Source organism: Brevibacillus migulae, assembly GCF_004521915.1.
Taxonomy (GTDB): domain Bacteria; phylum Bacillota; class Bacilli; order Brevibacillales; family Brevibacillaceae; genus Brevibacillus_F; species Brevibacillus_F migulae.
This window is the reverse complement of record NZ_SDKD01000007.1, coordinates 113,424-168,726: the sequence shown is the minus strand read 5'-3', so window position 1 is coordinate 168,726 and position 55,303 is coordinate 113,424. Positions and strand designations below refer to the sequence as shown.

General features: G+C 51.2%; 60 protein-coding genes, 1 other RNA gene and 3 riboswitches (1 of these 64 running past the window's edge). Of the genes, 43 read left to right on the top strand and 18 right to left on the bottom strand.

What is annotated here, in order from left to right; translation table 11 throughout:
* Window positions 1–76 carry the final stretch of a uracil-DNA glycosylase gene (locus EIZ37_RS10430; protein WP_134684533.1) on the top strand. Its footprint begins 602 nt before the window's first position, so 76 of the gene's 678 nt are visible here — the last part of the coding sequence; the start codon falls outside the window, past its left edge; its stop codon occupies window positions 74–76.
* A gap of 9 nt (window positions 77–85) precedes the next feature.
* On the opposite strand, the gene EIZ37_RS10425 is transcribed toward EIZ37_RS10430, so the two are convergent.
* The gene (locus EIZ37_RS10425) at window positions 86–928 is read right to left on the bottom strand and encodes an alpha/beta fold hydrolase (RefSeq protein ID WP_134684532.1); all 843 of its coding nucleotides are present in this window, start codon (window positions 926–928) and stop codon (window positions 86–88) included.
* 145 nt (window positions 929–1,073) lie between these two features.
* A riboswitch (SAM riboswitch) is annotated at window positions 1,074–1,178 on the top strand.
* A gap of 80 nt (window positions 1,179–1,258) precedes the next feature.
* Window positions 1,259–1,365: riboswitch (SAM riboswitch) on the top strand.
* 91 nt (window positions 1,366–1,456) lie between these two features.
* Between EIZ37_RS10425 and EIZ37_RS10420 the strand changes: the two genes are divergently transcribed.
* A complete protein-coding gene (locus EIZ37_RS10420; protein ID WP_134684531.1) occupies window positions 1,457–2,791 on the top strand; it encodes a homoserine dehydrogenase in 1,335 nt (444 codons plus the stop codon).
* A 118-nt stretch (window positions 2,792–2,909) separates the two neighbouring features.
* The gene (locus tag EIZ37_RS10415; RefSeq protein ID WP_134684530.1) at window positions 2,910–4,079 is read left to right on the top strand and encodes a MalY/PatB family protein; all 1,170 of its coding nucleotides are present in this window, start codon (window positions 2,910–2,912) and stop codon (window positions 4,077–4,079) included.
* Between the two features lie 86 nt (window positions 4,080–4,165).
* Here the strand turns inward: EIZ37_RS10415 and EIZ37_RS10410 are convergent, their stop codons facing one another.
* Complete coding sequence (locus EIZ37_RS10410) at window positions 4,166–4,642, bottom strand: CcdC family protein (protein ID WP_134684529.1); 477 nt, start codon at window positions 4,640–4,642, stop codon at window positions 4,166–4,168.
* A gap of 100 nt (window positions 4,643–4,742) precedes the next feature.
* Complete coding sequence (locus EIZ37_RS10405; protein WP_134684528.1) at window positions 4,743–5,960, bottom strand: MFS transporter; 1,218 nt, start codon at window positions 5,958–5,960, stop codon at window positions 4,743–4,745.
* Between the two features lie 155 nt (window positions 5,961–6,115).
* Between EIZ37_RS10405 and EIZ37_RS10400 the strand changes: the two genes are divergently transcribed.
* Entirely contained in the window at window positions 6,116–6,802 is a 687-nt protein-coding gene (locus tag EIZ37_RS10400; RefSeq protein WP_134684527.1) for a CPBP family intramembrane glutamic endopeptidase, read from the top strand.
* A gap of 12 nt (window positions 6,803–6,814) precedes the next feature.
* A complete protein-coding gene (locus tag EIZ37_RS10395) occupies window positions 6,815–7,360 on the top strand; it encodes an RNA 2'-phosphotransferase (RefSeq protein WP_134684526.1) in 546 nt (181 codons plus the stop codon).
* Here EIZ37_RS10395 and EIZ37_RS10390 read toward each other — a convergent pair.
* The gene (locus EIZ37_RS10390; RefSeq protein WP_134684525.1) at window positions 7,357–7,893 is read right to left on the bottom strand and encodes a DUF309 domain-containing protein; all 537 of its coding nucleotides are present in this window, start codon (window positions 7,891–7,893) and stop codon (window positions 7,357–7,359) included. The two genes, EIZ37_RS10395 and EIZ37_RS10390, sit on opposite strands and share 4 nt — an antisense overlap.
* An 84-nt stretch (window positions 7,894–7,977) precedes the next feature.
* On the opposite strand from EIZ37_RS10390, the gene EIZ37_RS10385 reads away from it, so the two are divergent.
* Window positions 7,978–8,226, top strand: coding sequence for a hypothetical protein (locus tag EIZ37_RS10385; RefSeq protein WP_134684524.1), 249 nt, complete (start codon window positions 7,978–7,980; stop codon window positions 8,224–8,226).
* A gap of 49 nt (window positions 8,227–8,275) precedes the next feature.
* Here EIZ37_RS10385 and EIZ37_RS10380 read toward each other — a convergent pair whose 3' ends face one another.
* Entirely contained in the window at window positions 8,276–8,446 is a 171-nt protein-coding gene (locus EIZ37_RS10380; RefSeq protein WP_134684523.1) for a YjzC family protein, read from the bottom strand.
* Window positions 8,447–8,587: 141 nt separating this feature from the next.
* Between EIZ37_RS10380 and EIZ37_RS10375 the strand changes: the two genes are divergently transcribed.
* The 3 genes from EIZ37_RS10375 to EIZ37_RS10365 all read left to right on the top strand — a co-directional run bounded on the left by EIZ37_RS10375 (window position 8,588) and on the right by EIZ37_RS10365 (window position 11,232).
* Complete coding sequence (locus tag EIZ37_RS10375; RefSeq protein ID WP_134684603.1) at window positions 8,588–9,532, top strand: GntR family transcriptional regulator; 945 nt, start codon at window positions 8,588–8,590, stop codon at window positions 9,530–9,532.
* 428 nt (window positions 9,533–9,960) lie between these two features.
* Window positions 9,961–10,314, top strand: a complete 354-nt coding sequence (locus tag EIZ37_RS10370; RefSeq protein ID WP_134684522.1) for a DUF4870 domain-containing protein — start codon at window positions 9,961–9,963, stop codon at window positions 10,312–10,314.
* 150 nt (window positions 10,315–10,464) lie between these two features.
* On the top strand, window positions 10,465–11,232 hold the full coding sequence (locus EIZ37_RS10365) for an enoyl-CoA hydratase/isomerase family protein (RefSeq protein WP_134684521.1): 768 nt from the start codon (window positions 10,465–10,467) through the stop codon (window positions 11,230–11,232).
* A gap of 5 nt (window positions 11,233–11,237) precedes the next feature.
* Here EIZ37_RS10365 and EIZ37_RS10360 read toward each other — a convergent pair whose 3' ends face one another.
* Together EIZ37_RS10360 and EIZ37_RS10355 are read right to left on the bottom strand one after the other, a co-directional pair.
* Window positions 11,238–11,627, bottom strand: coding sequence for a hypothetical protein (locus tag EIZ37_RS10360; RefSeq protein WP_134684520.1), 390 nt, complete (start codon window positions 11,625–11,627; stop codon window positions 11,238–11,240).
* A 77-nt stretch (window positions 11,628–11,704) separates the two neighbouring features.
* Window positions 11,705–12,895 (bottom strand): MFS transporter, encoded by a 1,191-nt coding sequence (locus EIZ37_RS10355; RefSeq protein WP_134684519.1) that lies wholly within the window; start codon window positions 12,893–12,895, stop codon window positions 11,705–11,707.
* 257 nt (window positions 12,896–13,152) lie between these two features.
* Here EIZ37_RS10355 and ssrS point away from each other — a divergent pair.
* Window positions 13,153–13,344, top strand: a non-coding RNA gene (gene ssrS / locus EIZ37_RS10350) — 6S RNA.
* Window positions 13,345–13,516: 172 nt separating this feature from the next.
* Here the strand turns inward: ssrS and EIZ37_RS10345 are convergent.
* From EIZ37_RS10345 to EIZ37_RS10330, 4 genes are all read right to left on the bottom strand, one after another.
* Window positions 13,517–14,749, bottom strand: coding sequence for a stalk domain-containing protein (locus tag EIZ37_RS10345; protein ID WP_205683817.1), 1,233 nt, complete (start codon window positions 14,747–14,749; stop codon window positions 13,517–13,519).
* A 145-nt stretch (window positions 14,750–14,894) separates the two neighbouring features.
* Window positions 14,895–15,392 (bottom strand): hypothetical protein, encoded by a 498-nt coding sequence (locus tag EIZ37_RS10340; RefSeq protein WP_134684517.1) that lies wholly within the window; start codon window positions 15,390–15,392, stop codon window positions 14,895–14,897.
* A gap of 29 nt (window positions 15,393–15,421) precedes the next feature.
* Complete coding sequence (locus EIZ37_RS10335) at window positions 15,422–15,766, bottom strand: DUF2512 family protein (protein ID WP_134684516.1); 345 nt, start codon at window positions 15,764–15,766, stop codon at window positions 15,422–15,424.
* A 69-nt stretch (window positions 15,767–15,835) separates the two neighbouring features.
* On the bottom strand, window positions 15,836–17,575 hold the full coding sequence (locus tag EIZ37_RS10330) for an Rqc2 family fibronectin-binding protein (RefSeq protein WP_134684515.1): 1,740 nt from the start codon (window positions 17,573–17,575) through the stop codon (window positions 15,836–15,838).
* Window positions 17,576–17,745: 170 nt separating this feature from the next.
* Here EIZ37_RS10330 and EIZ37_RS10325 point away from each other — a divergent pair, with 170 nt between their 5' ends.
* From EIZ37_RS10325 to rpe, 14 genes are all read left to right on the top strand, one after another.
* Window positions 17,746–18,633, top strand: coding sequence for a YicC/YloC family endoribonuclease (locus EIZ37_RS10325; protein ID WP_134684514.1), 888 nt, complete (start codon window positions 17,746–17,748; stop codon window positions 18,631–18,633).
* A 23-nt stretch (window positions 18,634–18,656) separates the two neighbouring features.
* Complete coding sequence (gene remA / locus EIZ37_RS10320) at window positions 18,657–18,917, top strand: extracellular matrix/biofilm regulator RemA (protein WP_134684513.1); 261 nt, start codon at window positions 18,657–18,659, stop codon at window positions 18,915–18,917.
* A 21-nt stretch (window positions 18,918–18,938) separates the two neighbouring features.
* On the top strand, window positions 18,939–19,553 hold the full coding sequence (gene gmk / locus EIZ37_RS10315; RefSeq protein ID WP_134684512.1) for a guanylate kinase: 615 nt from the start codon (window positions 18,939–18,941) through the stop codon (window positions 19,551–19,553).
* Between the two features lie 3 nt (window positions 19,554–19,556).
* Complete coding sequence (gene rpoZ / locus EIZ37_RS10310; RefSeq protein ID WP_134684511.1) at window positions 19,557–19,763, top strand: DNA-directed RNA polymerase subunit omega; 207 nt, start codon at window positions 19,557–19,559, stop codon at window positions 19,761–19,763.
* A 76-nt stretch (window positions 19,764–19,839) separates the two neighbouring features.
* Window positions 19,840–21,081, top strand: a complete 1,242-nt coding sequence (gene coaBC, locus EIZ37_RS10305) for a bifunctional phosphopantothenoylcysteine decarboxylase/phosphopantothenate--cysteine ligase CoaBC (protein ID WP_134684510.1) — start codon at window positions 19,840–19,842, stop codon at window positions 21,079–21,081.
* A complete protein-coding gene (gene priA / locus EIZ37_RS10300) occupies window positions 21,081–23,525 on the top strand; it encodes a primosomal protein N' (protein ID WP_134684602.1) in 2,445 nt (814 codons plus the stop codon). The genes coaBC and priA overlap by 1 nt, the downstream gene beginning before the upstream one ends.
* A 29-nt stretch (window positions 23,526–23,554) precedes the next feature.
* The gene (def, locus tag EIZ37_RS10295) at window positions 23,555–24,028 is read left to right on the top strand and encodes a peptide deformylase (protein WP_134684509.1); all 474 of its coding nucleotides are present in this window, start codon (window positions 23,555–23,557) and stop codon (window positions 24,026–24,028) included.
* 4 nt (window positions 24,029–24,032) lie between these two features.
* Window positions 24,033–24,986, top strand: a complete 954-nt coding sequence (gene fmt, locus EIZ37_RS10290) for a methionyl-tRNA formyltransferase (RefSeq protein WP_134684508.1) — start codon at window positions 24,033–24,035, stop codon at window positions 24,984–24,986.
* A 1-nt stretch (window position 24,987) separates the two neighbouring features.
* Window positions 24,988–26,343: a 16S rRNA (cytosine(967)-C(5))-methyltransferase RsmB gene (gene rsmB, locus EIZ37_RS10285; protein ID WP_407921132.1), complete on the top strand. Its 1,356-nt coding sequence runs from the start codon at window positions 24,988–24,990 to the stop codon at window positions 26,341–26,343.
* Between the two features lie 179 nt (window positions 26,344–26,522).
* Entirely contained in the window at window positions 26,523–27,593 is a 1,071-nt protein-coding gene (gene rlmN / locus EIZ37_RS10280) for a 23S rRNA (adenine(2503)-C(2))-methyltransferase RlmN (protein ID WP_134684507.1), read from the top strand.
* A 4-nt stretch (window positions 27,594–27,597) separates the two neighbouring features.
* Window positions 27,598–28,362, top strand: a complete 765-nt coding sequence (locus EIZ37_RS10275; RefSeq protein ID WP_134684600.1) for a Stp1/IreP family PP2C-type Ser/Thr phosphatase — start codon at window positions 27,598–27,600, stop codon at window positions 28,360–28,362.
* A 5-nt stretch (window positions 28,363–28,367) separates the two neighbouring features.
* Window positions 28,368–30,323 (top strand): Stk1 family PASTA domain-containing Ser/Thr kinase, encoded by a 1,956-nt coding sequence (gene pknB, locus EIZ37_RS10270; protein ID WP_134684506.1) that lies wholly within the window; start codon window positions 28,368–28,370, stop codon window positions 30,321–30,323.
* 17 nt (window positions 30,324–30,340) lie between these two features.
* The gene (gene rsgA / locus EIZ37_RS10265; protein ID WP_134684505.1) at window positions 30,341–31,231 is read left to right on the top strand and encodes a ribosome small subunit-dependent GTPase A; all 891 of its coding nucleotides are present in this window, start codon (window positions 30,341–30,343) and stop codon (window positions 31,229–31,231) included.
* Window positions 31,225–31,872: a ribulose-phosphate 3-epimerase gene (gene rpe, locus EIZ37_RS10260; RefSeq protein WP_134684504.1), complete on the top strand. Its 648-nt coding sequence runs from the start codon at window positions 31,225–31,227 to the stop codon at window positions 31,870–31,872. The genes rsgA and rpe overlap by 7 nt, the downstream gene beginning before the upstream one ends.
* Before the next feature lie 159 nt (window positions 31,873–32,031).
* Here rpe and EIZ37_RS10255 read toward each other — a convergent pair whose 3' ends face one another.
* The 3 genes from EIZ37_RS10255 to EIZ37_RS10245 form a co-directional block, all read right to left on the bottom strand.
* Entirely contained in the window at window positions 32,032–32,883 is an 852-nt protein-coding gene (locus EIZ37_RS10255) for a manganese catalase family protein (RefSeq protein ID WP_134684503.1), read from the bottom strand.
* Window positions 32,884–33,043: 160 nt separating this feature from the next.
* Window positions 33,044–33,634, bottom strand: coding sequence for a Uma2 family endonuclease (locus EIZ37_RS10250; RefSeq protein ID WP_235827950.1), 591 nt, complete (start codon window positions 33,632–33,634; stop codon window positions 33,044–33,046).
* Between the two features lie 30 nt (window positions 33,635–33,664).
* A complete protein-coding gene (locus tag EIZ37_RS10245; RefSeq protein ID WP_134684502.1) occupies window positions 33,665–34,795 on the bottom strand; it encodes a M20 family metallopeptidase in 1,131 nt (376 codons plus the stop codon).
* A 357-nt stretch (window positions 34,796–35,152) separates the two neighbouring features.
* Here EIZ37_RS10245 and EIZ37_RS26380 point away from each other — a divergent pair, with 357 nt between their 5' ends.
* From EIZ37_RS26380 to spoVM, 5 genes are all read left to right on the top strand, one after another.
* On the top strand, window positions 35,153–35,983 hold the full coding sequence (locus EIZ37_RS26380) for a transporter substrate-binding domain-containing protein (RefSeq protein ID WP_235827949.1): 831 nt from the start codon (window positions 35,153–35,155) through the stop codon (window positions 35,981–35,983).
* A 33-nt stretch (window positions 35,984–36,016) separates the two neighbouring features.
* Window positions 36,017–36,685, top strand: a complete 669-nt coding sequence (locus EIZ37_RS26375) for an amino acid ABC transporter permease (RefSeq protein WP_235827948.1) — start codon at window positions 36,017–36,019, stop codon at window positions 36,683–36,685.
* Window positions 36,678–37,400 (top strand): amino acid ABC transporter ATP-binding protein, encoded by a 723-nt coding sequence (locus EIZ37_RS10235; RefSeq protein ID WP_134684501.1) that lies wholly within the window; start codon window positions 36,678–36,680, stop codon window positions 37,398–37,400. Before EIZ37_RS26375 ends, EIZ37_RS10235 begins: the two co-directional genes overlap by 8 nt.
* A 67-nt stretch (window positions 37,401–37,467) precedes the next feature.
* Window positions 37,468–37,578, top strand: a riboswitch (TPP riboswitch).
* Between the two features lie 271 nt (window positions 37,579–37,849).
* A complete protein-coding gene (thiT, locus tag EIZ37_RS10230) occupies window positions 37,850–38,419 on the top strand; it encodes an energy-coupled thiamine transporter ThiT (RefSeq protein ID WP_134684500.1) in 570 nt (189 codons plus the stop codon).
* Window positions 38,420–38,889: 470 nt separating this feature from the next.
* Complete coding sequence (gene spoVM, locus EIZ37_RS10225; protein ID WP_134684598.1) at window positions 38,890–38,973, top strand: stage V sporulation protein SpoVM; 84 nt, start codon at window positions 38,890–38,892, stop codon at window positions 38,971–38,973.
* 180 nt (window positions 38,974–39,153) lie between these two features.
* Here spoVM and rpmB read toward each other — a convergent pair whose 3' ends face one another.
* Window positions 39,154–39,342 carry a 50S ribosomal protein L28 gene (gene rpmB, locus EIZ37_RS10220; RefSeq protein WP_134684499.1) on the bottom strand — a complete coding sequence of 63 codons (189 nt, stop codon included), beginning with the start codon at window positions 39,340–39,342 and terminating at the stop codon, window positions 39,154–39,156.
* Between the two features lie 310 nt (window positions 39,343–39,652).
* Between rpmB and EIZ37_RS10215 the strand changes: the two genes are divergently transcribed.
* The 7 genes from EIZ37_RS10215 to EIZ37_RS10185 all read left to right on the top strand — a co-directional run bounded on the left by EIZ37_RS10215 (window position 39,653) and on the right by EIZ37_RS10185 (window position 47,619).
* Complete coding sequence (locus tag EIZ37_RS10215) at window positions 39,653–40,018, top strand: Asp23/Gls24 family envelope stress response protein (protein WP_134684498.1); 366 nt, start codon at window positions 39,653–39,655, stop codon at window positions 40,016–40,018.
* A 12-nt stretch (window positions 40,019–40,030) separates the two neighbouring features.
* The gene (locus EIZ37_RS10210; protein WP_134684497.1) at window positions 40,031–41,725 is read left to right on the top strand and encodes a DAK2 domain-containing protein; all 1,695 of its coding nucleotides are present in this window, start codon (window positions 40,031–40,033) and stop codon (window positions 41,723–41,725) included.
* A 32-nt stretch (window positions 41,726–41,757) separates the two neighbouring features.
* Window positions 41,758–42,615: a DegV family protein gene (locus tag EIZ37_RS10205; RefSeq protein WP_134684496.1), complete on the top strand. Its 858-nt coding sequence runs from the start codon at window positions 41,758–41,760 to the stop codon at window positions 42,613–42,615.
* A gap of 186 nt (window positions 42,616–42,801) precedes the next feature.
* Window positions 42,802–43,467 carry an L-serine ammonia-lyase, iron-sulfur-dependent subunit beta gene (gene sdaAB, locus EIZ37_RS10200; RefSeq protein WP_134684495.1) on the top strand — a complete coding sequence of 222 codons (666 nt, stop codon included), beginning with the start codon at window positions 42,802–42,804 and terminating at the stop codon, window positions 43,465–43,467.
* 21 nt (window positions 43,468–43,488) lie between these two features.
* Window positions 43,489–44,370: an L-serine ammonia-lyase, iron-sulfur-dependent, subunit alpha gene (gene sdaAA / locus EIZ37_RS10195; RefSeq protein ID WP_134684494.1), complete on the top strand. Its 882-nt coding sequence runs from the start codon at window positions 43,489–43,491 to the stop codon at window positions 44,368–44,370.
* Between the two features lie 3 nt (window positions 44,371–44,373).
* The gene (recG, locus tag EIZ37_RS10190; protein WP_134684493.1) at window positions 44,374–46,428 is read left to right on the top strand and encodes an ATP-dependent DNA helicase RecG; all 2,055 of its coding nucleotides are present in this window, start codon (window positions 44,374–44,376) and stop codon (window positions 46,426–46,428) included.
* 291 nt (window positions 46,429–46,719) lie between these two features.
* Window positions 46,720–47,619: a DMT family transporter gene (locus tag EIZ37_RS10185; protein WP_134684492.1), complete on the top strand. Its 900-nt coding sequence runs from the start codon at window positions 46,720–46,722 to the stop codon at window positions 47,617–47,619.
* A gap of 24 nt (window positions 47,620–47,643) precedes the next feature.
* Here the strand turns inward: EIZ37_RS10185 and EIZ37_RS10180 are convergent, their stop codons facing one another.
* A complete protein-coding gene (locus EIZ37_RS10180; RefSeq protein WP_134684491.1) occupies window positions 47,644–47,865 on the bottom strand; it encodes a hypothetical protein in 222 nt (73 codons plus the stop codon).
* Between the two features lie 152 nt (window positions 47,866–48,017).
* On the opposite strand from EIZ37_RS10180, the gene EIZ37_RS10175 reads away from it, so the two are divergent.
* A complete protein-coding gene (locus EIZ37_RS10175; RefSeq protein WP_134684490.1) occupies window positions 48,018–48,494 on the top strand; it encodes a divergent PAP2 family protein in 477 nt (158 codons plus the stop codon).
* A gap of 237 nt (window positions 48,495–48,731) precedes the next feature.
* Here the strand turns inward: EIZ37_RS10175 and EIZ37_RS10170 are convergent, their stop codons facing one another.
* Window positions 48,732–50,282 (bottom strand): hypothetical protein, encoded by a 1,551-nt coding sequence (locus tag EIZ37_RS10170; RefSeq protein ID WP_134684489.1) that lies wholly within the window; start codon window positions 50,280–50,282, stop codon window positions 48,732–48,734.
* 123 nt (window positions 50,283–50,405) lie between these two features.
* On the opposite strand from EIZ37_RS10170, the gene EIZ37_RS10165 reads away from it, so the two are divergent.
* The 3 genes from EIZ37_RS10165 to EIZ37_RS10155 all read left to right on the top strand — a co-directional run bounded on the left by EIZ37_RS10165 (window position 50,406) and on the right by EIZ37_RS10155 (window position 52,402).
* A complete protein-coding gene (locus EIZ37_RS10165) occupies window positions 50,406–50,921 on the top strand; it encodes a GNAT family N-acetyltransferase (protein ID WP_328591352.1) in 516 nt (171 codons plus the stop codon).
* 189 nt (window positions 50,922–51,110) lie between these two features.
* Window positions 51,111–51,908 (top strand): alpha/beta fold hydrolase, encoded by a 798-nt coding sequence (locus EIZ37_RS10160; protein ID WP_235827947.1) that lies wholly within the window; start codon window positions 51,111–51,113, stop codon window positions 51,906–51,908.
* Between the two features lie 116 nt (window positions 51,909–52,024).
* Window positions 52,025–52,402: a YunG family protein gene (locus EIZ37_RS10155; protein ID WP_407921131.1), complete on the top strand. Its 378-nt coding sequence runs from the start codon at window positions 52,025–52,027 to the stop codon at window positions 52,400–52,402.
* Here the strand turns inward: EIZ37_RS10155 and EIZ37_RS10150 are convergent.
* Window positions 52,399–52,944, bottom strand: a complete 546-nt coding sequence (locus EIZ37_RS10150; RefSeq protein ID WP_134684487.1) for a YdcF family protein — start codon at window positions 52,942–52,944, stop codon at window positions 52,399–52,401. The genes EIZ37_RS10155 and EIZ37_RS10150 overlap by 4 nt on opposite strands.
* Before the next feature lie 257 nt (window positions 52,945–53,201).
* Between EIZ37_RS10150 and EIZ37_RS10145 the strand changes: the two genes are divergently transcribed.
* From EIZ37_RS10145 to EIZ37_RS10135, 3 genes are read left to right on the top strand one after another with little or no spacing between them, the layout of a single operon-like run.
* Window positions 53,202–54,443, top strand: coding sequence for a DNA polymerase IV (locus tag EIZ37_RS10145; protein ID WP_134684486.1), 1,242 nt, complete (start codon window positions 53,202–53,204; stop codon window positions 54,441–54,443).
* Window positions 54,440–54,823 carry a hypothetical protein gene (locus EIZ37_RS10140; protein ID WP_134684485.1) on the top strand — a complete coding sequence of 128 codons (384 nt, stop codon included), beginning with the start codon at window positions 54,440–54,442 and terminating at the stop codon, window positions 54,821–54,823. The genes EIZ37_RS10145 and EIZ37_RS10140 overlap by 4 nt, the downstream gene beginning before the upstream one ends.
* Window positions 54,820–55,161 (top strand): YolD-like family protein, encoded by a 342-nt coding sequence (locus tag EIZ37_RS10135; RefSeq protein ID WP_134684484.1) that lies wholly within the window; start codon window positions 54,820–54,822, stop codon window positions 55,159–55,161. Before EIZ37_RS10140 ends, EIZ37_RS10135 begins: the two co-directional genes overlap by 4 nt.
* Window positions 55,162–55,303: the final 142 nt, after the last annotated feature.

Here is a 55,303-nt window from a genome sequence, read left to right as displayed (position 1 = left end):
TCCATTCTCCCGGACCAACGAATTTTTGCGCAAGATCGGACGCGAAGAGATTGATTGGCAGATTCCGAATTTGTAAAAAGGGCTTTCACAGCTTCCTCAAAAAGCTGAGGCTCAGCCTGCTGGTTTCCAGCGGAGATTGGAGCATCAAGAGATGGCGGCCGCCAGCAATGCGAATGGCTCGCGCTTGAGGCGCAAGGCCCAGATACGCTTGGAGTGAGGAACGGATAAAAGCGCGATGCTCCTCGGTAGGTGCGAGCTTTTCGTCCGCATGGAGCAGCAGCACGGGACAGCGTATGCTGGAGAGCACCAGCTCCGGCTGAAAAGCCATGTAATCTTGAAAGTAAGCAGAGAGTGCTTCCACCGGCAGCTTGTACCGATAATAGCCAGCCGGATCCCAAACCATTTCGCTTTCCGCTATGTGAGCGGGGAGGACAGTGCCGGGATGATGACGGGAAAAGGCCCGGTGTACTTCCTCCAGACTGTGGAAGCGGGTATTGGCGAAGCGTTCGACTTGTGCCTGATAATCAAAGCCGGGCAGGTTTCCCAATGAATAAAACCCGCCATCCAGTAGGATCAATGCTTGGATAAGTGCAGGCTCTTCTGCAGCCAGCATCTGCGCAGGCACACAGGAGAATGAGGAAGCGATGATCGAAACTTTTTGGACCTTTTCATGGCGCAGCAGCTCACGCAGGTCCTCTGCGATCTGCTGAAAGGTGAAGGGCGCTTCCTTGTCTGATACACCGTGTCCGCGCAAATCCGGAATGAGCACGCGATAATGAGGCAGAAAGGCATCGCGGATGAGATCAAAAAACGATTTGGTCCCTCGGATCGAATGCAGGAGCAGCAGTACCGGCCGCTCCGCTGAGCCGGCGTCCAGATAAGCTGTTTTGTGCCCTTTGTGGATAAAATGTTTTTCCTTGTACGTCATGGCTGGACTCCTTGGGGAGATATTTTCCCCTGATTGTAAAGGACTCCTGCTGTTCCAACAAGAGAATATTGGAAAAATATTGTTGACGACTCACCCACAGGTTGGGTAGAATGAAACCAACTTAAGGAACTGCATACACGCGTAATTCTTATCGCGAGAGGTGGAGGGACTGGCCCGATGAAGCCCGGCAACCGTCAATTACATGACATGGTGCCAATTCCTGCGAGACATTTGTCTTGAGAGATAAGAAGAAGGACCGTACACGAACCGCCTTCTTCTGCTGAGGAAGGCTTTTTTCATTCCTCACCAACAACTACATAGGAAAAATTGTTCTTATCCAGAGAGGTGGAGGGGCTGGCCCGATGAAACCCGGCAACCGTCAACAACTGTTGACAAGGTGCCAATTCCTGCAAGGCGTCTGCCTTGAGAGATAAGAAGATGGTCGATGAAAAGCCCTCTTCTTATCGGAGAGGGCTTTTTTGTCTGTATATCTTGATCAATGATAGGATCTTGGGAGGTCATGAAGGAATGGATACAATTCGTGTGGGTTTACTGGGCTTGGGAGTAGTCGGTTGCGGTGTCGTCAAAACGATTCGTTCCCAGGAGCAAAAGCTTGCTGAACGGCTTGGCAAACAAGTCGAGATTGTCAAAATTTTGGTCCGCGAGCTCGAGAAGGAACGGCTGGTGGATATCGATAAAAGTCTGCTGACAACGAGCTTCGATGAAGTGCTGGCGAGCTCTGTGGATGTGATCGTGGAAGTGATCGGCGGGGTGGAGCCGGCGGGAGAATATGTGACGCGGGCCCTTTGTCAAGGATGTCATGTCGTAACCGCCAACAAGGAGCTGTTGGCGAAGCATGGGCAAGAGCTGACGCAGCTCGCCAATCAACATGCTGTTCACCTGGCCTACGAGGCAAGTGTAGCTGGTGGGATCCCGATTTTGTCCGTGCTGCGCCAATTTTTGCGCACGAACGAAATCACGAGTGTGCAGGGTATCATTAACGGGACCACCAACTACATTTTGACGCAAATGGAGAAACATCTGGTCGGGTACCAGGAAGTGCTGGCGGATGCCCAACGCCTCGGTTATGCCGAAGCAGATCCGACTGCTGATGTGGAAGGCTACGATGCGACCTATAAATTGTTCATTCTTTCCCAGCTCGTATTTGGCGAGGCGGAGCCGTGGGATGAAATCGAGCGCAGAGGCATTTCCCAGCTGCGCTTGAGTGAGCTGCAATTCGCCAAGGAGCTGGGATATCGAATCAAATTGCTGGCGCAAGCGAAAAAGACGGCAGCGGGCATTCGCATGTCGGTAAGGCCAACGCTGCTGCCCCTGGATCATCCGCTCGCTCAGATGGATGGCGCCTTCAACGGTGTGCAGGTGACCGGAAATATCGTCGGGGAGCTGCTATTCACCGGAAAAGGGGCAGGGGAGATGCCGACTGCGAGTGCCGTCGTGGAGGATTTGGCTTATTTGCTGACACAGCCTTTTGCACCGCAGCCAGCGTGGCACATCCGCAGTGAAAAGGAACATCGGGAAGAATTGCTGCCGCAAGAAAGCACCTGGTATCTATACTTGGAAGCGACGGAGCCGGTGCGAGATCCATATCGACTGCTGCAAGCGTTGTTGGAGGCAGGGATTCAAGTGAAAAAGCTGCGGACCGAGTATCACCAGCATGATGTGCTGCGCTGCGGTCTGATCGTGCAGGCATTTTCACGCGAAGTATTGGAACGGCTGGCAAGCAATCTCTCTGCATCGTACAGCATCGTTCCTGTTTTGAACACGGCTGAAGAGGTGCAAGAAGACGAAGATCAGCTTTTGGAGCAGCCAGGGATTGAATATTCCGCAAGTACCTTACGCTGATGGGCCAGCCCGATTCGCATGCATGTTACGCTTCAAACATCTGGATACATTGCCCAATTGGTTGTAAAGTGAGAAGAAGAAAGCTCGCGAGGAAATAAAGATGGGGGAGAGGACAAACATGGGCAAGTATCAGTTTGACCAAGTGGTTTCCAGAGCAGGGACATCCGCGTTAAAGTGGGATACGAAAAGATTGTTCAAGCAGGAAGATTTGATCCCGCTGTGGGTGGCGGATATGGACTTCCCCGCTCCTCCTGAGGTCATTGCAGCAGTGAACGCCCGCGCACAGCACGGCATCTACGGATATTCAGGAAGAAGGCAGGCGTATTACGACGCACTGATCGGCTGGCTGAAAAGACGCCATCAGTGGGAGGTTCAGCAGGAGTGGATTCAATTTGCGCCAGGGGTAGTTCCCGGGCTGGGACTGCTGGTCTTATCGCTGACACAGCCGGGGGATGGCGTTGTCATCCAGCCGCCTGTCTATCCGCCTTTTTATGAAGTGGTTCGGGACCAGGGACGCGAAGTGATGGAAAATGAGCTGGTACTGCAGGATGGGCGTTATGAGATGAATCTGGATGATCTCGAGCAAAAGTTTGCTGCAGGAGCCAAGATGATGATTCTCTGCAGTCCGCATAATCCGGTTGGACGTGTCTGGAGGGAAGAGGAGCTGCGCGAGGTGGCGGAGCTGTGCGTACGCTACGGAGTCATTCTGGTATCGGACGAAATTCATGCGGATCTGATATATCGGGGCCATCGACACACACCGGTTGCCTCGCTCTCTGATGAAATCGCCCATCAAACGATCACGTGCATCTCAACGGGAAAGACGTTCAACCTGGCAGGTCTGACGACAGCTTCGGTGATCATCCCGCATGCTGAGTACCGGAGGGCTTACCAAAAGACCCAGCAAGCGCTGCATCTTTTTGTGGAAAACTGTTTTGGACCATTGGCGGCTGAGGCTGCGTATACCTACGGTGAAGCATGGTTGGAAGAACTCATGGATTACATAGAAGAGAATCTGGCATTTCTGGAGCGGACGTTGGCTAGCGAGATGCCGGATGTGAAGGTGATCAAACCGGAAGGCACTTATCTGGCATGGCTTGATTTCCGCGAGTGGCAGATGAGTACGGCCGAGTTGAAAAAGTGGATGTATCAGGAAGCGAAGGTCGCCTTGAATGTGGGGGCCACCTTTGGAAAGCCGGGGGAAGGATTTTTGCGGATCAATCTGGCTTGCCCCCGCTCGATACTGGGAGAAGGACTGTCACGCATGATTCAGGCGCGACCGCGCTAAATCTTCGAGAAAAGAGAACAGCAGACCGTCGAGTTTCATGTAGACGGTCTGCTGTTGCATGTTGAGCGATTGATCCAATGAGGCGATCATTCAATCCTGTTTTTATAAAAACGACGATACATATACAGCATCGCTACGCGCCAGGGCAATATCATCCCAAAAGCAAGGATGAAGAAAAGGCCGGCCGTTTGCATCGGGGTGAACGTATCGCCAATCCATACTTTCATGATCGTCCGGATCAGCAGCAATCCAAGGAGTACGACGAAAAAGATTTTGGAACGCCGCAAATAGACGTCTTGCCCCACGATTTCAAAGGATGAGGTAAGGATCAAAGGAACCGACAGCAGCATGCCCAAGCCAAAAGCGATGATGTCATAGGGGATGGGCGTCAATGTCTCGGGAAAGTGAAACATAATAAAGCCAGTCGACATGAATAACGGGGGAAGAATGATCTTCCGCGTCGAGACAGGTTTCTTCGCGGTCCGCATGCGCAGCATGATGACAGCGGTCGCCATGAGCAGAGGTACAATCATGCCCAGTGAAGCCAGCGAGAGAAACTTCATCTTGCATTACTCCCTTTTTGCACAGTTACAAAGCCTATACCACTTAGTGTACACCTTACTCCTAAAAGTACAATGGTTGATTTCGCAACTGTTCGATGACTCAAGCGGAGAGTGGTGAAGCGGAAGAATCCGTCTGACGCACCTCAAGCGCATGGCGTTTCCCGTAGAGAAGGGTAACAATCGCAGACAGCAGAGTGAGCGCACCGACCAGAATCATGTACCAGGAGATCCCCATCAGGTCGAGACAAGCTCCCGTTGTAGCGACGGCGATCAGAAAAACCGTGCGCTCGTACATCCCGCGAAAGGAAAAGAAGCGTCCATGGGTGTGCTCCGGCAGCCGTTTTTGAAAGATGGTTGTCGTCATGGGGAAAAAGAAAGCGACTGTGACGCCAAACAAGGCAAAGGAAGCAAGCACGATCCACATGCTATCGGAGAAGGACAGACCGAACTGGGCGATGGCGAAAAGCACGATCAGTCCCGAAGAGGACGAGACCAGGTTGCGCTTGCCTGCCCAGCGTTTGGCAAGCAGACCGGCCAGCAGGATGCTGGTGCCTTCGACTGTATAAATATAGCCCATCAGCTCCGGGTGATGCTGAGTCTCTGCGAAATTCAAGATCAGCAAATTAATGCCGCCCAAAAACAAGGTGACCATCCCCATATTCACCAGGCCGACGATGACAGATGGCTCCTGCTTGATCAGTGCAAAAATCTCGCGGAACTCGATCTTTTCTTGTTTTTTGCCAACTGGCTGCTCCACCTTTGGAATGTGGATGAACAAGGTGACTACCGACAAGATCGCATAGGCCACGATCGAGAGCAGATACAGCATAGATAGATCCATAACGGCAATCATGACCCCGCCAATGGCAGTACCGCCGATACGCGAGAGGGTTGAGATGTTCAGATAGATGCTGTTTGCCTTGAGCAGCTCGGTAGGTGGTAACAAGGACGGGATGGCGGACTGTATCGTTGGAAAATAGAAGACAGCGGTCAACTGCATGACCACGAGGGAGAGAACCATCCAAGCAATCGAATTGTAGAAAAGCGCAGGAAACATACAGACCGGACTCAGCACGCGTACAAGACTGGAAATCAACATGATTTTCCGTTTGTCATAACGGTCGATCATCACCCCGGCTTTGGGGGCAAAAAAGATGCCAACCAGCATGCCGGACATCAAGATGAGACCTTTGACAAAATCGGAGGGCACCAAATGCTGCATGAATTGCAGATTGGCGATGATCGAGATCCACAGCCCCGCACCCGCAACCACTTCCCCGATCATCAACAGTAAAAATGAGCGATTGCGCCAAAGCATCGTTTCGCCTCCCATTTCAGTAAAAAATTTTTGAATAGTGTAGCAAAGTATACCACTAGATCCAGCCTTTGACTACCACTTTTCGTTGGCCGCATGAGCAGGAAAGACAAGGGAATCCTAAGGGCAGACCGGACTCAAAAAGGGGGCATTCCAGCGTGTGGCGAAAACGCTCCTTGGTCAAGATCGTCTGTTATGGCCTGTTGGCTACGCTCGCGATCTCGTACGGATTGCTCCTGCGGCAAAGTCTGTTTGCCACCTTCATCGCGTTTCACCTTGTCGTCTGCATCGGCATCCCGCTGATTCACGGTTGGTGGGAGGGGAGGCTGCGCAAAAATTGGAGGATGGCATGGGGGGAGCAATCGTTTTCGACAACCGGACTTTTGCTTGGGATCAGCAGTGGAGTATGCATGGGGGCGATTGCAGTCTGGGGGATTTGGAAGCTGCTGCAATCAGGGATCTCGATACCGTGGATACGGCTTCAACTGGAGCGTTGGGGATTGCGGGAACAATGGGCCTGGTTCTTTGCTGTTTATATGGTGATCGGCAATTCTTTGATGGAAGAGCTGTTTTGGAGAGGGTTTGTCCAGCAGCGATTATCCGCTGTTCTGAAGCAACTGACTGTTATTTTACTCAGCAATGCTTTGTTTGCCCTGTATCACCTGCTGCTGGGGATCGTTCTTTTCGGCTGGAAGTGGGGGAGTGTAGCGACAGTGGCCGTCTTTGGTGCCGGAACGATCTGGGGATGGATGAAGCATCGCTACCCTTCGATCTATCCGACCTGGTTCAGCCATTTGCTGGCCGACGCCGGAATCATGAGTGCGTTGTTTATGTGGATTTATTGAGAGGAGGGAAGGATGATGCCGGTAGTCAATGCCGATACGCGATTGAAAACCAAGCTGCTCTCCATCCTGCGGCAAAAGGCAGACCAGCTGCCTGCCTTGTTTTTTGATACGTATGGCTTTACCTCGCTGGATCGATTGGTTGCTTATTTGCGGACCCTGAAAGGGCTGGGAAGCGTCACAGCAGAAGATGTGACCCAAGTCATCCTGAAAGATCAGCAAGGCCAATTCGAATGGGACGGTCCCTTGGTACGGGCCACCTTTGGCTTTTCGGCTTCGCGCGTCTACCGGGGGAAAGAGATGCCCCCTCCCGAGAAGCTTTACCACGGGACCCATCGAAGGCTGTTGGGCCAAATCATGGCTACAGGACTCATCCCCATCGCGAGCGATGTCATTCAACTGGCGCTGGACCCGTCTTTGATTGGAGAGCCAGGAGGAACGCTGCAGATACTCACTGTCGATGCGAGAGAGGCGCATCGGGCAGGCATTCCGTTTTATCGGGCGGGGGAGCTGTGGTACTTCAGCGATTCCATTCCTCCCGCTTACCTTACGCAAACCTAGCTATCCGGGAGGCTTTGCTTTTGCTGCTTGGCAAGGAGGCTTCTTTCCCGCTCCCGGATCACTTCGCTGCGATCGCGGAGAGTGTGCCGATGGATCAAAAGCGGCTCGGATAAATCGCTGGGCTGGCCAAACGTCATGCCATGCTCCTCGCACCACTGCTTGCAGCTGATAAGCAGCTGCCCATCCGTCAGCGGCAGGTTGATGCTTTCATAAGGGACTTGTTGCTTGATTTCCTGCGCTTTGCTTTTCAGCTGCTGGATCAGCGCAGACGGATCCAACCCGAGTCTGGCCAGTGCCGGCCGTTCGTTATCCAATATGCGAATCGCACTTTTCATCATCTTGTCCGCCCCCGGAAAATTTCCCCGCCGTTGATGGTAAAGCGACACCGCGATTTGAATCAACCCGACCCAGAGGACGCTGCGCTGATCATCAGGAAGTGATTTCCAATATTCTTCCAGCAGCTCGTGGCATTCAAAATAATCACGATCCCCATGAAAATGGGCCAAATAGGCAATATATGCGTGGGGGTACATAGACAGCTCTCCTCATTCTGCTCATTTTCCTCTATTATAAAAGAGGGAAGGTAGTCCTACAAACGAATTACGGAGTGTGGAACAATGACAAGAGATGAAATCATGGCGGTATTGAAGGAAAAACGAATGACTGAGGTCATCGAATTGATCGAGGATGCAGAAGCGGGGGAGCTGGAAGAGCTGGAATTGGCGGAAGGTCTTGGCCTGCTTCTCGATGAACAGCTGAACGACGCAGTCCTCTCCCTGCTGCAAGAGCTTGGTGTTGAGATCATCTACGTCAAGGATGAAGACTTCGATGGCGAGGAAGACGAGGAAGAAGACGATCAAGCGTAAAAAAGCGAGCCCGCGAGAAGTTGCTGGGCTCATCTTTTTTACTCCTTGCTTATTTTTGCGTCCACACACGATTCTTATTGCGTGTGGCAGGGAATTTTTCCCCTTTGTCCAGCTCGATGATCATCGGGTCCTGTACACCTGAGCCCGATTCGCCAATTTCCATATAAACGCCATTTTTAGGGGATTTATCCCCTTCCTTGAAACGGCTGCGTTCTCCCATCTGTGTCACCTCGCTTTTCGTGAATCGGGTATAGTATTTCCTGTCGAGTCGCCTTCATCCCGCAACCCATTCGGGAATTGACGAGCCTTGAGGCAGTAGGATAGGATGGAAAGCAAGATTGTTGAGTTTCAGGAGGAAGTCATGCTGCGCATTACGTTGCAAAAAGATTCACACAATTCCTACCATGAACAATTGTATCAGCAAATCGTTTCCTTGATCCGCAGCGGTGAGCTGCCACCCCATGCACAGCTGCCGCCCGTAAGGAATCTGGCTTCACAGCTGCATGTGAATTATAATACCGTGCGAAGCGTCTATCTTCGTCTACAGCAGGAGGGCTTGGTTGATTCCCGCCAAGGCAGAGGGACAGTCGTCAGCAATAGTGTCAATGACCCGCTGCTGACCCGCAACCCTGCCCAGCTCACTTTGCTTGCGAAAGAGACGATACATAAGGTAAAAGCGATGGGATACAGCTTGGAAGAATTTACACGGGTGCTTTCGTCGGTGGTCCAACAGCTCAACCAGCTGCCGGTGCTCTTTTTGCGCTTTACGGAACTGGAGCTGGCCGAGTATTGCCGTCTCGTCCAGTATCATCTGCCGAGTGTCATGGTGGAGGGCTGGACATTGGATGGATTTTGGGAGCGGGTTGGCATCGAGACGGATTTTCTGATGCAATACAAAGCCATCGTTGCGCATCCATCGGTCATCCCCCGGATCAAGCAGGTGCTGCCGAGAGTGGCCCCTCCTGTCGTCGGTCTTGACTTTATCCCGGACCCTACCGTCGTCATTCCGGCGGTGGATGCATATCCGCGCCAGACCAAAGTCGGCCTCATCTGTGCGACGACTCGTGGAGCGGAGGGGATGATTCAGGATCTGCATAATGCCGGGATCAGCCATTTGAATTTGCTGACGATCGAGGCGAATCATCCCGAGGTATTCGATCTGATCGCCCGCTGCGATGTCGTGTACATCTCCAAGCCCGGTTATATGACGCGGCCCCAATTATTAACGCTGCCAAAGGTGAAAGAATATCGGGAAATCCCGGATCATCACGGGATCAATGAGCTGCGTAAGATCGTTGCACAATAGCCCGTGGGTGAATCACTCATTTTCTGTTGCAATAGTCTACTGTACCATTCACCCGTCTCGCTTTCTTCATACCCTGTAACTGTAATCAACAAGGGGGTGAGGTTAGTGAGTTGCGGATGCAAAAAATCGAAATGCCATACCAAATGCAGAAAGTGCTGTAAGAAAAAATATTACAAAAAAGTGGTAAAATATGTGCCTTACTACAAAACCAAATGCTATGACTACCACAAGCATGACAAACATTACGATTCCTCCTCTTCTTCGTCTGGTGGTTATGGTGGATACCACCACGATGGTTACGGCGGTTATGACAGCAGCAGCAAGTACTAATCGCAACAAAAAGCGCCCCTCGGGCGCTTTTTACATTTATCGCAACTTTTTCCAAGGGGAATCGTACAATTAATGAGAAAAACAAAGGAGGCCATCCTATGGAAAGTTACTTGCCTAGCAAAGACGAACGCTTATGGGCAATGATTGCACACTTATCGGCATTATCCGGCTTTATTATTCCATTCGGCAATGCTCTGGGACCGCTGATCATTTGGTTGATCAAGAGAGAGGAAATGCCCTTTGTCAATCAGCAAGGGAAAGAAGCGCTCAACTTTGGGATTTCCGTTACGATCTATGCAGCGATCAGCTACATCCTTGTATTTATTTTGGTTGGAGTCGTTGCTTTGATCGCATTGTTTATCTTTTGGCTGGTCGTGGTCATCATCGCGGCGGTAAGGACCAACGAAGGCAAAGCATATCGTTATCCGCTCTGCATCCGTTTGGTGAAATAGGTTGCTTCAGTAGGTGTCGAGTAAATCGGCGCCTGTTTTCTTTTTGTATGATGGATGTCAATGAAAAGGAAAGAGAGGAGCGGGCGAGAATTACATAAGCAAGGCGGCAGAAAGAATTGAAAGCGCTTTTATGGAAGGGGAGCAAAAAATATGAGTGAAGCAATCGAGAAACAAATTATGACGGAGCTTCAAGACGGAGTGTTTACGATTACACTCAATCGTCCGAAAGTGTTAAATGCGTTAACGCTTGAAATGTTTCATGGCCTTGCGCAAGTCATTTCCCAGGCAGCGGAGGATCCCCAAGCGGAAATCATACATCTGCGCGGTGCAGGCGGCCATTTTTGCTCCGGAGCCGATTTGAGTGTGCTGCAAGCGCTATCCACACCGGAAGATGCCGATGAGGCGCTCGTCGTCGTCAATCGGTTTTTGCAGCAATTGCATACCATGCCCAAGCCGGTGGTCGCCATTATTCCCGGAGTGGCGGTCGGCGCCGGCTTGAATCTGGCCTTGCATGCCGATTTTGTCTTGGCCGCAGAGGATGCGATGCTTCAGGAGCCGTTTGTTCATATTGGGTTGACAACCGATTTTGGCGGTACCTACCTGCTGCCGCGATTGGTCGGAAGCGCACGGGCGAAACGGCTTGCGCTCTTGGGGGAAAAAATCAGCGGTACAGAGGCGGCGCAAATGGGACTGATCTATAAAGCGGTTTCGGCTGAGCAGTTGGAAACGGAAACAGCAGCACTGACCAAAGCGCTGCGCAAACTGCCAAAGGGCGCTTTCGCCAAAACCAAGGAAGGATTGGAGCAAAGCTGGGGCTTCTCTCTGGAGGAAGCGCTGCAATGGGAAAAAGAGGCGCAGCCGGGTCTGATCTTGCAGCCCGAGTTTCAGGCATTGGTACAAGCCAAGCTGAAAAAATAACAGGCTTAGGGGGACGAGGTATTCCGAGCTTTTGCCAAAAGACCATAATACGAAAGGAAAAGCCCCAAGATAAAAAAGGCAAAAACAGTGCCGTAGTCTTGACTCGATACCTCATAGCTGAGCCAAGTTTTTATCCCGTACTTGAGTGCCGCATAGGTGGCTGCAAAAAGCAGGATGAGCCCATACTTCAACCATTTGCTGTGCTGCTGCATTTCTTTTGTTTTGCTGTGTAAAACATATCGGAAGTACCCGAATGCCAAGCCGATAACGTATAGCAAGGTAAACAGAAAACGTAGCGGATGATGATCGGCGAAAACCTTTATCAATGTTGTAACTGCCATGATGCCCATGATAAGGCATGCAACGAGATAAAATGTGGTAGATCGTTGTCTCATGCATCATACACGTCCTTTCATCACGAAGAGTGGAAACAGGATGGCCGGGCAGTCATGCACCCGGCCTTTTCGTAATGCTAACCGTTCTGCGATTGTTTCGAACGCACGGGGATCAAGGAACCGAGTAAAATCATAACCCCACAGCCTGCCAGGACCGGGTATATTCCCCATTGGGCGATCCCGGCAAAAAGCGTTAGCAAAAGCAAATCACAGACAGAGTCGGCAATGGAGAGCAGAGAAAGTGTCGTCGCTCTGCTCTGGGAAGGAATGTATTCGTTGGCCATCTGTGAATAGACCGGATAACGAATGACACGGGTCAAGCGCAATATGACAAAAGCAAAACCTGCGCTCACCAGATGTGGAGTCGTACTGGCAATCAGCAGGGCAACGCTACTGCCTACTCCGGTCCAGAGCAGCAGGTGGCGAGGCTGGAAACGCTGTGTCAGGAAACCAATCTGGTGAGACAGAAACAGCCCTGCCGCCGCTATCGCCGCATAAAATAAGCCGAGATACTCCACAGGGAGCCCGTTGTCAATCAAGAGCGGCTGCTCCATTTTCCCGAAGATGACCGTTCCTGCGATGAAGATCACCGTAAAGTGCAGGAATAGGGAGACTAGATCGGGGGTCCTGCGGATGACAGACCAGCCATTTTGGATGTGGTGAAATGGATTTTCACGGAATTTCTCAAAGGTACGTGGATTCACAATCCACAGCAGCAAGATCAATTCAACGGCTTGGCAGACAATGTTGAAACCGATCAAGAGGCTGAACTGTGAAGCCTGCAGATCCCGTGCGAGCCACGGACCAAGCAAAAACGTAAGGATCATCGGATAATAAATCGCGGTGTTGATTTTCCCCAGCACCTGGCTCATGTTTTGCTCCTGTTCATGCTCCTTCAGCGTCTCATAGATGAGCGCTTCTTCAGCGCCAGAGAAGAACGTGACCGACAATCCCCACAGGATGTTATACACATACAGCATGATCGGATCCGGAAAGAGCAGCAAGCATACTTTGTTCAAAAGGCCGATCCCTGCGCCGACCAGAAAAGATGCTTTCGGACCAAACCGATCGGCAAAAGCTCCCGTAGGCACCTCGAAAAGCAAAACAGTGGCGCACCAGGCAAGCGTTACCCAAAATACCTCTGAGGCAGACAAACCCCTTTGGAAGTAAAAGAGTGTCATGATCGGTTCCAGAAAATTGATGCTCCCAAAAAGCGACGTCCAAAATAAAATGCGAATGTTTCGCATCGATTTGCGATGAGTATTCATAGAAATCCTCCTGTATTCGCTGACACGCGACCGATACAGAAGAATGCAACGGTTTACTTATTCTGTATCGCTCCTGCATGAAAGCGGAATGGCGATAAGAATGGGGTGATAACGATGTACTGGCACTTGTACATTCCTCCTTTGAAAATTTCCATTATTATACTTCTGAGAGGGGAAGCTGTCTATGAGGTGGAAAGATTTTGCGTTGAACGAACGCCAAATCTATGCTAGGATAAAGGTGTTCAAAGTTAGAGCAACTTGTCCTGCGATGTACGTTAGGCCCTTTATATTCTTTAACCGATGATTGTTTCTAGGGAGACTGAACTCTGTGCGATATGCCATGCCCACCTCCATTTTGGACGCTTGGGACGGCAGAGTCCATGGACGTGTCACCCACCTGCTAGCGCGGGTTAAGGAAACAAGTGGCCAGACGGCAGAGCGGGGTTTTCCTAACCACGACAAACCTGGAGCGTTACGCTTCAGGTTTTTTTCTGTATCAGTATGTATATCTTAACGGATGATCAGCCTGTTAAGAAGAACGCGACAGAAGGATGTTCCTACTGTTTTTGCCCTATAAAAAAAGGCTGCCCAGAATGCAGGGCAACCTCGTACATAAACAAATTAGTTTTTCTTCAATTTTTTCATGACCTCATCGCGCAACACAGTCTTTTTCTGCGCCCATACCATTTCCTCAACATCTTCTTTTACATCGGCAAACGATGCGACCTCACGTTTTTCCACCAGGATCACATGATAGCCGTAATCGGTTTTCACTGGTTTGCCAACCTTGCCAATTTCCTGTGTGAGGGTAGCTTGCTTGAATTCCTCAATCCATTGCGTCACAGGGAGATCAGCGTACAGACCGCCATTACCCTTGCTGCCGGGGTCGAGAGAAAGCTCCTTGGCGAGGGAGGCAAACGATTCGCCATCATCCAAACGTTCGATGATCTGGTTCGCTTCTGCTTCTGTATTCACGAGAATATGGCGGACGGAGGCAATTGTAAACAGCTCTTGATGCTGCTCGTAGAAGTCCTTTAGCTCATCTTCTTTGGTCTGTTGCTTGATATATTCGAGCGGAAGCAAATCGACCTTGGCAAATTCACGAATGTCCGCATCGGTCACATTTGCTGCGGCCATGGCTTCTTTCAGCTTGCTCGGCGTACCATAATGCTTCTGGATCGCGTATTCCTTTGCAGCATTTACGTAGTTGGTAAGACCTGCATCATCCAGCTTCACGTCTTTACCGGCTGCTGCCTGCACATAGCGGGCGAGGATCAGGTCAGCGTTGGTTCTTTCACTGTATTTTTCTGCATACGAGGTCGATTGATTTCCTAACAGCAGCAAAGCGAAGGTGCGCCACTGCTTGTCCAGTTCATTTTGCATGATCGTGATGTTTTCAATGCTGCCGTATATCTTGTTTTGGTCGGTAATCGTAATCTTTTGCGCAGAAGCCAGCCAATTCACTTCATAAGACAAAGCTTCCGCAATAAAGCGAAGCGGGACAACGGTTCGTTGATTCAAAATTTTCGCAGGCACATCCAGCGTGATGGGCTGCTGATTGCGTTTCGCCGTTTTTTGTGCGATGGTCAGCTCCACCTGATTGCCCGCTTTGCTAATGGTGACCGTCTGGCTTTTCGCATTCCAGCCGACAGTAAAACCAAGTTTTTCGGCAATCGGGCGAATCGGTACAAGGGTGCGACTGTTTTGAATAACCGGTTTTTGGTCAGGGAACACGATTGGCTGATTGTTGTAAGTAACTGTAATGCCTGCTGCGGTGGCAACAGAGGAGTGGAGAAAAGTAGTCGCGGTCAGGCATAGTCCCAGAGTGAGCAGCGAGAGTCGTTTTGTAAGCATAAGAGGCAGACATTCCTTTCGACAGATCTGTATGCGTTCCATTGTACCGTAAAATGGGACAGAGTGCTTATCGTTTTGCGATGGGAATCGTAGGAAACCACAAAAAAACAGAGCGAACCGGAGAATTCTCCGACCCCACTCTGTCCTATTGGCTGGAACTGTTTCCGCGATTTTGCCCTTGACCTTGACCTTGTCCCTGACCTTGCTTTTGTTTGTTTCCTTGACCCTGATTTTGTCCCTGGCCATCTCCTTGAGAGACGACCGTGCAGGAGTTTTCAATATCTGTCGTTTGATGGGCGTCCTGGATAATTTGATACATCTGGAGGAAGGTTGCTTTCTGGCCTTCCGGTACGCCTTTGATGCGAACCGTCATCTCTTGGGGGCCTTGCTGCTGTTTTTGCTGCTGTTGCTGGCCGCCATTGGGATCCTGATCATTGCCGCTGCCGATCAGCATGCTGAAAAAATCGGAAGGAGACCCGCCGCCATCCTGCTGCTGCTGATCTTGCTGTTGATTCTGATTGTTATTGTTATTCCCTTGCTGCTGGTTCTGTCCTTGCTGCTGGTTTTGGCCTTGCTGCTGCTCTGGCTCAAACAAGATATTGAACTCATTCAAATCGGTTTGCACAATTCCGATGACATTCATGTATATCCCCCATTGTCTGGAAAGTGTCGTTATCCTGGCTGTCTGGTATGATCGAGGCTCTTGCGCAAGAGATAGCTATGATAGTAGTACTCGACTACAGACAACGCGAAAGAAGTAAGAAAAATTCCAGTCAATCGAAAAGGCTGCCCAAACACCAGGCAAGCGATCCATAGCAATGAAAATGTGAGCAGAAAATCGGCTGTCGTGGCAAACGTATTGGTAGTCTGCGGCAAGATGAGCCGGTCACCCAAGGCATAGCTGAACAGCGTGAGAACGACAGCTGCGCCTACGGCAAAAGCGAGGGAAGTGCCAGACCAGATCAAACCCGGAATGACAACAATCCCATTGCCGAGAAATTTCCAGAGAAGCTTCAAGCGAACCCGCCTCCGTCCAATGCGAAACCAAAATGGAGTACAGGTATAGTATGGACGAAGGCAACAGAGCTATGCGTTTTTTTCCTCTCCGTTTGGTTGATTTCTTTTCAGTCGCTCAACCAATTCCGGAGTAGGGGTGATATAAAGAGTCCGCTGCTGTTCATAGATCACGAAGCCCGGCTTGGCCCCGCTTGGTTTTTTTACATGTCTGACCAGCGTATAATCGACCGGCACTTGGCTGCCATTCTTAGCTTTGCTGAAGAAAGCGGCGAGGGCAGCGGCTTCCAATAACGTTTCTTCGCTGTACTCGCGACTGCGGATCACGACGTGCGAGCCGGGTATATCCTTCGTATGCAGCCAGGTCTCGTTGGGAAGTGCCAGCTTGTTGGTCAAATAGTCGTTTTGCTTGTTGTTTTTTCCGACGAGCAAAGGGATGCCTTCTGATGAATAGTATAAGTCCAGTTCGATACGTTGTTCTTTTTTCTTCTTTCCTGCCCGTTTGTTGCGGTTGCGGACATATCCTTGCTCCACCATTTCTTCGCGAATTTCTTCGGCTTCCTGCAGGCTGGCGTGATCCAGCTGGACCAGGAGACCATCCAAGTACACGATTTCCTCTTTGGCTTGCTCGATTTGCTCCGTCACGATTTGGATGCTGCTTTTCGCCTTGTTGTAGCGTTTGTAGTAGGCTTGCAGGTTTTCAGACGGAGTTTTCAGCGGATCGAGCGGGATGGTGATCATCGGGGCGGACTCATCATACCAGTTTACGGTGACGAGCTCCTTGTCCCCGCGTTTCATCTGGTGCATGTTGGCTGTGATCAATTCGCCGTAAAGTCTGTAGCGTTCTGCTTCCTTGGCATCATCGAGCGTCTGAAGCAGCTTTTCGATTTTCTTTTCATTCTTATTGCGTTCGGTCGTGACGATCCGGATCAAATCATGCACTTTTTGCTTGACCACGTCACGCATCGACTTGACTTCGTAGTAGGCTTGCAGACATTCGCTGACACTCGTATATTGCTTGGCGGGCGCATCGGTAAACTGGGTAAGCTCGATCACGGAAAAAACGGTCTTTTCCTTGTTCTCGACGATGTTCGGGAGATAGCGATGCTCGCGGATTTCCCGCATCAAGGAGGAAAAGACGGACCACAATTGATCGCGGGTCGCCAGCCCGGCACGATGGACAATTTCCTTTGCGACGAGCGGGCTGACTCCGCTGAAAGCGTCGACGATTTGCTTATCCCATTTTCCGCTGTTCCAATCAAAAGCATGGATAAAGTCCTGCTGGGTAACGTTCAGCGGATGGCGTTTATTTTGGGCGGGAGGGTTCACGTAAGTCCGACCAGGAAGAACCTGCCGATATTGACTGATAGCAGCCGACACATGCTGAATGCTATCGAGAATCATCCCCGTCTCGGGGTCCTGCAAAATGATGTTGCTGTGCCTGCCCATGATCTCCACGATGATCCGCTTGCGAGAGGTATCGCCGAGCTCATCGCGCGAGCGCACATCGATATGCATGATCCGCTCCATCTCCACTTGCTGGATGGTTTCGATCAGAGCGCCTTCGCAATGCTTGCGCAGCAGCATGCAAAACATCGGGGCTTCCTGCGGATTAACGAGTTCTTCCGTTGTCAGATGCAGCCGCGGATACGTTGGATTGGCGGATACGAGCAGCTTTGTATTTTCGCCTTGTGCACGGACATGAAGGACAATGTCCGTGGAATGGGGTTGATGTATTTTTGAAATGCGGCTGCCTACAAGCTTTTGCAGCTCATGAACAACCGCACGCATGACAATGCCGTCAAAAGACACGATTTTTCACCTCTACAATTCCATCTGCATAACTGATCATATTGTTACAGTCTACCATATAATAAGGAGATTGCCTAAGAAATCAGGGAGTCCGTCCTGCGTTGGTTGACACTGCCAATGTTTGTCTCCTATAATAAGTTAACGATTTTATGTCCTTGGAAGTGGTACGAATGATCCGGAGCATGACGGGTTACGGCAGAAGCGAGACAGCACGCGGACCCTTGCGACTTATAGTTGAAATGCGTGCGGTGAATCATCGTTATTGTGAGATAGCCGCTCGTTTGCCCAAAGCATGGGGAATGCTTGAGGATCGGGTGAAAAAGATTGTGGCACATGGCGTTCGCCGCGGGCGAGTGGAAGTTACCTTGACCATGGAACGCAGTGAAGAGCAGGCCGGCGATCTTCAGCTTGATTGGTCACTGGCTGATCAATACATACAGACTATCCGTCACATTCAATCTCGATATTCTTTGCCGGATACATTTGCGGCAAAAGATTTACTGACACTTCCGGGCATTCTCCAGTCTGCTGACAGGTTGGTTGCGGCCGTTGAAGATATGGAAGAGTGGGTGGCATCCGCCGTGCAAGCAGCGGTCGATGATCTCCTGCTGATGAAGAAGCGGGAGGGGGAAAAGCTCTCCCATGATTTGGCACAGCGACTGGCTTTACTCGAGGCTTGGACGAATCAGATTCGCGAGATGGTTCCAGAGTCGATGAAGGATTTTCGCCAGCGCTTGCAGCAGCGCGTGACGCAGGTAGTGGAGTTGACACCCTTCGAGCTAGACGAGCAACGACTGGCACAGGAGATTGTTTTATTTGCGGATCGTTCCGATATCACGGAAGAAACAACTCGTTTGATCAGTCATTGTACCCAGTTTTCTGAACAGCTCACGAATCAGGAGGCAGTGGGGCGCAAACTTGACTTTTTGCTGCAAGAGATGAACCGTGAAGCAAATACGATTGCGTCAAAAGCCAATTACTTGCCAATCCAGCGTCTGGCGGTAGAAATCAAGACAGAGTTAGAGAAGATGAGGGAGCAAGTTCAGAACATCGAGTAGAAAGAAAGGATGAACTGGGCAAAATGGCTATTAAACTGATTAACATTGGTTTCGGAAATATTGTGAATGCGAATCGCATCATATCCATTGTAAGTCCGGAATCAGCACCGATTAAACGGATTATTCAAGAAGCGCGAGATCGCAGCATGCTGGTCGATGCCACTTATGGCCGTCGCACCCGTGCCGTTATCATTACAGACAGCGATCACGTCATTCTTTCTGCGGTGCAACCGGAAACCGTGGCCCAGCGATTGGGCAACAAGGATGACGAGTCTGACGAATAGAGTAGGAGTTGAATAGGAAAGATGGATAGCGATCACGGACTCCTCTTGGTTCTATCGGGACCATCCGGCGTAGGAAAAGGCACCGTGTGCAAAGCGCTGCGCGAGCGGATGAACGAGATTGTTTACTCTGTTTCCGCCACGACGCGTCAACCGCGCGCTGGCGAAGTAGATGGCGTAAACTATTTTTTCAAGAGCAAAGAAGAGTTCCAGCAAATGATTGAACAAGACCAGCTGCTGGAATGGGCAGAATACGTAGGGAATTATTACGGAACACCGCGCCGGTTTGTGGAAGAAACATTGGCGAGCGGTCGCGATGTGATTCTGGAGATCGAAGTCCAGGGAGCACTGCAGGTGAAGGAGAAATTCCCGCAAGGCATTTTCCTCTTCCTCGCACCGCCAGATCTGACCGAGCTGCAAAATCGCATTGTCGGACGGGGAACGGAGACAGAAGAATCGATCCGCAACCGGATGGCAATGGCCAAAGCCGAAATCGAGCTGATGGACAAATACGATTACGTAGTTGTCAATGACGTCATCGACACGGCATGCGAGAAAATCAGAGCCATTATCACAGCCGAGCATCTGAAAAAGGAACGGCAAATTCATAAATTCCGCAAATGGATCAAGGAGGTATAATTCATGCTCTATCCTTCAATTGACAAGCTGGTTGATCGTGTAGGAAGCAAATATACATTGGTGACGGTGGCAGCGAAACGCGCCCGCCAACTTCGTGAAAACAGCACCATGCAGGTAGAACGACCAAGAGCCAAAAAGCATGTAGGTCACGCCTTGGAAGAACTGATTGGGGAAAAGCTGCATTACGAGAATCAAGAAAAACGAAAGTAGCAGATAGTTAGCCGTTTGCAACAACCTCGCCGCAGGTTGTTTTTTTTCGGTTGAGTAAGAGAGGGGGATTCTCGACATGCAGCCACTTTCAGGCAAAACCATTGTGCTAGGAGTATCAGGAGGGATTGCGGCTTACAAGGCAGCCGCCCTGACAAGCAAACTGACACAGGCAGGAGCTAGCGTGTATGTCATGATGACGGCGAATGCAATGCGGTTTGTCCAGCCACTCACCTTTCAGGCACTGTCACACCAGCCTGTGTATACAGACGTATTTGAAGAACCGGATCCACATGTGATTTCGCATATTGATTTGGCAGATCGGGCCGATTTGATCATTTTAGCCCCTGCTACAGCCAGCTTGATCGGCAAGCTGGCGAATGGGATCGCGGATGATATGCTGACTACGACATTGCTGGCGACCAAAGCACCAGTCATGATTGCCCCGGCAATGAATGTCAATATGTATGACCATCCAGCGGTGGTCGCGAATATGAAGAGGCTGGAATCGTACGGCTACCGTTTTATTGAACCGGGGGTTGGTCTGCTTGCGTGCGGCTGGGTTGGCAAGGGCCGGTTGGCAGAGCCAGAAGAAATCGTGGCGGTGGTGCAGGAATTTTTTGCGTCCGCTGGGCAAGAGAAAAAAGCAGCGCGCGATCTTGCGGGGAAACGGGTGCTGATTACAGCAGGTCCTACCCGCGAAAAGATAGATCCCGTCCGCTATATCTCGAACCATTCTTCCGGGAAAATGGGCTACGCGCTTGCTGAGGCAGCACGTGATCGGGGAGCTGAGGTCATTCTGGTAAGCGGTCCGACGGCCTTGCCTCGTCCGGGAGGGGTGGAGTTTGTAGCGGTGGAGTCCGTGCAGGAGATGTATGACGAGGTCGTCACACGCTATCCGACCTGTGACATTGTTATCAAGGCAGCTGCTGTCTCCGATTATCGACCGGTCAACCGTCATGAACATAAACTGAAGAAAACAGACGGCCTCCTTCAGCTGGAACTGGAGAAGGCACCGGATATCTTGCAGGCGCTTGGCCAGCAAAAAACAAGCCAATACTTGGTAGGCTTCGCTGCGGAAACGCGTGAAGTTATCAAATATGCTCGCGATAAACTGATCAGAAAGAAGGCCGATATGATTGTGGCCAACGACGTTTTGGCCGAGGGCGCGGGGATGGGGACGGATACGAACATCGTGACGCTAGTGACCGAGACAGAGGACATTGCCCTTCCGATAATGAGCAAAAGGGATGTGGCGGATCGGATTTTTGACGCGATTTTGCATCATTTGTCCCTCGGCTTGGTGGATGAAGGCAAATGATCATCGCAAAGATAATCGTGGATGTACCGGTTTCCCGGACCAATCGACCGTTTGATTATCTCGTGCCGGACTGGCTGCAGCCGATCACGGCGGTAGGCAGCAGGGTCATTGTTCCATTTGGTCCGCGAAAATTACAGGGCTATGTCATTGAAATCGGAGAAATCAAGGACGTTGAGTCATTGGGCGGTGATCCGACAAAACTGAAGGAAATCCTGCAGGTGCAGGACGATGTACCTCCCATGACGCCTGATCTGATCCGGATGGCGGAATGGATGAGCAAGCAGTATCTCTGTCCATGGGTGATGGCCTTGCAAGCCATGCTGCCTGCTGTGTTGAAGGGAAAGAGTGAAAAAATTCTGGTGCTTGCCGGGCAAATCGACCAACAGATCGTCGAGCGCTCCCCGCTCTTGAGTGAACTCCATGCGAGAGGGTCGGTTCCGTTTTCGGAGGTAGACAGCAAATATGCGGATGAAGCTTCCCTGATCCCAGGGTGGATTAAGGCAGGTTGGCTGGCCACCGAGTATCAGGTGAAGGATCGGGTAACCCATAAAATGATTTCCTATGCGACGTTGCAGGTGGACATCGCAGAGGTGGAGGAGACGATCGCCGCGATGCCGGCCCGAGCCGAGCAGATGAAGCGTGTCCTGAGGCACATGGCGATGTTTGGCGGGGAACCGATCCCGGTCAAGGAACTGCTGGAGGAAGTCGGAATCACCCGCAGTCCGTTGAAAAGCTTGGCGCAAAAAGGACTGATCCGCCTGGAAGAGATCGAAGTATACCGGGACCCGTATGCCAATCGACGGTTCAAACAAGCGGTAAAGCATCCGTTTACCGAGCAGCAACAGCGGATCTGGGAACCGATCGAGGCCTCCATCGAGAAGCAGGAGTTTGCTTCCTTTTTGCTGCATGGTGTGACAGGAAGCGGGAAAACGGAAGTATATATGGAAGCGATCGAGCGCACCTTGGCCAAAGGGAGAGAGGCCATTTTTCTCGTCCCGGAAATATCGCTTACACCGCAGATGGTGGAGCGGTTCAAAGGCCGCTTTGGCAACCGTGTGGCGGTCCTACACAGCGCACTGTCCCAAGGGGAACGCTATGACGAGTGGCGCAAAATATTGCATCAGCAGGTGCAAGTCGTCGTTGGTGCCCGTTCCGCTGTATTTGCGCCGTTTCACAAGCTGGGCTTGATCGTAATCGATGAAGAGCATGAAGGCTCGTATAAGCAGGAGGAAACACCTCGTTACCATGCGCGGGATGTTGCGCTTTGGCGGGCGAGGGATACGGGCAGTGTCTTGATCATGGGAAGTGCGACACCTGCTTTGGAGACGTATGCACTGGCAATGAGAGGCCGCTATCAGCTGTTGACGATGAGCGAGCGCGTTGGGAATCGACCGCTTCCGCAGGTTCATGTGGTGGATATGCGCGAGGAGCTGCGGACGGAAAATCGCTCGATGTTCAGCCGTACGCTGTTTTCGATGATGGAGGATCGTTTGCGCAAGCAGGAGCAGATGGTCATTTTCCTGAACAGACGCGGCTTTTCCACCTTTGTGATGTGCCGTTCCTGCGGCTATACGCTCCGCTGTCCTCATTGCGATATTTCTTTGACCTACCATAAAACCAACCACACCGCTCGCTGCCATTATTGCGGTTATACGCTCCGACAGCCCGATCGCTGTCCAGAGTGCCAAAGCGAGCATATTCGCTTTTTTGGGACTGGGACACAGAAAGTGGAGGAAGAGTTGGCCCGCCTGTTTCCGGGGATTCGGGTCATACGGATGGATGTCGATACCACCTCGCGAAAAGGCGCCCACGAGGAGCTGCTTGGACGTTTCCGGGCGGGACAAGGGGATGTGCTGCTGGGCACGCAAATGATTGCAAAAGGACTGGACTTCCCGCGGGTGACGCTGGTAGGTGTCATCGCGGCGGATACATCCCTTTGGCTGCCGGATTTTCGCGCAGCGGAAAAAACGTTCCAACTGCTCACACAGGTTGGCGGCAGGGCCGGGCGACACGAGCTGCCTGGCGATGTGGTGATCCAGACGTATACGCCGGAGCATTACAGCATCCGCTATGCGATGAAGCACGACTATCCTGCTTTTTATCAGGAGGAAATGCTGCATCGCCGGCAAACCGGCTATCCGCCCTACTACCGGCTGGTGCTGATCACGTTTTCCCATGAGGATGTGCCTGTCGTGATCCGGGCGGCTGAGCAGGTGTCCGAATACTTGCGGCCTCGCTTGACTGAAACGACGATTGTGCTGGGGCCTGTCGCTTCGCCGATCGCCAAGGTGAAGGATAGATTTCGTTTTCAGATCATGTTAAAATACCGTGACGAACCAGAATTGGCAGATCTTTTAGGGCGCATGTCCGCTAATGTCGATCCATGGATGAAGCAGCATCAGGTGAGCATGACCATCGATATGGATCCACAGATTCTGTTATAAGGCTTCGCATACAAGGGAGGACAACATAAATGGCAATTCGTTCAATTGTAAAACATCCAGACCCAGTTTTACGTGAAAAAGCAATTACGGTGACGAAATTCAACGCAAATTTGCATAAACTCCTCGATGACATGGCAGATACCATGTATGACGCAGACGGGGTAGGATTGGCTGCCCCACAAGTAGGCATTTCCAAGCGCGTGATCGTGATGGATTGCGGAGACGGTCTGATCGAGATGGTGAATCCGGAAATTATCGCGCATGAAGGGGAACAATTCGATTATCCGGAAGGCTGCCTGAGCATTCCAGGGCTGCGCGGAGACGTTCGCCGCCATAAATGGGTGAAGCTGCGCGCACAAGACCGTGACGGAAATGTATTTGAAATGGAAGCGGATGACCTGCTGTCCCGCTGCGCTCAGCACGAAATCGATCATTTGAACGGGGTATTGTTCATCGATATCGCTGATCGCGTCTATCAAGTCAAGCCAGGCGAGGAGGAATAATCAGATGAAAGACGCCCGCATCCTGTTCATGGGCACACCCGATTTCGCTGTTGCCAGCCTGGAAGCTTTGGTTGCGGGCGGCTACAACGTCATCGCGGTAGTGACCCAGCCAGACCGTCCTGTTGGCCGGAAGCAAGTATTGACCGCACCGCCTGTGAAAGAAGCAGCGTTGCGGCATGGACTGCCCGTTTATCAGCCGGAGAAGATCAAGGCACCAGAAGCGTTGGACGAGGTCCTTGCCCTTCAGCCGGAATTGATCGTTACAGCAGCTTATGGACAGATCCTGCCAAAACGGTTGCTGGATGCACCAAAATTTGGCTGTATCAATGTACATGCCTCTCTCTTGCCGAAATACCGGGGAGGAGCACCCATACATAAAAGCATTGTCGATGGGGAAAAAGAGACAGGCGTGACCATCATGTATATGGTGGAAGCCTTGGATGCGGGAGATATGCTTTCCAAGGTTGTCGTGCCGATCGAGCATAAGGACACCGTGGGAACCATGCACGACAAGCTCGCCGCAGCGGGTTCCAAGCTGTTGATGGACACGCTTCCCGAGCTTTTGGCAGGGAATATTACGGCTATCCCGCAAAATCACGAAGAGGCGACCTTTGCACCAAATATCAAGCGGGAAGACGAACGCATTGATTGGAGCAAGTCAGCTGTGCAGATCTATAACCAAGTGCGCGGACTCAACCCATGGCCCGTCGCTTTCACGACTTTTGAAGGCAAGGTCTGGAAGCTGTGGTGGACAGAGCTGATTTCCACGGACGGTGTTCAGGGAGAACCTGGCACCATTATCGCCCGCGAAGCTGATGGTATCATCGTGGCATGCGGTACAGGAACAGTGAAAATCACGGAATTGCAGCCAGAAGGGAAAAAGCGCATGAGCATGCGTGATTTCCTGCAAGGTGCTGGCGCGACCATTCAAATCGGAACAAAGGTAGGGGTCGTATAACGTGGCAATCGCAAAGAAAGCAGGGGCGAGAGAGGTTGCACTGGAGATTTTGACTCGGGTGGAGGAACGGAAATCCTACAGCAATCTGGAGCTAAAGCACGTCTTAGACAATACTGCGCTCTCAGCACCTGATATCGGGCTGGTGACCGAGCTCGTCTACGGAACGATCCAACGACGCAATACGCTGGAGCATGTCCTCAATCAGTTTCTCAAGGGAAATAAAAAAATGCAAAATTGGGTGCGCGAGCTGCTCCTGCTCAGCTTGTACCAAATCCGTTACCTCGATCGGGTACCGGAGCGGGCGGCTGTGCATGAGGCGGTGGAGATCGCGAAGCGCAAAGGACATCAGGGGATCGCTTCCTTGGTGAACGGAGTCCTGCGCAATGTGCTCCGACAGCCGGATATCTGGGATCGCCTGCCGAATCAGCCGATCGCAGCTCTTGCCTTGCAGGGATCGCACCCGGAGTGGCTGGTCAAAAGATGGCTCAAGCAATATGGCGAAGCGGAGACGAAATTGATTTGCCACAGCAACAATTTGCCGCCGCATCCGTCTGTAAGGGTAAATACCCTGAAGACTTCCCGCGACGAGCTGCTTTCCCAGATGGCTCACGGACAGCTGGAAGGAAAAGCCTCCTCGCTAAGTCCCTTTGGGATTACCTTCGACGGGGGCAACGCTGCAAATACCCGCTGGTTTCAGGAAGGCTATTGCACGATCCAAGACGAAAGTTCCATGCTCGTGGCTCCGGCGCTTGGCGCCAAACCGGGCGACCGTGTGCTTGATGCCTGTGCCGCTCCGGGAGGAAAAACGACGCATATCGCCGAGCTGATGGGCAATGAAGGTGAGATCATCGCCTGCGACGTCCATCCGCACAAGGAACAATTGATTCGTCAAACCGCCAATCGGCTTGGCATCACGATCATCAAGACCGTCGTCAGCGATGCGTTGACTCTGCCAGATAAAGAATTAGGCACGTTTGACCGCATCTTGCTGGATGCGCCTTGTACCGGCTTCGGTGTCATTCGTCGCAAGCCTGATTTGAAATGGAATAAGAGCGAAAAAGATATCCGGGACATTTCTACGATCCAGTATAAGCTGCTGGAACGCGTTTCCTCGATGCTTGCTCCCGGTGGCGTGATGGTTTACAGCACGTGTACGATGGAACCGGAGGAAAATCAGCTGCTCGTCGAGAAATTTGTAGCGGAGCATCCTTCCTTCGAGTTGGATCGTACCTTGGCCGAAGATCTGCCGGCAGCGGTAACAGCCAAGCTGGATTCATCGCAAGGATATATCCAGATTCTGCCGCATCATTTTCAAAGTGATGGATTTTTTATTGCCCGTTTGAAGCGAAACATGTAGAAGCAGGGGTGGAAGCTAGATCCACTCCTTTCCGCTTGTTTGGGAAGACTACCTGAAATTTCACTTTTGTTTGGCAACCGGCAAATCCGTTCACACTAGAGAAAGAGCACGGCTTTGATTGCCGCTGCTCCTTGCAATCGGTACAATGAAGACAAACTCGGATAAAGGTGAAACTTACTATGCCCATGATATCTCTTACCGGAAATAAACCGCTTTTGTACAGCATGACTCTGGATGAATTGAAAGAGTGGCTCACCGGCATCGGGGAAAAGGCTTTTCGCGCGCAGCAGATTTTTGACTGGCTGTATGTAAAACGAGTCGCTTCCTTTGATGAAATGAGCAATCTCTCCAAGGGGCTGCGGGAAAAGCTGGCTGAAGCATTCCGTATTGACCCCATGGCGGAAATCACCCGTCAGGAATCAACGGATGGCACCATCAAAATTTTATTTCAGTTGATTGATGGGCACGCCATCGAGACGGTCATCATGCGCCATAACTATGGAAACAGCATCTGTGTGACGACCCAGGTCGGCTGCCGGATTGGCTGCACGTTTTGCGCCTCTACGCTCGGCGGATTGAAACGCAATCTGGAAGCGGGCGAGATCGTCTCTCAAGTGCTGATGGCACAGCGCGTACTTGATGAAGATAATCAACGCGCCAGCCACGTCGTGGTCATGGGGATCGGGGAGCCGTTTGAGAACTTTGACAACCTCCTCGCATTCTTGCGCATCATCAATGATAATCGCGGCCTGAACATCGGGGCACGACACATCACGGTATCAACCAGCGGGATCATCCCGAAAATTTATGAGTTTGCGGAGCAAGGCGGGCAAGTGAACCTGGCGATTTCTTTGCATGCGCCAAACACTGAGCTGCGCAGCAAGCTGATGCCGATCAACCGCGGATTCCCGCTTGAGAAGCTGATGGAAGCGTGCCGCTACTATGTGGCCAAGACAGGGCGCCGGATCAGCTTTGAATACGGCCTGTTTGGCGGGCAAAATGACCAGCCTGAGCATGCGGAAGAGCTGGCAAAGCTGATTGGCGACATGCTGTGCCACGTCAACCTGATTCCGGTGAACTACGTACCGGAGCGCGATTATGTACGGACGCCGCGGAATGAGATCTTCCAGTTTAAAAATATCTTGGAGGAAAAAGGCATCAATGTGACGATTCGTCGTGAGCATGGCAGTGATATTGCCGCTGCCTGCGGTCAATTGCGTGCTCAATACGCAAAAGAAACCACGGGGTGATTGGATGGAAATCGCGATGAACTCGCACGTCGGCTGTGTCCGGCAAATCAATGAGGATTATTATGCCTGTGTGGTCACGCTGCATGGCAAGGTGCTGGCTATTGTGGCGGACGGCATGGGAGGGCATCGGGCTGGTGATGTAGCCAGCCGGATGGCCGTGGAGCGGATCGTTCGGGAGCTGCGCGATTTGGAGGCAGACCTCGATCCTACGGATGAACGAGAAAAACTGATGGATGCGATCCTCCATGCCAACGAGGAAGTATACACATATGCGGAAGAACACCCGGAATGCAGCGGGATGGGTACGACGGTCGTCGCCACGCTTTTGGGACCAGAGGGAGGAGTCACCGCTCATATCGGTGACTCCCGAATCTATTTGCTCAATGGAACGAGCGATCTGATCCAGCATACCGAGGACCATACGCTAGTCCAGGAATTGATCAAGAGCGGCCAAATTTCTGCGGAAGAAGCGGCCGTCCACCCGCAGCGAAATGTGGTCATGCGTGCATTGGGGACAGAAAAGGATGTGCGCATCGATCTGGGCAGCTTTACCTGGTCTCAAGGGGATGTGATTCTGCTCTGCAGTGACGGCCTTACCAATAAGGTAACAAGCGCCGCGATCCGCAAAGAGCTTGAAGCGCCGGTTACCTTGCAGGAGCAGGTAGATGCGCTGGTTCAGCAAGCCATCGACGCAGGGGGCACAGACAATATAACCTTGGTTGCCGTGCGAAATACAAGCATGGTAGTAAACGAAGGCAGAGGGGGGTGAGGTAGATGGTAGGTCAGCGTTTAGGCGGACGTTATCAGCTGGAAGAACGCGTCGGCGGAGGCGGTATGGCTATCGTATACAAGGCAAAGGATTTGCTCTTGCACCGTCCGGTTGCCGTAAAAGTACTCCGGCCGCAATTCGGAATCGATGAAGATTTTATCAATCGGTTTCGTCGCGAAGCGCAAGCTGTTGCCAGTCTGTCTCATCCCAATGTAGTCAGTGTGTATGACGTTGGACAGGATGAGGATACCCACTATATCGTGATGGAATACATAGAAGGCCAGACACTGAAGGATTTGATCAACCAGCACGGTGCACTGCCGATCGAGGAAGCCATACGTATCGCTGTCCAAGTATGCGACGCGTTGGAGCATGCCCATCAAAACAAAATTATTCATCGCGATATCAAGCCTCATAACATCTTGATCGGCAACAACGGCAGAGTCAAGGTAACCGATTTTGGTATCGCACGTGCGGCCACCTCCGCGACGATCACGCATACCAATTCCGTCCTCGGCTCGGTCCATTACTTTTCGCCTGAGCAGGCGCGAGGCGGGTTCACCGCGGAGAAATCGGATATTTATTCATTGGGAATCGTCTTGTACGAAATGGTGACAGGACAGCTGCCTTTCTCCGGAGATTCGCCGATTACGGTGGCGCTGAAGCATTTGCAGGATCCGCTGACAGATCCGCGAGAGATCAATCCGCGCATCCCGCAAAGCGTGGAAAACATCATCCTGAAAGCTTTGGTCAAGGATCCGTTTTTGCGGTACGGCTCAGCCCTGGAGATGCTGACCGATCTGGAAACGTGCCTGTCACCGGAGCGGCAGAATGAACAGAAGATCGAGTTTCCTGTGGATGAAGAGCAGACACGGGTCTATCCGCGAATCACGGAGGATATGCTCGGGCAGGCTCAGTCTGATCGGGAGCATTATCGAAAAGGTCCGCAAACGGAGGAAGATGAAAACGGGAAAAAGCGCTGGTGGGTGCGGGCGATTGTTTGGACGGCTGCGCTCGGGTTGTTCGTGATTCTTGCGCTTTTTGGCTTTAATCTCGTCCAGCAGCTTTTTGAGGTTCCGGAGATTGATGTTCCACATGTCGTTGGGACACCGGTTCAAATTGCGGAGGCAAAGATTAAGGAAGCTCATTTGGTGCCCGAAAGGCAGGAGCAATTCAGCAATACAATCGAGGCGGGTTCGGTCATCAGTCAAGACCCTGCGCCACCGATGCGGCTGAAGGAAAATGCGAAAGTGCTGCTTGTGGTGAGTAAAGGGAAGAAACTGGAGGAAATGCCGAACCTGATGAGCCAATCGCGCTCGCTTGCCGAGCAGCAGCTGAAGCTTAAAGGGTTTACCGTTACGGAAAACACCTTTGAGGAAAAAGAGGACGAAACGGCTCCTCCAGGTGTGGTGATTGAACAGGTCCCGGCTGCGGGTGAAAAGATTGTGCCAAGCGAAACTACGGTCAAACTGACGATCAGCAAAGGCAAGAAATTTGTGGAATTGCCTGATCTGAAGGGGTTGACTGAGGAAGAAGCCAAGGTGAGGCTGTTCCAGCTGGGCTTGAAAGTGGGCGAAATCACTCAGGTGCCTACCTATCTCACGGAGGAAAGCGGCATTGTCGTCTCTACGCTTCCGTTTACGCCGAATATGAAGGTCGAGGCAGGCAGGGACGTTCCCCTTCAGGTCAGCAATGGCAGCTACCCGAGCGATGCCAAAATCGGGATGGAACCCGTTTTGGTTGAGTATGACGGGGACAGGGAGAAACGTGTCCGCATTTTGGTGACAGATGCACGAGGGGATAAACAGCAGGTTGTCAATGAACAAATCAGTTCGAGTATGGAATACCAGGTGCCGATCATTCTCTCGCCGGAAAAGCGCACTGCGACCATTGAAGTGTACATGGGCGATGAGAAGGTTCCTGTCCAAACCCGTACGATTAGTTATGATGATATACCTTAAACGATGGAGGGAATGGAATGCCGGAAGGCCGGATTGTGAAAGCGTTAAGCGGTTTTTACTACGTTGCGGACGGTGACCAAGTGATCCAATGCCGAGCACGTGGCCTTTTCAAGAAAAAGGACGCGAAGGTGAATCCGCTTGTCGGAGACTGGGTCGTCTATGAGTCCGTCAGCGAGACGGAAGGATATGTCATGCAGGTGAGTGAGCGCAAAAACGAGCTGCTTCGTCCTCCCGTTTCTAACGTTGATCAAGCGATTCTCGTTTTCTCCATGCAGGAGCCTGGGTTTAGCCCGTTGCTTCTGGATAAATTTCTGGTTCACACGGAGCATGCAGGAATTGATGCGGTGATCGTGCTATCCAAGGCGGATCTGGTATCCGACGAAGAAGTGGCGGCGGTTATCGATCGCTATGAGAAGGTGGGGTATCGCGTGCTCCCCACCTCCAAGCGGGACCTGCGAGGAATTGAGCAGCTTCGCCACGAGCTGAAGGACGCCATTTCGGTGTTTGCCGGCCAATCGGGGGTAGGAAAATCCTCCTTGATCAACTTGCTGTTCCCGGATATGCAGCTGCAGACGGGTGATGTCAGCCAGAAGTTGGGACGCGGCCGCCATACCACACGGCATGTGGAGCTGATCCCTTTGCCTGAGGGGGGCTATGTGGCAGATACACCAGGGTTTAGCTCCCTGGAGTTTATCGGGTTAAGTGAGCTTGATCTGGCTCATTCCTTCCGTGATTTTGAGCAGGTCGCAGATCAGTGCAAATTCCGCGGCTGCTTGCATTTAAGCGAGCCGGGCTGCGCTGTAAGGGAAGCAGTCGAGTCAGGGGAGATCGTGGCAGAACGCTACGAGCACTACAAGCAATTTACAGAGGAACTAAAAGAATACCAACGGAGGAACAGACCATGGTAAAAGTTGCGCCATCTATCCTATCGGCTGACTTTGCCCGATTGGGAGCGGAGATTCAAGATGTAGAACGAGGAGGAGCGGACTGGATTCATGTTGACGTGATGGATGGGATGTTTGTGCCCAATATCACGATCGGCCCGCTGGTTGTGGATGCGATTCGTCCGGTCACCAAGCTGCCGCTGGATGTTCACTTGATGATCGAAGAGCCGGATCGGTACATCCCGCAGTTTGCGAAAAGCGGGGCAGATTATATCACGGTCCATCAGGAAGCATGCCGTCATCTGCACAGAACGATCCATCTGATCAAAGAGCAGGGGGTCAAAGCAGGGGTTGTACTGAACCCGGCGACACCGCTCGTCACCATCGAATCGATACTGGATGAGCTTGATCTCGTATTGCTGATGACTGTCAATCCGGGATTCGGCGGGCAAAAGTTTATTCCTGGCGTCTTGCAAAAGGTAAAGGCGCTTCGCGGCATGCTGGATGAAAGAGGTCTCTCCCATGTGGACATCGAGATTGATGGCGGGGTAAACCCGGAGACTGCTCGTCTATGCGAAGCGGCGGGTGCGACCGTGTTGGTGGCAGGAAATGCCGTGTTCAACCAGCCGGATCGAGCACAGGCGATCGCGGCGATTCGCGGCTAGGCAACAGATAGAAGAACAGGCAGTGCTAACAAGTAGCACTGCCTGTTTTTTTGCTTCTTCGATAGGAATGTTAAAAATTCCTATCACCATAGGAGCAACTAAGCTCCGTCAAAGTTTTGGCGTAGCCAAGTTTTCCACGTATCTATACCGAGGCTAGACTCAAACCATGGCAAGCTCTTTTGGCAGTCCAGGGCTGCTTTCAATCTCAAGCTCAGGCAGCACGGGGACTGGGGCTCCTGCAGGAGGATCAATGACGGACAAATTGCCTCCGCTGCGGCTAGGAGAGGTGCCGGAGAAGATTTCTGCAATACGTGTTGGATCCATGCGGAAGTTGAATTGCGCATTATGGAGTCCCGCGTCCATGTATTTGCGGCACTCTGGGAATTTGGTAATGTCGATTTCAGGGACGGGAATGACTTTTCCCCAGTTAACTCCCAATGTCTCCAAAGCTTTTGTGAATGCGTTCTGATGGGCATTATCGCGCACCATCAAAAACGCCAAGGTTTCGCGGAAGGTTTGATTGGTGCTCATCTCGTACAGGCGAGATTTTTGCAGGGTACCGGTTGCTTCCAGCACAACGTTGTCCAGCAAATCGCTGATCAGATTGCCATGGCTGTATACCCAGGAGCCATTCCACGGGTTGCCGGCAGCATCTACAGGCAATGAGCTTTGGGCACCAATGATAAAGTGATGCGGATTCGCGCTGTTCACCGCATTGTTCATTGGCGCAGCTTCATCTTTTGGCGGCGCGGAATCGGACCCCGTCAGCAGCTGATTGATCGTATGCTGGACGAGCTCAACATGGCTGATTTCCTCAATAAAAACGCCTTTGATCAGATCGCGGTACTGGGTTGCGTTGCCTCGGAAGTTCGCGCTTTGGAAAGAGAACTGCATCATCGTGCGCATTTCGCCAAAGTGTCCACCCAGTATTTCTTGCATGACTCTGGCTGCTTGGGGATCTGGTTGGTCGGGAACTACCGGGTTAATGAGTTTTTCCGTATAAAAAAACATCTTACAGTCAGCTCCTAACATGATCAAGGTTGTCATCTTAGGTTGGTATTTTAACCGGGGAGACATACGGCTGTTTTTTCATGATGCGAGTAAATGACTCATGATGCGTAAGGATGCGCAGGCAAAAAAACAAGCCGTCAGAATAACTGACGGCGGTTTGCTAAGGGAATATTTGGCTTAACTCGATGGTCAGATCGGAGAAAAGCTGTACCGGAATTTGCTCTTCCTTGGAATAGATTACGGGAGATGAATAGCCGCCATCCTTGAGCAGATACACTTGAACATATTGATTGGCTGGGTCTACAATCCAGTATTCTTTCACCTGGAAACGTTCGTAAAGCCGAAGCTTGACGGTGATGTCTTTTTTAGCGGTTGCAGGGGAAAGGATCTCGATAATGAAGTCCGGTGCCCCTTTACACCCACGCTCGTCGATTTTGTTTGGATCGCAGATGACCAAAAGATCCGGCTGGACCACGTTGCTGCTCAGACCATCAGATTCATTCAACTCAGGCAATCTAACGTCGAAGGGTGCAAAAAACACTTGGCACTCTTTTCCGTGCAAATAGGACCGAAACTGAAAAAATAACTCACCGCTAATACGTTGGTGTTCTGGAGAGGGAGAATGGGTCATGCTGCTAGGAACGCCCTCAATAAGTTCCCAGCGCTCCTGATCATCCCAGGCAAGGTAATCTTGGAAGGTATACCGTCGATTCATTCTTTCGAGTGGCTTGCTCAACTCCAACACCTCCATAACACCATTGTATCTCATATAAAACGATGCCTACAATGTCGTCAACAGTCGCAGGAGCAAGGCAATCCGCGGGGCGATTTGCTCCACCACGACATGTTCATGAGGGGCATGTGCGCCATCCCCCACCGGACCGATTCCGTCGAGGACGGGGATGCCTACTGCCGCTGCAAAATTGCCATCGCTTGTGCCTCCTACGCCAATTTCTTTCAGTTCCATGCCTTCCAATGCGGCTTGTGCTTTCGCGTGGAGAAATAGCTGCTCTGTCGCTGCTGTGCGCTCCATTGGCGGTTTATTGCTGGAAAGCACCACTTCGAGCTCGGCTCCCGGGAGGACCGGAGTCAGACTTTTCATGGCTGCGATGATCCGCTCGCCTTCCTCAATCGTGCTTACCCGAAAATCGACTTCGGCCTCGGCATAGTCAGGGACCACATTGGAGACCGTACCGCCTTTGATAGTGCCGACAGACAGCGTTGTTCCTGCTTCGTACTTGGTAAAACCCTGAATTTTCAGGATCTGATGCGCCATCTCTTCGATCGCATTGACCCCTTTTGCATGGTCATTTCCCGCATGTGCAGCTTTTCCGCGCACGCGGAGGAGAAAGTCGCCGCCGCCTTTACGGCTTGTTTTCAGATCTCCGGCTCCGTAAGAAGGCTCGATGACCAAGGAAAGCGCACTCTTTTTGGCTTCCTCCTTGATGAGCTCCTGGGAGGAGGGGCTTCCGACTTCTTCATCCGTATTCCAGAAAAAGACCAGCTTTTTATGCAAAGGCAGCTTTTCTTCGATGATCGCTTTCAGCGCATAGTAGCTAAAAATAATGCCCGATTTCATGTCGTATGTGCCAGGTCCGTACACCTTGCCGTCCTCGATTCGCCAAGGCTCGGTTTTCAGTGTGCCAATCTCCTTGACGGTGTCAAAGTGGCCGAGAATCAGGATTTGTTCTTCGCCAGTGCCGTACTCAATCCGCAGCTGATCACCGTATGTAGACTGGGGGATAGTCGTTACTTCACAACCGAGAGAACGGAAGCGTTCCGCGATGACGGCACCGAGCCGATCGACAGCTTCTTTATTATGGGTAGGAGTTTCATGCTCCACATAATAACGAAATTCTTCCATGATGGTATCTAGCTTAGCCTGAAAATAACTAGTCCAATTGCTTGTCATGTTTTGCCTCCAGATTGGTGTGTCTGTTGTTCTTAGACTATCATACAGCGCATCGGATAAAAATGGTTATGCAATTTACTTTGTGCAGCAGTGGATAAAGGGACATACTACTAATAGAAGACGGTTGATTGATAATATAAATCTTAGGGGTGATCGACAATATGCATTCGGTGAATAGACTGAAAAATGCGATTTTCTCCAATGAGAAAAAATACAGTTGAAATATTTTTTATGCAGAGTAAAATAGCAATTGTGTGTTGTATAAGTCATTTTGGATAAACATACGAAATCATATTGATCGTTTCTGTTTTATGGAAAAACAACTCACAAAATAAAAGACACAGGGGGAACTCTATCATGAAAAAAATGAAATCCATGTTGGCGATTGCCATGACTTCCGTGCTGGCTGTCGGTGTATTGGCAGGCTGTGGCGCAGGTGGACAAAATAATGCGGGACAAGCAGGGCAGCCTGCTCCTGCAGCGGATCAAGCACAACCATCCGGAGCAACCAAAAAACTCGTAATGGCGACATCTGCAGACTATCCGCCGTACGAATTCCACGATCTCTCCAGCGGACAAGATAAAATTGTTGGCTTTGACGTCGATATCGCCAACTATATCGGGAAAGAGCTGGGCTATGAAATCGAAATACAAGATATGAACTTCGACGGTCTGATTCCGGCGCTGCAATCCAAACGTGCCGATTTTGTCATGGCAGGTATGACACCAAAACCTGAACGTCTGCAAAACGCAGATTTCTCCGCGATCTATTATGAAGCGAGAAACACGATTGTCTCCAAAAAGGACAGCAATATCACCAAGCCTGAGGATCTGGCGAACAAAAAAGTAGTGGTGCAGCTCGGCTCCATTCAAGAGGGTGACGCCAAAGAAATGGCAAAAACCATCCCAGGTATGCAAATCACTTCCCTGAACAAAATCGGCGAGATGGTGCAAGAGATTAAAACAGGCCGTATTGACGCTGCGATTATTGAAGATACTGTGGCAAAAGGCTTTGTCGCAAACAACCCAGAACTGCAGTTCAACACTTTGCCAGACGCTGGTGACAATGGCTCCGCTGTTGCCTTCCCGAAAGGCTCCGAGCATGTGGAAGAGTTCAACAATGTCATCAAGAAAATGCAAGAAAATGGCGAGATGGAAAAACTGATCAAGAAATGGTTCGGGGAATAAGCGGACTAGCTGATATTTTCTAGATAGGTGGGTATGGGCATGGGTTTACTGAATTTCGGACAAATCGTGCCCTATATCCCTTTTATTATTCAAGGGGTAAAGGTCACATTATTATTCACGCTTCTCTCTACGGTTTTTGGCTTTATATGGGGCTCGGTGTTAGCACTCATCAAAATCTCGGATATCAAGCCGTTGAAATGGCTCGCGGTTGCCTATACCTCGGTTTTCCGCGGGACTCCGCTGATTTTGCAGCTTACTTTCGTATATTTTGCAACCCCACAGTTGTTTGGCTATAACATCTCACAAATCGAAGCAGCGGTTCTTACCTTTACGCTTAATTCTGGTGCCTATATCTCGGAAACAATCCGTGCCGGTATCATGGCAGTCGATAAGGGGCAGCGGGAGGCAGCGATGTCGCTCGGCGTGCCATATCGCCGGATGATGTTTGACATCATTTTACCGCAGGCATTCAAGAATATTCTGCCGGCATTGGTCAATGAATCGATTGCGTTGCTGAAGGAATCTGCTCTCGTATCGACCATTGGGGTTGCAGATATTATGCAGCAAGCCAATGTGGTAAAAGGTGCGACCTTCAACTACTTTGCACCGTATTTGGTGGCAGGTGGACTTTATTACGTGATGGTCATGATTCTTACCTGGGTCGCACGTATGGTAGAGGGGAGGTTGCGTCGCAGTGATTAAAGTAGAAAATCTGTCGAAGTCATTTGGCAAATTGGATGTCCTCCACGATATCTCCGCAGAGATCGGAAAAGGGGATGTCATCGCGATTATCGGCCCTTCCGGATCGGGGAAATCCACCCTGCTGCGGTGCATGAACCTGTTGGAGGTGCCAACCAAAGGGCATGTGTACGTTGACGGTCAAGACATTACTTCAGGCAAGACCGATATTATGAAGATTCGTCAAAAAATCGGCATGGTGTTTCAGCATTTTCACCTGTTCCCGCATATGACTGTGCTGCAAAATCTGATGTATGCGCCGATGAAGGTCAAAAACATCTCGAAGGAGCAGGCCGAGAAAAAAGGCCGGGAGCTGCTGGCTCGCGTAGGTCTTTCCGATAAGGCTGATGTGTATCCATCCCGCTTGTCCGGTGGGCAAAAGCAGCGTGTGGCGATCGCACGTTCGTTGGCGATGGAGCCGGAGATCATGCTGTTTGACGAGCCTACCTCTGCGCTTGACCCCGAGATGGTGAAAGAGGTGCTGGAGGTCATGAAGGGTCTGGCACATACCGGGATTACGATGGCGATCGTGACCCACGAGATGGGCTTTGCTCGTGAAGTTGCCGATCAGATCTGGTTCCTTGACGGTGGCCGTCTGGTCGAACAAGCATCTCCGCAAGAATTTTTCAAGCAACCGAAAAGTGAGCGGGCCCGTCAATTCCTGGAGAAGGTCCTGTAACCTTATCTGATGGTTTACAAAGCTTGCTGCTCGTGATAATGTAAGAACGAGTCATAATTGCATACAAAACGTACCAAACGGGAGCCGAGCTTGATCGGCTGAGAGTGCAGCGAATGTGCTGCTAACCGTGGAACCTGAACTGGGTCATGCCAGCGGAGGAAGAGGTATTATCAGCCTGTACAGGCAGCATGGTAAAGCGTAATACATGCTGGTTGGCGAACACTGATGAAATCGACAAACCATCCCGCGGCGGATGGTTTTTTTGTTTCCGTCTGCCAAAGGAATTGCCAAAACGACTTCTTTCTTTTCTGCTGCATGATTCAGAAAGGGAAGAAGTTTTTCATTTGGTAGATAAGAATTGATAAATTCCTTATCTGCATAAGTGCAACTAAGGCTCCGTAAAGGCTTGGCGAAGCCGAGTTTTCTCATCACTGTATAGGAGGGTTTTCATGCAGAATCAACGTTTGTTAATCATGCTTGAAGTTGCCATTATGTCTGCTCTTGCTTATGTACTCAGCACCATCACACTCTGGAAAATGCCGCAGGGCGGGTCCGTTTCGCTGGTCATGGTTCCTATCGCGCTCATGGCGTATCGCCGCGGTCTGCTTGCCGGGTTGGTGACAGGAGTGATTGTCGGGGAACTGAATCATCTTCTCGACGGCTATGTCGTGCATCCGGTTCAGTTGCTGCTAGACTATCCAGTCGCTTTCATGGCTCTAGGTCTGGCGGGTGTCGTACGGCTTTCACGCTTTGAGGAGTCATCCAAGCGGATCACGGCTCTTTGGGGCGGCCTGCTCCTCGGGGTGGTCGGGCGGCTGGTTTGCCACTTTACATCTGGAGTTGTCTGGTTCGCAGAGTATGCGCCGGAAGGAACGCCCGTGGCTCTCTATTCATTCGTATACAACATCACATACCTGCTGCCGGAGATGATCATTACTGGCATCGTGCTGACGTTGATCCTCACCCGTGCACCCCAGCTCTTTTTTGTGGCAAAAGCCAACGTTCGCCGTTTTTCGTAGGCACAATCGTATATTTTCCACATATAGTAATCAGGTAGAAATCATCTCTGCCTGATTTTTTCTTTTTGTAGCAGAAAGTACAAACTCACGAGTAATCAACCTGATACAGCATGAAAGACTTCATGAAAGAAGGACTCGACCATTTCTTCGTGAGGACTTCTATTGAAGTTTTTCTTACTCTTGGCCAGTATCTGATACATGTTTGACCCTCCGCATAAATAAGATGTAATATCGACGTTTTTCGAGAACAACAATGGGAGGTGCGTTTAGTATGGGAATGCGCTCCTTTCGCATGCGGCAGGGGGTCGCAATTCGACGTGCACTCGGAGTTTGTTTAGCGGTTGGAGGGGTCTTGGTTCTCCTATACACGGCACCTCCTTGGATATGGAGTACCTTGATTGGGATCGCACTGACAGGGGCTGGCTGGTATGTATTCCATCTAAAGTAATTTGGGTGAGGGAGGGGTCAAAATGCGATTTTACACCATTAAGCTGCCAAAGTTTTTAGGTGGCATGGTACGTGCCATGATTGAGGCGTTTAACCGAAAAAAATAATTGGAAAAACTTGGCTACGCCAAGCCCTTGGCGGAGCCTTAGTTATTCTTATACGATCTTCCGCTAATCTTTTGGCGCTTTAGCGCGCTTACATTTTCCGATAGTAAAATAAAAAAGCACCTAGGTAGGTGCTTTTTTTCGCATTTGGGAAACCGTAATAATACGGCTCCAATGCCTGTACTACACGCGAGTAACAAGACCGGATTTCAGCGCTTTTGTGCTTACATACACGCGTTTTGGTTTGCCATCCACCAGGATGCGCACTTTTTGTACGTTAACACCCCATGTGCGACGAGTAGCGCGCATAGAGTGGGAGCGAGCATTGCCTGCTTTACCTTGCTTACCAGTTACAAAGCAGCGACGTGCCATTATAAATCCACCTCCCTTGCTGCATTGAAAGAGAATTACTCCATCAGAGTAAATCCAAACACTTGACTATAGTAGCATACCCCCTTGTCAATTGCAATACTTGACACTAATTTCAAATTGGTAAATCAGAAAGGATCAACTTTCCGATATACATAATGGCAACTAAGGCTCCACCTAAGTCTTCCCGCAGCCAAGTTTTTCTAATGAATCGACAAAACGCTTCATTTTCCTCCATGGTTAGTGTAGAATTGTGGGAAGTATGGTAGTAGGATGAACGGTCCAAGCCGTTTGTTAAAGGAGGAGTTCTTGCATGACAGTGGAAATGAACACACCTCTTGGTAAAATTGACGTGACAGAAGATGTGATTGCCCGCATTGCTGGCGGAGCCGCAATGGAAGTGTTCGGCCTTGTCGGCATGGCTTCACGTAAAGCGCTGAAAGATGGAATCGCTGAGCTTTTGGGACGCGACAATTTGAGTAAAGGCGTCGTCGTGCATCACCAAAATGGAGAAGTCAGCCTCGACATGCACATCATTGTCAGCTATGGCACCAAAATCTCTGAAGTGGCAGGAAATGTCCAACGACGTGTTCGTTATACAGTAGAGCAATTGGTAGGCATTGATCTGGCTGGGATTAACATCTATGTGCAAGGGGTCCGTACAGATAGGGAAACGTAAGGAGGAACATCAGTGGTACATACGCGTCTTGATGGCACGCTTTTTAGCCAGATGGTATACCTGGGCGCCCAAAAATTAAAAAGCAACGTAAAAGTAGTAGATGCGCTGAACGTGTTCCCCGTACCAGACGGGGATACCGGGACGAATATGAATCTCACGCTTACTTCAGGCGTGGACGAGTTGTCCCGCAGAGAATCGGTGAACATCGGTGAATCTGCAGCAGCGCTTGCGAAAGGCTTGCTGATGGGCGCACGCGGCAACTCGGGAGTGATTTTGTCCCAGCTGTTCCGCGGATTTAGCAAATCGGTCAATGGAAAGGATTCCATTCATGCCCGCCAATTCGCGGATGCCCTGAAGGCTGGGGTAGATTCTGCGTATCAGGCCGTCATGAAGCCGGTAGAGGGTACCATTCTGACTGTCGCCAGGGAAGCTGCAGATATGGCTGTACGTACGGCAAAATCAACGGATGATGTCGTGCGAGTCATGGAAAAAACATATGAGCAAGCAAAAGCGGCCCTATTGAAGACACCTGATCTTTTGCCTGTCTTAAAAGAAGTGGGCGTAGTGGATTCGGGTGGACAAGGATTGCTCTTTATTTATGAAGGGTTTCTGCGTGCTTTGCGCGGGGAAGTCGCCGCGGATCAAGAAGTGCAAGAGAAGACTTCCGTTTCCCATGCTGATCTGGATACGATGGTGGAAGAGCATCATAGTGCCCAGCTTCATTTAAAGACCGAGGATATTCATTATGGGTATTGCACGGAGTTCATGATTCATATCAAAAACAGCACGGAACCGGACAAGAAAATGTTTTCCGAGATGGCGTTCCGCAATCAGCTTGATCAAATGGGAGATTCTTTGCTGGTCGTATCGGATGACGAAGTGGTCAAAGTTCACATCCATGCGGAAGAGCCCGGCAAGGTATTGAACTTTGCCCAGCAATTCGGGAGCCTGCATCGTCTGAAAATCGAAAATATGCGTGAGCAGCACGCCAATATCCTCAAGGAAGAGGAGAAAAAGGCAGGTGCTTTCGCTGCTGCTCCAACGAAACAGGTGCCATATGGATTTATCGCCGTAGCGGCGGGCGAAGGGATCGCTGATATTTTCCGCAGTCTGGGTGTACAATCCATTGTAGAAGGCGGACAAACCATGAATCCCAGCACGGAAGACTTTATCAAAGCGATTGAAGCGCTTCCGGCTGAAAACGTCATCATTCTGCCGAATAACAGCAACATTATTATGGCTGCACAGCAAGCGGCACAGCTGGCGGACAAACCGATCGCCGTCATTCCGACGAAGAGTGTGCCGCAGGGCATGGCTGCCTTGGTTGCTTTCAACGGAGGAGCTTCCCTGGAAGAGAATACAGCCGCTATGACGGAAGCGATCGCATCGGTGAAAACCGGTCAAGTCACGTATGCGGTGCGCGATACGAAAATGGGCGATGTCGATATCAAAGAAGGGGATTACATCGGGATTGCCGAAAAAGAGATTGTGACTTCCCAGGCAGATTTGATGGGAACGGCCAAAGCGCTTTTGCGTGAACTCGTCGACGAAGACACATCGATTGTCACGATCATTACCGGAGAGGGATCCAAGCCGGAACATGCGGAGGCACTTGCCCTGCTGCTTTCCGTTGATTTCCCGGATACCGATGTGGAGATCCTCGCAGGCGGCCAGCCGCTCTATCCATTCATATTTGCCGTTGAATAGGGAAGTACAGTCACAGAGAGGAGCAGGGTTGAATGCCACCCATTGTCATTCTCACGGACAGCGCATCGGATATTGAACCGGCTTTGCGTGAATCGCTCGGGATCGTGAGCGTTCCGTTGAAAGTTAGTTTTGGGGAAGAAACGTTTGCAGATGGTGTGGACCTGAGTTCCAGCCAGTTTTTTGAGAAACTGCGCGGATCCGAAGTGCTGCCTGTAACGTCACAGCCTTCTCCGCTTGATTTTGCCGAAGCGTATAAAGGTATCGTCGAAAAGCATGGAAAAGACGTACAAATCATTGCACTGATTTTGTCAGCTGTTTTATCAGGTACCTATCAATCGGCGGTCATTGGCAAGTCGATGCTGGAAGAAGAACTGGATATTACGGTGATTGATTCGCGAAAAGCCTCCTTTGTGCACGGGATCGTGGCAGTCGAGGCAGCTCGTGCCGCACAAGCGGGAAAATCCAAGCAACAGATTTTGGACATCATCGAACGAATGCTGGACCAAAGCGCTGTCTATTTTGTCGTAGATACACTCACCTACTTGCAAAAGGGCGGCCGCATTGGGAAAGCAGCGGCAGTGGTCGGGTCATTGCTCAACATCAAACCGATTCTGACGCTGGATTCAGTCGGTACGGTGACGCCTTACGATAAGGTGAGGGGTACGAAAAAAGCGTTGGCCCGTGTGATGGAGGCGCTGAAAGAGTTTGCTGGTGATCACCCCGTCAAAGCAACGGTCCTGCATGGCGATGCAGCTGCAGAAGGGGCTGCCTTGTTGGAGCAAGTCAAGCAGGAATTCAACGTGACCGATACCTATCTGCAGGAAATCGGTCCAGTGATCGGCACGCATACGGGTCCAGGTTTGCTCGCTTGTTTATTGGTCAAAGAGTAATGCATTTGAAAACTCCCTGATGAAGGGAGTTTTTTTACGGATCAAGTAGACTTCCATCAGGATCGGGAAGCTTCGGCGCTTAGACGTAATACCGGGGTATTTCCCTGTAGCGCTTTCATAGGTACTGAGCTACAATATTCACAGAAACGCTTTTTCGTTTACGATGCGAAAGCGGGAGGATGAATCATGAAGTACAAAAGCGTTTTTGATATTATCGGCCCGGTGATGGTAGGGCCGTCAAGCTCCCACACAGCAGGAGCTGCACGGATTGGCCGAGTGGCGAGAAAGCTGTTCGGCAAACAGCCAACTAAGGCCGAGATCACGTTTTACGGCTCCTTTGCCAAAACGTATAAAGGACATGGATCGGATGTTGCAACGGTTGCGGGTATCCTCGACTTTGATACAGATGATTTACGCTTAAAAGATTCGTTGCAAATTGCCAAAGATTTGGGCATGGAGATAGAGATCCGGACCTCCGAGCTATTGACGGAGCATCCGAATACGTCGCGGATCTGTCTGTCAGAGGGAGACGCAACCGTAGAGGTCGTCGGGGTGTCCATCGGCGGCGGAAAAATTGAGATTATCGAAATCAATGGCTTCGATTTTCAGCTCTCTTTTCATGCGCCGACCCTGATGGTGTTGCATCGGGATCGTTTCGGCATGATCGCAGCGGTGGCAAAGGTGCTGACCGCCCATCAGATTAATGTAGGGCTGATGGAGGTGTCCCGTTTGGTGAAGGGGGCAGACGCGCTGATGGCCATTGAGGTGGATTCCCCCTTATCAGCGGAGGTATTGGAAGAGATTCGTCAGATTCCGCATATTAAAGAGGTATCATTGCTCTCGTTTTCATAAGCAACCTGAAGGAGTGACAACATGTTTCGCAATGTGGCTGAATTGGTAGAGCTAGCAGAGAAAAAGGGACAGAAGATCTCGCAGGTCATGATTGAAGCAGAGATCGAGGTTTCCGGCCGGACGCGGGAAGCGATCATGGAAGAGATGTATCGCAATCTCGACGTCATGGAAAAAGCAGTCCGTCGCGGATTAACAGAAGATATTCGTTCACACAGCGGCCTGACCGGCGGTGATGCGAAAAAGCTGCAGCAATATATGCAAGAAAAACCGTTTTTATCGGGACCGACCTTGTTAAATGCGGTGAGCATGGCAATTGCCGTCAATGAAGTGAATGCAGCCATGGGTACGATCGTGGCTACCCCGACGGCGGGTGCTTGCGGCATTGTACCGGGGACGCTGTTTGCGATCTCAGACAAGCTGCAGCCGACTCGCGAGCAGATGGTGGACTATTTGTTTACGGCAGGCGCGATCGGTTTTTGTATTGCCAACAATGCTTTTATTTCCGGCGCGGCGGGCGGTTGTCAGGCCGAGGTAGGCTCTGCGACTGCGATGGCGGCAGCGGCCATCGTAGAAATGGCAGGAGGAACTCCCGAGGAATCGTCCCAGGCAGTCGCAATCGCGCTGAAAAATATGCTGGGGCTGGTCTGTGATCCTGTGGCAGGCTTGGTGGAAGTGCCATGTGTCAAACGCAATGCTATGGGGGCAGCGATCGCAACGGTTGCCGCCGATATGGCGATGGCCGGCATCCGTAGTGTCATTCCAACCGATGAAGTCATCGAGGCGATGTATCGCATTGGCTGCACGATGCCTACCACATTGAAAGAAACGGCACAAGGAGGGTTGGCGGCAACGCAGACTGGTCGCATGATTGAGGCGAAGGTATTCGGAGTGCCGCTGAAATAACATATGCAGCAAGTATTGGATTCACCTGTATCGAATATTTATGGTGTCGGTGAAGAGCGGGCAAAAGAATTGGCGGGACTCGGGATTCATACTATCAGGGAACTGCTGGAGTATTTCCCGAGCCGCTATGAAGATTACCGCGTACGTGATTTGATGGATGTCAAGGACGGGGAGAGGGTGACGCTGGCCGGTACGGTCTATGGCGAGCCCTCTGTCCGTTTTTATGGCAAGCGGAAATCGCGGATTTCGGTGCGCATGGTGATCAACCGGGTCGTGGTCATGGCAGTCTGGTTCAATCAGCCATACATCAAAAAGCAGATTGCCCCCGGCAAAGAGATCATCGTCACCGGAAAATGGGACAAGCATAAGCTGCAAATCACCGTCAGCGAGATGACAGAGGTCGATTCAGAGCGAGCGCAGAAGCGTGGCGACCTGGTTCCGGTATATCCGCTCGGCGGCGAAATCACGCTGGCCTTTTTGCGGAAAACCATTGAACGAGGATTGCAAAAATACGGGAAGTACCTGGAAGAGATATTGCCGGAGGAGATTGTGGCGAGGTATCGGTTGATGCCGCGAGCGGAAGCCATCCAGACGGTCCACTTTCCGGAAAATATGGAAGAAGGCAGACGTGCCCGCCGGCGGATCATGTTCGAGGAGCTGTTCCTGTTTCAGCTGAAAATGCAGGCGCTTCGGCGGATCAACCGCCAGCAGCAAAAGGGCATGGCTCAGCAGATCCCGATGGAGGAGGTCCGCGCTTTTGTCAAATCTTTGCCGTATCCGTTAACGAATGCGCAGAAGCGGGTGGTCAAAGAGATCCTCGACGATATGCAGGCTCCTTACTCCATGAATCGTCTGCTGCAAGGGGATGTAGGCTCGGGGAAAACGGTGGTAGCCGCGATCGCGTTGTATGCGTCTGTGAAAGCGGGCTATCAAGGCGCATTGATGGTGCCGACGGAAATCCTGGCGGAGCAGCATGTGCAATCGCTGCAGGGACTGCTGGAACCACTCGGGCTTCAGGTCGCGTTACTGTCTGGATCGTTGACCGCCAAGAAAAGACGGGAAATCATCGCCGCCCTGCAAATGGGGATGATCGATGTGGTTGTAGGGACCCACGCATTGATCCAGGAGGATGTATTCTTCCGCGATCTGGGTTTGGTGATTACGGACGAGCAGCACCGTTTTGGCGTGGAGCAGCGCCGGATTTTGCGCAGCAAAGGCATGTCGCCCGATGTGCTCTTCATGACTGCTACGCCGATTCCGCGGACGCTAGCGATCACGGCATTTGGCGATATGGACGTATCTACGATCGATGAGATGCCGGCAGGGCGCAAACCGATTGAGACGACATGGGCCAAGCATGAGCAGTTTCATCAGGTGCTGGAGCAGATGCGCGGTGAACTGCGCCGGGGCAGACAAGCGTATGTCATTTGTCCATTGATCGAAGAATCGGAAAAGCTGGACGTACAGAATGCGATCGATGTGCATGTGCAGCTTCAGCAATTTTTCCCTGAATACAAGGTAGGGCTCATGCATGGACGCTTGCCCGCCAAGGAAAAGGATGAAGTGATGCAATCGTTCGCCAGCGGGGAGACGCAGGTGCTGGTCTCCACGACCGTAGTGGAGGTAGGGGTCAATGTGCCGAATGCGACCTTTATGGCGATTTATGATGCGGAGCGCTTCGGGCTTGCCCAGCTGCATCAGCTGCGTGGGCGTGTCGGTCGCGGAGCCGAGCAGTCCTACTGTGTGTTGATTGCCGATCCCAAGTCAGAGGTCGGGAAAGAGCGGATGCGGATCATGTGCGAGACCAATGACGGCTTTGAGCTGTCGCGCCGTGATTTGGAGCTGCGCGGACCTGGCGACTTTTTTGGTACGAAGCAGAGCGGCTTGCCGGAATTCAAGGTGGCGGATCTGCTTTCCGACTACAAAGCGCTGGAGGTAGCGCGGCAGGAAGCCACCGAGCTGGTTGCCCAGGACACCTTTTGGAAGGAAGCCCGCTTCGCCCCGCTGCGCGATTACTTGCAGAGAGAAGGCGTACTGGAAGGCGTGATATTTGACTAGGCAGCGGCGCCCTGTGCTGCCGTTTTACATGTATCGGACGGATCCTCTCGCGTATCATTTTTAGGGGAAGGAAGCTGGCTGTTTATTCCCATTGAAAAGAATCTGCGGGTGTTTATTCAGAACAAGTGAACGGATTTGAATGTGAGACAAGCAGCGATATCATGCAAGGGACTCCTCCTGCATGACATCGCTGCTTTTTTGTGAAATGGAAAAGCAAGATCGCGAATGAAAACTGGTTTTGTTTTATGTTACAACGGATACAACTGCCAAAAAAGAACAAGGGGGGATTTCATGAAAACGAAAGAGCTTGCGGCTCTGTTTGGACTGGCTGCCTTATGGGGAGCATCATTTTTATTTATTCGGATTGCTTCACCGGCGATCGGTCCGGTGCTCACGATTCAGGCGCGTGTGACCATTGCCGCAGTTGCATTATTGATGTATATGCTGATGAGAGGGCAAAAAACGGGATTCAAACAGCATTGGAAGCAATATTTGGTGATCGGGGCATTAAACGCTTCGATTCCCTTTACCCTCATTGCGATCGCGTCTCTCTCCTTGAATGCTTCCATGCTGGCGATCATGAATTCCCTGACGCCGCTGTTTACAGCCCTTGTACTGTGGGGGTGGCGGAAAGAAAAGATAAGCATGAAAAAGTGGGCTGGTATTTTCATCGGTATCACAGGGGTCATCATCTTGGTTGGATGGAGTCCGATCCATTTCACACCAGCAGTTGTCGTTGCGATTGTGCTATCTATTCTTTCAACGATTTCTTATGGTTTTGCCGGCGTTTATGCGAAAAATGCCTTTGATCGCGTGCCGCCATTGTCCGTCGCTTTTGGACAGCAAATGGGAGCAGCTCTCCTCCTTGTTCCATTCACCTTATTCCGTTTACCGGCAACAACGTCAGCTCTTACCCCTGCCGTAGTGTGGTCAGTTGTTGGCTTAGCCGTTTTATGCACGGCTATTGGCTATCTCCTGTATTTTTACTTAATTACAAGTATCGGTCCCACGAAAACGTTGAGCGTGACATTCATGATTCCGTTGTTTGGCATGCTATGGGGTGTGCTGTTTCTCAATGAACAGATTACGAAGGGCATGATTGTTGGCCTGCTTGTTATTCTCAGCAGTATCTTTTTGATTTCGGATATCCAAGCGCAGCGAATCGTTAAAAAAGCAAAAGCCACAAGTTAACAGTGGCTTTTATTCAATCTTGTCTTACACAATTTCATCTTTTTCCGGATCATAGTAATCAATCAGCTCGGGAAAGGCATCTCTGGCGACTTGAGCAACATTGCGCATTTGTTCAAACATGCGAGTGTTTCCTGTCAAGGCTTCGGTGTCATCGCCCATCAGGGTGGTTTCGTCTCCTGCTTGCAGGTCTTGGTCTTGGTCTTTACCTTGATCTTGATCGTTTTCTTGATACGTTTCCTCGTTCATGGATACACCTCTTTCATGATGGTATGTATGCATAAGTTCCCCTATCGACGTGCAGTCCATCCATCCGTGAATGGTGTGGTCTTGAGTAAAGGATGGTAAGGGGACAAATACTACCCCTGAACAACTGTGAACCTGGAAGGGGGTTGGGCATCATGAATCGTGCGCTAAAAACCTCATTGTTTTCCGTCATTACAGCGCAATTGTTGAAGATCCCCTTTGAATATATGCAAACGGGGAAATGGAATATCGGCACGATGTTTACGCCCGGAGGCATGCCGAGTTCTCATTCGGCAGGGGTATCTTCCCTGGCTACCTATGTCGGCTTGAAAAAAGGGTTTCAATCGGTCGACTTCTCGATTGCTGCCCTGTTAGGTCTGATCGTGATGTATGATGCTTCGGGAGTCCGCAGACATGCCGGGGAAACGGCAATTGTCGTCAATGACCTGGAGGAATCGATTGAAAAGCTGGCGGAAAGTCACCCCGAATTATCCAGTTACCGAAAAAGGGAAAAAGAGCTGAAAGAGCGCTTGGGTCATTTGCCTTCGGAGGTAGTAGCCGGAGCTGCTTATGGAGTGTTGGTTGGAATGCTCAGTTATCTTACCGGAAAAAGAAAACGCAGGCTGTTTTAGGAAACCGGGCTTCGCCTTGAAGCGGGGAGAGTCCGCTTAATGCGCAGGGATGGACAAATGGGCAAATCCAGAATGCTATTGTTACCACGATTGATTGCTGGCATGAGAATGGGAACCTATTGGCTCTACGGAAGAGTAAACGCAGACAGAGCCGTCCGCTCCCAATAAAATCGGAACCGGGTATTTCCGGAATGAAGAGAAGCAGCTGTGTTTGCCGGCTGCTTCTCTTTTTTCGAGTCATTTTCCCATTGGAGCCAGCAGGTCAGCGTGGCTCTGCAGATAGATCCACTTGCCATCGGGGCTTACTCCCACCACATTGGATTGGATGAAGAGATTGTCGGCGAGAATCGTAGTTGTCAGACGATCCGCATCATACAGCTTGAGCTGTTCCCTGTAGGGCGAATCGGCAGGTCCATCATGCCGATAGTCCTTATAGACCAGTTTGTGCGTGCCGGCAATCCAATGGCCTTCCCATAGATCCCTGTTAATCGATTGATCCCCGCGAAAGAGCCCGCCATTGGCAAAGAGGTGGTAGGCTCCGTCATCAGAAGCCGTATAACCGGAATAGGCATTGTCGGGAATGGGCGGGTTCCAGGGGCTGACTTTTTCGCTTTGCCAATCAAACAGGTAGCGAATTTCTTTGTATTCTCCCTCTTTTTGCATCGTGAAGGTCACTTGTTTCCCATTGTCCTGAAAGATGACAGGAAGTGGCTCGCCATTTAATTCGCTTTGGGGGACCGATCCTTTCAACGCTTTTGGAAACCGCTGCTGCGCGCCTGTCTGGACGTGATAAAGGAGCAGATCCAAGTCGCTCGTTTGCGTTGGGGCGCCAACGGCCATCAGTACGTATTGCCGGTCCAGGCTGAGAGCAGCGCCATGGATAAACGCTTTCATTTGGAGCTCGATGGCTGTATCGCTTTTGGGAATAAGCTTATCCGGTGCAGGCTTTTTGTAGAAAAAGCCTCGTGTGTCCACAACAAATGCTCCCGGCCCCCTGTAATGGGTACTCAGCTCGAAGGGATAGGGAGTCAGTTTCTTTTGCTCCCGGTCAAAGAGGGCGTACAGCCGCTCATAGTCTGCATCGCATTCACAATACTCGCCAAAACGGCTTAGGATCAGGTAACGGCTGTCTCGATCCAATGAGGTGATCGAATAATACGGTTTTTCAAAGCTGTGCAGCTTTTCTTTATGCTTGCCATCCGTTGAAATGCGCCATAGCTGCGGTGGAGCGTAAAGCACCGCGTGAAAGAAAGGCGCCTCGGTCAAGGTTTTCCCGCTGGCGGTCTTGGCTCCGCTCAGATCCAGTCGATAGGCGCGGTTGCCGAAATCAGGCACATTCGCTTGCGGGACATTCACCGTCACCTCCAGTTTATGGTCATGAATCCATTGGAGGGAGAGCTGCGGGACGATGTTTCTTGGATCCTCTTTTGTCTGTTTTTGCGCATTTTGCTCCAATGCTTGCTGGACAGAGGCGCGATCCATTGCTTCCTTGAAAAGGAATGTGTAGGTCTGTGGCTGGGGAGCTACAACGGTGGTAATCGGGGAACGCAGGCGCTGTTCTTCGTTGAGGATGATTATCGCGGGCTCTTCCATGCTCGCTGGATTGAGCGGCACAAATACGGTGCTGCCGCTGTTCTGCCGGGTTTCTGGAGCGGCTGGAGGTGTCTGTTCCTCATTTTTGGGCGGTGGCGTTTGTCCGGTGGCGTTGGGCCGGTCTTCGGGTGGGGAACACGACGCCAGCGCAACCGCCAAAAGCAGTGTAACAACCGTGAAAAACGGTTTTTTCATATCGTCCTTACCCCTTTGGAAAGTTTTGCTTCCTGTAAGACGGATGAAAAGAAGGAGTGTTTCCATTTTTCCGCAAACTGGTAAGATAGGTTCATAAGGACAGGGAAGGGAGAGATTTGATTGCTGCAAGATTTCAGATTGGCAGAAGTGCATGAACTGACCGATGATATGTATGGTTCGTTGGCCCGCTTATTGATCGATGTCGTGGGAGACGGGGCGTCGATCGGCTTTTTGCCGCCTTTGCGCGAGGAAGAGGCAGCCGGCTATTGGAAGGGGGTGCTGTCCCCGGACGTAAAACTGTGGGTGGTCTATCGCGGCGAGGAGCCGGTCGGGTCGGTCCAGCTGCATCTGTGCATGAAGGATAATGGAAAGCACCGCGCGGAAATCGCGAAGCTGATGGTGCATCCCACGGCCCGGCGCAATGGATTGGCCAAGCGCTTGATGCTGGAAGCAGAAACGGCAGCACGCGAAGACGGACGGTCGCTTCTGGTGCTCGATACGCGTGAAGGAGATCCTTCCAACCTGCTTTATCAATCGCTGGGATACGTGGAGGCAGGGCGGATTCCCCGCTTTGCGCGATCGGCAAATGGGCAGATGGACGGAACGGTTATCTATTATAAGGAGTTGGCAACTGTCTGATGGCTGGAGTCTTGGGATAAAGGCGGGGAGAGCCTGATCACTAAGCGAGAAGAGGAACAATCAAAATGAATTTCACCATGTTGGAACGGGGAATGGAAGATGGGAAGGAACACGATTTATAAAAGTGAACGTGGAAAACAATCCTTACTCACAAGGTATAACCAGTACCTACCTCTTCTGGAGACAAAGGTGGAGCGTACATTTGTAGAGACACGGTTTGGACGGACGCATGTTTTGGAGATGGGGCCCCGTGATGCGAAGCCTCTTATCATCCTGCAGGGTGGAAATTGCCTGAATCCCATGACGTTACTATGGTTTTCGCCTTTGTTAAACGGCTACCGGGTCATTGCTCCCGACACAATCGGACATCCAGGTTTTAGTGATGAAACGCGAATTTCCGCTCAAGATGAAAGTTTTGCCCTGTGGGTGATGGATATCCAAAACCATTACGGATGGGAGAGCTGCGCCTTTATCGGACCTTCCTTTGGGGGAGGGATCATTTTAAGGGTAGCTGCCCATATGCCGGAGAGAATTGCTTGCTCAGTATTGGTATCGCCCGCCGGCATTCATCTTGGCTCTAAAATGAACATGATCCAACATGTGCTGCTGCCCTTGCTGTGCTTTAAGCTTACTTCATCCCAAAGAGCGCTGCAGAAAATCGCCGATTCCATGTCAGCCGGGCATATGAGTGAGACAGATAAATGGATTATTGGCGAGATATTTCAATCGGTAGCGTTGGAACATGACATGCCTAAAATCGCTGAAAAGGATGAGCTTACGAGGTATTCCGCTCCCACCCTGTTGATTGCTGGCAAGCACGATCTGTTTTTTCCAGGTGAAGGCGTACAAATGCAGGCTAATAAAATCATACCCAATCTGAGAGCCAGCCATATTTACGACATGGGGCATTTTCCATCTGCGGAAGGCAAACAATCTATGAATCTGGAAATTCAGAAATTCCTACGAAGTTATTATGTAAGGGATTGATACTCTTATTGCGGTAAAGCCAGTCCAATCATAGACAGCTTTTCAGATACGCTTCAGATCCGCTTGGGCGGAACTGGGTGCTCTCGTGTGGACATGGTTGGAAAGGATACGATCAGATGATGGACACCGAACATGACATCCACAGATTGAAACAGATTTTGTTTCAAACTTGGTCATTGCAATCAAGCAGCAAATGGACCCCGCAGAATCCCGCGATGGGACAGTGCGGGGTAACCTCACTGGTGGTCCAGGAGCTGCTTGGTGGGCAACTCGTGAAAACCAAACTGCCTGTTGGGTGGCATTATTATAATGTCATCAATGGGCGGCGCTATGACTTTACCGAATCGCAATTTGCTGAAACCATCCGTTACGATGATCTGCTTGCCACGAGAGATGAGGCATTTTCGGACACGAACGATCGACAGTATCAGTATTTAAGACAGAGTGTTCTGCAGATGTGGAATGCTTCTTCCCTGATTGATAGGGATCTTTAGCGTGTCTCTTTCAAGAGCCGCGCTATTTTTTCAAGTTCCCCGCTTACTCGTTGTATCCCTGTCTCGGTATGCATCCAATGATCTTTCGTGATGTTGCGATTGTCTTTCAGCCCCAGCACATCAATGACTGAATCCTCAGGGGCATATGTTTCGCTGAGCATGAAAAACCGCCTCATAAAAAAGGCCTTTCCGGCTAATAAGACTGTTTTGTAGTGGAATCCTTGCTGAAGGGGAATGTGAAAGGAGAACTTCACGATCTCTTCCATGGAGGATCCTTCTGTAATATGGATGATGTCGTGTTCCGGGATCCCGCCTTCCACGAGGATTGGTTTATGTACTTCATATTCTGACTTGCCGTGCAGAAAACGATTTGGCGCGGAAGATAAGGTGATTTTCGAAAATCCTTCGTGTTGGTAAAGTTGGATGATTTGGTCATTTAACTCGGTATAATGCCCGGGGTGGTAGATCACGAGATCAGGGCGAACAAAGATGTGCTTGCGTTGCGCGAAGAGGAAATCGGAAATGGCGGTATACGTAGACATTTTATCAGCTCCATCTTTGCTTGTGGTAGGAAGGGCAACTCTACAAGACGAATGTAACATATTTCCTATCATTTTGTTTATTGGCCGTTCGTTCATAGCTGTGCCTGCGTTTTTGTTTGCGAAGGCCTAGGTGTGCGGCGGCTTTTTTGTTTGGAAACAATTTCCGCCAGAAAAATTTCATGCGACAGGTGTAAAAGCGAACGTTTGTTTGCTATACTAATAACAGAACGTCTGTTCGATTTTCTGTAGCGGGAGGAATGGGCATGCAGAGCAAGCGGATTATCTTCCTTGCCGACATGCAAAGTTTTTATGCCAGCATTGAAAAAGCAGCGAACCCTTCCTTGCAGGGCAAACCGGTTGTCGTAGCGGGGGATCCCGAGCGCAGGAGCGGTGTGGTTCTGGCCGCGTGTCCGATTGCCAAATCATACGGAGTGGCTTCGCCGGAGGCATTGTGGCAGGCGCAGCAAAAGTGCCGCGATCTGGTGGTGGTGAAGCCGAGGATGGAGATGTACATTCGGGCGTCCCTGCAAATCACCCGCATTTTTGAATCGTTTACGGATCTGGTGGAGCCTTATTCCATCGATGAGCAGTTCCTTGATGTGACGGGCAGCCTCTCGCTCTTTGGCGACCCCTGGAAGCTGGCGGAGACGATCCGCGAGCGGGTACGGCTGGAGACCGGCGTGATTTGCCGCATCGGCATCGGGGAGAACAAGATCCTGGCCAAGATGGCATGTGACAACTTTGCAAAGAAGCAGGAAAAAGGCATTTTTTGGCTGGAAAAAGAGAAGCTCCATGATACATTATGGCCGCTGCCGATCGAAAAGCTGTTTGGCGTCGGCTCGCGGATGAAGCGCCATCTTCACATGATGGGGATTTACCGGATTGGTCAAATGGCGGAAATGTCGCCTGCTGTGCTGACACGCCGCTGGGGAGTGAATGGCGAGGTTCTCTGGCGGACGGCCCATGGACTGGACGACTCGCCTGTCTCCCCGAAGACACATGATCTGCAAAAGGGGATTGGGCATCATATGACGCTGCCGCGCGATTACCATACGGCGCGGGAGATCAAGGTCGTCTTGCTGGAGCTGTGCGAGGAAGTGTGCCGCAGGGCGCGCAGCAAGCAGCTGATGGGCGGAGTGGTTTCCGTGGGCTGCCGGGGAGCCGATTTCGATACGCATACCGGCTTCTGGCGGCAGATGAAGCTGGATGACTGCACCAATGATGCGATGACGCTGTACAAGGCGGTTTGCCGTCTATTTGAACGGTATTGGCAGCATACGCCGGTGCGCAGCGTGGGCGTGCATCTGGGACAGCTGACCGAGGATGACGTGTGCCAGCTTGATTTTTTTGCCGATAAAGAGCGGCAGCGATCCCTCGCGTATGTGATGGACAGCATCCGTGCCAAGTATGGAAATGCTGCGATTTTGCGGGCATCCTCGCTGCTCAGTGCTGGGCAGGCACAGGAGCGCGCACGCAAAATCGGGGGGCATTATAAATGATCGACAAGCAGCAGGTGACACAGACGGACAACGAGAGATGGCTGGAGCTGTTGCGGGAATGCATCCTGCACGGCATGCTGTTCAAGGCAGCGATGTGGGATCTGGCGCTGCTCAGTCGGCAGCCTTTGAAAATTTCGTATCGCGCGGTATTGGAGGATCTGTCGCGTTGGGCGGAGCGGGAGCACAACCGGATCAAGGCGACGCTGCGACAGAACGGCTATGAGTTTGCGGGCACGCAAAAGCAGGGCAGCTTCTATGCGGTTCGGTTTCGTGAGCGCGGTTATTACCGGGAGGCCGTGTACTCGATCGAGGTATTGCGGGCGGAATGCCAGAAGCTCGTGGACAGATGGGTAGAACAGCGAAGAGAGGGATCACGATGAGAAATCGCACGGTATCGAAGAAGCAAAATCTGTTTGCAGCCAGCCGCTTTGTGCTGCCGGAGCATCGGGAGCTGTATTTGCAGATTCAGGAGGAGCAGCGCCGCTACGTGCCGCCGGAGCTGGATGAGCAGCAGCAGGCAGAGATCAGCGAGCAGCTCTGGACGGCTTACCAAGAGCGGGAGCAGCTGCGCCTGACTTATTATGACGGTACCTTCGCGCGAGAACGCAGAGGAATCATCCTCCATGTGGATCAGGGAACGCGCCGGCTCAAGCTCCAGACAGACGAGGAAACGATCTGGATACGTTTTTCAGCGGTTTTGGGCGCACGAGTGGAGTAAGAAACGCGGGAAAAGCAAATCGTAAAAAACAAAGCCCCGCAGTGAAAAGTGATGAGCCAGAGCGAGGCAGCAGAATGAAGCATGAAAAGAGCAAGGAATTCGCCGTTTTTCACCGATTTCCCGCTTAATTGCTTTTTGCTTC

Excerpts from the sequence above, each read along its gene's own strand:
- EIZ37_RS10425 (WP_134684532.1), bottom strand. The coding sequence starts at position 928 with ATGACGTACAAGGAAAAACATTTTATCCACAAAGGGCACAAAACAGCT.
- EIZ37_RS10420 (WP_134684531.1), top strand. The coding sequence starts at position 1,457 with ATGGATACAATTCGTGTGGGTTTACTGGGCTTGGGAGTAGTCGGTTGC.
- EIZ37_RS10415 (WP_134684530.1), top strand. The coding sequence starts at position 2,910 with ATGGGCAAGTATCAGTTTGACCAAGTGGTTTCCAGAGCAGGGACATCC.
- EIZ37_RS10410 (WP_134684529.1), bottom strand. The coding sequence starts at position 4,642 with ATGAAGTTTCTCTCGCTGGCTTCACTGGGCATGATTGTACCTCTGCTC.
- EIZ37_RS10405 (WP_134684528.1), bottom strand. The coding sequence starts at position 5,960 with ATGCTTTGGCGCAATCGCTCATTTTTACTGTTGATGATCGGGGAAGTG.
- EIZ37_RS10395 (WP_134684526.1), top strand. The coding sequence starts at position 6,815 with ATGATGCCGGTAGTCAATGCCGATACGCGATTGAAAACCAAGCTGCTC.
- EIZ37_RS10390 (WP_134684525.1), bottom strand. The coding sequence starts at position 7,893 with ATGTACCCCCACGCATATATTGCCTATTTGGCCCATTTTCATGGGGAT.
- EIZ37_RS10385 (WP_134684524.1), top strand. The coding sequence starts at position 7,978 with ATGACAAGAGATGAAATCATGGCGGTATTGAAGGAAAAACGAATGACT.
- EIZ37_RS10380 (WP_134684523.1), bottom strand. The coding sequence starts at position 8,446 with ATGGGAGAACGCAGCCGTTTCAAGGAAGGGGATAAATCCCCTAAAAAT.
- EIZ37_RS10375 (WP_134684603.1), top strand. The coding sequence starts at position 8,588 with ATGCTGCGCATTACGTTGCAAAAAGATTCACACAATTCCTACCATGAA.
- EIZ37_RS10370 (WP_134684522.1), top strand. The coding sequence starts at position 9,961 with ATGGAAAGTTACTTGCCTAGCAAAGACGAACGCTTATGGGCAATGATT.
- EIZ37_RS10365 (WP_134684521.1), top strand. The coding sequence starts at position 10,465 with ATGAGTGAAGCAATCGAGAAACAAATTATGACGGAGCTTCAAGACGGA.
- EIZ37_RS10360 (WP_134684520.1), bottom strand. The coding sequence starts at position 11,627 with ATGAGACAACGATCTACCACATTTTATCTCGTTGCATGCCTTATCATG.
- EIZ37_RS10355 (WP_134684519.1), bottom strand. The coding sequence starts at position 12,895 with ATGAATACTCATCGCAAATCGATGCGAAACATTCGCATTTTATTTTGG.
- EIZ37_RS10345 (WP_205683817.1), bottom strand. The coding sequence starts at position 14,749 with ATGCTTACAAAACGACTCTCGCTGCTCACTCTGGGACTATGCCTGACC.
- EIZ37_RS10340 (WP_134684517.1), bottom strand. The coding sequence starts at position 15,392 with ATGAATGTCATCGGAATTGTGCAAACCGATTTGAATGAGTTCAATATC.
- EIZ37_RS10325 (WP_134684514.1), top strand. The coding sequence starts at position 17,746 with ATGATCCGGAGCATGACGGGTTACGGCAGAAGCGAGACAGCACGCGGA.
- remA (WP_134684513.1), top strand. The coding sequence starts at position 18,657 with ATGGCTATTAAACTGATTAACATTGGTTTCGGAAATATTGTGAATGCG.
- gmk (WP_134684512.1), top strand. The coding sequence starts at position 18,939 with ATGGATAGCGATCACGGACTCCTCTTGGTTCTATCGGGACCATCCGGC.
- rpoZ (WP_134684511.1), top strand. The coding sequence starts at position 19,557 with ATGCTCTATCCTTCAATTGACAAGCTGGTTGATCGTGTAGGAAGCAAA.
- coaBC (WP_134684510.1), top strand. The coding sequence starts at position 19,840 with ATGCAGCCACTTTCAGGCAAAACCATTGTGCTAGGAGTATCAGGAGGG.
- def (WP_134684509.1), top strand. The coding sequence starts at position 23,555 with ATGGCAATTCGTTCAATTGTAAAACATCCAGACCCAGTTTTACGTGAA.
- fmt (WP_134684508.1), top strand. The coding sequence starts at position 24,033 with ATGAAAGACGCCCGCATCCTGTTCATGGGCACACCCGATTTCGCTGTT.
- rlmN (WP_134684507.1), top strand. The coding sequence starts at position 26,523 with ATGCCCATGATATCTCTTACCGGAAATAAACCGCTTTTGTACAGCATG.
- EIZ37_RS10275 (WP_134684600.1), top strand. The coding sequence starts at position 27,598 with ATGGAAATCGCGATGAACTCGCACGTCGGCTGTGTCCGGCAAATCAAT.
- pknB (WP_134684506.1), top strand. The coding sequence starts at position 28,368 with ATGGTAGGTCAGCGTTTAGGCGGACGTTATCAGCTGGAAGAACGCGTC.
- rsgA (WP_134684505.1), top strand. The coding sequence starts at position 30,341 with ATGCCGGAAGGCCGGATTGTGAAAGCGTTAAGCGGTTTTTACTACGTT.
- rpe (WP_134684504.1), top strand. The coding sequence starts at position 31,225 with ATGGTAAAAGTTGCGCCATCTATCCTATCGGCTGACTTTGCCCGATTG.
- EIZ37_RS10255 (WP_134684503.1), bottom strand. The coding sequence starts at position 32,883 with ATGTTTTTTTATACGGAAAAACTCATTAACCCGGTAGTTCCCGACCAA.
- EIZ37_RS10250 (WP_235827950.1), bottom strand. The coding sequence starts at position 33,634 with ATGGAGGTGTTGGAGTTGAGCAAGCCACTCGAAAGAATGAATCGACGG.
- EIZ37_RS10245 (WP_134684502.1), bottom strand. The coding sequence starts at position 34,795 with ATGACAAGCAATTGGACTAGTTATTTTCAGGCTAAGCTAGATACCATC.
- EIZ37_RS26380 (WP_235827949.1), top strand. The coding sequence starts at position 35,153 with ATGAAAAAAATGAAATCCATGTTGGCGATTGCCATGACTTCCGTGCTG.
- EIZ37_RS26375 (WP_235827948.1), top strand. The coding sequence starts at position 36,017 with ATGGGCATGGGTTTACTGAATTTCGGACAAATCGTGCCCTATATCCCT.
- thiT (WP_134684500.1), top strand. The coding sequence starts at position 37,850 with ATGCAGAATCAACGTTTGTTAATCATGCTTGAAGTTGCCATTATGTCT.
- spoVM (WP_134684598.1), top strand. The coding sequence starts at position 38,890 with ATGCGATTTTACACCATTAAGCTGCCAAAGTTTTTAGGTGGCATGGTA.
- rpmB (WP_134684499.1), bottom strand. The coding sequence starts at position 39,342 with ATGGCACGTCGCTGCTTTGTAACTGGTAAGCAAGGTAAAGCAGGCAAT.
- EIZ37_RS10215 (WP_134684498.1), top strand. The coding sequence starts at position 39,653 with ATGACAGTGGAAATGAACACACCTCTTGGTAAAATTGACGTGACAGAA.
- EIZ37_RS10205 (WP_134684496.1), top strand. The coding sequence starts at position 41,758 with ATGCCACCCATTGTCATTCTCACGGACAGCGCATCGGATATTGAACCG.
- sdaAB (WP_134684495.1), top strand. The coding sequence starts at position 42,802 with ATGAAGTACAAAAGCGTTTTTGATATTATCGGCCCGGTGATGGTAGGG.
- sdaAA (WP_134684494.1), top strand. The coding sequence starts at position 43,489 with ATGTTTCGCAATGTGGCTGAATTGGTAGAGCTAGCAGAGAAAAAGGGA.
- recG (WP_134684493.1), top strand. The coding sequence starts at position 44,374 with ATGCAGCAAGTATTGGATTCACCTGTATCGAATATTTATGGTGTCGGT.
- EIZ37_RS10185 (WP_134684492.1), top strand. The coding sequence starts at position 46,720 with ATGAAAACGAAAGAGCTTGCGGCTCTGTTTGGACTGGCTGCCTTATGG.
- EIZ37_RS10180 (WP_134684491.1), bottom strand. The coding sequence starts at position 47,865 with ATGAACGAGGAAACGTATCAAGAAAACGATCAAGATCAAGGTAAAGAC.
- EIZ37_RS10175 (WP_134684490.1), top strand. The coding sequence starts at position 48,018 with ATGAATCGTGCGCTAAAAACCTCATTGTTTTCCGTCATTACAGCGCAA.
- EIZ37_RS10170 (WP_134684489.1), bottom strand. The coding sequence starts at position 50,282 with ATGAAAAAACCGTTTTTCACGGTTGTTACACTGCTTTTGGCGGTTGCG.
- EIZ37_RS10155 (WP_407921131.1), top strand. The coding sequence starts at position 52,025 with ATGATGGACACCGAACATGACATCCACAGATTGAAACAGATTTTGTTT.
- EIZ37_RS10150 (WP_134684487.1), bottom strand. The coding sequence starts at position 52,944 with ATGTCTACGTATACCGCCATTTCCGATTTCCTCTTCGCGCAACGCAAG.
- EIZ37_RS10145 (WP_134684486.1), top strand. The coding sequence starts at position 53,202 with ATGGGCATGCAGAGCAAGCGGATTATCTTCCTTGCCGACATGCAAAGT.
- EIZ37_RS10140 (WP_134684485.1), top strand. The coding sequence starts at position 54,440 with ATGATCGACAAGCAGCAGGTGACACAGACGGACAACGAGAGATGGCTG.
- EIZ37_RS10135 (WP_134684484.1), top strand. The coding sequence starts at position 54,820 with ATGAGAAATCGCACGGTATCGAAGAAGCAAAATCTGTTTGCAGCCAGC.